General features: G+C 62.7%; 61 protein-coding genes and 1 pseudogene (2 of these 62 only partly in view). 16 read left to right on the plus strand and 46 right to left on the minus strand.

Features of this window, described 5'->3' with window-relative positions:
• The 5 genes and pseudogenes from AC07WT_RS19325 to AC07WT_RS19345 form a co-directional block, all read left to right on the plus strand.
• Nucleotides 1-131, plus strand: the final stretch of a protein-coding gene (locus AC07WT_RS19325) for an ABC transporter ATP-binding protein/permease (RefSeq protein ID WP_492592184.1). The gene continues 1,621 nt to the left of window position 1, outside the view; only the last 131 of its 1,752 coding nucleotides appear in the window; its start codon lies beyond the left edge, outside the window; it ends in the stop codon at nucleotides 129-131.
• A pseudogene (locus AC07WT_RS19330) lies at nucleotides 128-307 on the plus strand (SDR family NAD(P)-dependent oxidoreductase); the annotation flags it as partial. The gene AC07WT_RS19325 and the pseudogene AC07WT_RS19330, both read left to right, overlap by 4 nt.
• Before the next feature lie 182 nt (nucleotides 308-489).
• Nucleotides 490-951, plus strand: coding sequence for a hypothetical protein (locus AC07WT_RS19335; protein ID WP_494948141.1), 462 nt, complete (start codon nucleotides 490-492; stop codon nucleotides 949-951).
• Nucleotides 952-1,010: 59 nt separating this feature from the next.
• Nucleotides 1,011-1,652, plus strand: a complete 642-nt coding sequence (locus AC07WT_RS19340; protein WP_492592266.1) for a hypothetical protein — start codon at nucleotides 1,011-1,013, stop codon at nucleotides 1,650-1,652.
• A gap of 140 nt (nucleotides 1,653-1,792) precedes the next feature.
• Nucleotides 1,793-2,533 carry a response regulator gene (locus AC07WT_RS19345; RefSeq protein WP_492592182.1) on the plus strand — a complete coding sequence of 247 codons (741 nt, stop codon included), beginning with the start codon at nucleotides 1,793-1,795 and terminating at the stop codon, nucleotides 2,531-2,533.
• Nucleotides 2,534-2,584: 51 nt separating this feature from the next.
• Here the strand turns inward: AC07WT_RS19345 and AC07WT_RS19350 are convergent, their stop codons facing one another.
• From AC07WT_RS19350 to AC07WT_RS19360, 3 genes are all read right to left on the minus strand, one after another.
• On the minus strand, nucleotides 2,585-3,256 hold the full coding sequence (locus AC07WT_RS19350) for a flagellar basal body L-ring protein FlgH (RefSeq protein ID WP_494948142.1): 672 nt from the start codon (nucleotides 3,254-3,256) through the stop codon (nucleotides 2,585-2,587).
• A 119-nt stretch (nucleotides 3,257-3,375) separates the two neighbouring features.
• Nucleotides 3,376-4,086 carry a hypothetical protein gene (locus AC07WT_RS19355; RefSeq protein WP_494948143.1) on the minus strand — a complete coding sequence of 237 codons (711 nt, stop codon included), beginning with the start codon at nucleotides 4,084-4,086 and terminating at the stop codon, nucleotides 3,376-3,378.
• 3 nt (nucleotides 4,087-4,089) lie between these two features.
• Complete coding sequence (locus AC07WT_RS19360) at nucleotides 4,090-4,257, minus strand: DUF6726 family protein (RefSeq protein ID WP_494948450.1); 168 nt, start codon at nucleotides 4,255-4,257, stop codon at nucleotides 4,090-4,092.
• A 624-nt stretch (nucleotides 4,258-4,881) separates the two neighbouring features.
• On the opposite strand from AC07WT_RS19360, the gene AC07WT_RS19365 reads away from it, so the two are divergent.
• Together AC07WT_RS19365 and AC07WT_RS19370 are read left to right on the plus strand one after the other, a co-directional pair.
• Nucleotides 4,882-5,622: a response regulator gene (locus AC07WT_RS19365; RefSeq protein WP_115106690.1), complete on the plus strand. Its 741-nt coding sequence runs from the start codon at nucleotides 4,882-4,884 to the stop codon at nucleotides 5,620-5,622.
• Complete coding sequence (locus AC07WT_RS19370) at nucleotides 5,619-6,890, plus strand: ATP-binding protein (RefSeq protein WP_492592178.1); 1,272 nt, start codon at nucleotides 5,619-5,621, stop codon at nucleotides 6,888-6,890. The genes AC07WT_RS19365 and AC07WT_RS19370 overlap by 4 nt, the downstream gene beginning before the upstream one ends.
• 214 nt (nucleotides 6,891-7,104) lie before the next feature.
• Here AC07WT_RS19370 and AC07WT_RS19375 read toward each other — a convergent pair whose 3' ends face one another.
• Entirely contained in the window at nucleotides 7,105-8,055 is a 951-nt protein-coding gene (locus AC07WT_RS19375) for a tyrosine-protein phosphatase (protein ID WP_494948144.1), read from the minus strand.
• Nucleotides 8,056-8,289: 234 nt separating this feature from the next.
• Between AC07WT_RS19375 and AC07WT_RS19380 the strand changes: the two genes are divergently transcribed.
• Both AC07WT_RS19380 and AC07WT_RS19385 read left to right on the plus strand, forming a co-directional pair.
• On the plus strand, nucleotides 8,290-9,570 hold the full coding sequence (locus tag AC07WT_RS19380) for an MFS transporter (RefSeq protein ID WP_494948145.1): 1,281 nt from the start codon (nucleotides 8,290-8,292) through the stop codon (nucleotides 9,568-9,570).
• Nucleotides 9,567-10,832, plus strand: a complete 1,266-nt coding sequence (locus tag AC07WT_RS19385; RefSeq protein ID WP_492592176.1) for a D-amino acid dehydrogenase — start codon at nucleotides 9,567-9,569, stop codon at nucleotides 10,830-10,832. Before AC07WT_RS19380 ends, AC07WT_RS19385 begins: the two co-directional genes overlap by 4 nt.
• A gap of 180 nt (nucleotides 10,833-11,012) precedes the next feature.
• Here the strand turns inward: AC07WT_RS19385 and AC07WT_RS19390 are convergent, their stop codons facing one another.
• The 3 genes from AC07WT_RS19390 to AC07WT_RS19400 all read right to left on the minus strand — a co-directional run bounded on the left by AC07WT_RS19390 (nucleotide 11,013) and on the right by AC07WT_RS19400 (nucleotide 18,315).
• A complete protein-coding gene (locus tag AC07WT_RS19390) occupies nucleotides 11,013-12,482 on the minus strand; it encodes a glutamate synthase subunit beta (protein ID WP_492592175.1) in 1,470 nt (489 codons plus the stop codon).
• 128 nt (nucleotides 12,483-12,610) lie between these two features.
• Nucleotides 12,611-17,314 (minus strand): glutamate synthase-related protein, encoded by a 4,704-nt coding sequence (locus AC07WT_RS19395; RefSeq protein ID WP_494948146.1) that lies wholly within the window; start codon nucleotides 17,312-17,314, stop codon nucleotides 12,611-12,613.
• A 293-nt stretch (nucleotides 17,315-17,607) separates the two neighbouring features.
• On the minus strand, nucleotides 17,608-18,315 hold the full coding sequence (locus tag AC07WT_RS19400; protein ID WP_492592173.1) for a transposase: 708 nt from the start codon (nucleotides 18,313-18,315) through the stop codon (nucleotides 17,608-17,610).
• A 187-nt stretch (nucleotides 18,316-18,502) separates the two neighbouring features.
• Between AC07WT_RS19400 and AC07WT_RS19405 the strand changes: the two genes are divergently transcribed.
• Together AC07WT_RS19405 and AC07WT_RS19410 are read left to right on the plus strand one after the other, a co-directional pair.
• Complete coding sequence (locus tag AC07WT_RS19405) at nucleotides 18,503-19,225, plus strand: OmpW/AlkL family protein (protein WP_494948147.1); 723 nt, start codon at nucleotides 18,503-18,505, stop codon at nucleotides 19,223-19,225.
• Between the two features lie 316 nt (nucleotides 19,226-19,541).
• Nucleotides 19,542-19,922 carry an ElaB/YgaM/YqjD family protein gene (locus AC07WT_RS19410; RefSeq protein WP_494948148.1) on the plus strand — a complete coding sequence of 127 codons (381 nt, stop codon included), beginning with the start codon at nucleotides 19,542-19,544 and terminating at the stop codon, nucleotides 19,920-19,922.
• Between the two features lie 84 nt (nucleotides 19,923-20,006).
• Here AC07WT_RS19410 and AC07WT_RS19415 read toward each other — a convergent pair whose 3' ends face one another.
• From AC07WT_RS19415 to pilM, 7 genes are all read right to left on the minus strand, one after another.
• On the minus strand, nucleotides 20,007-21,209 hold the full coding sequence (locus AC07WT_RS19415) for a deoxyguanosinetriphosphate triphosphohydrolase (RefSeq protein ID WP_494948149.1): 1,203 nt from the start codon (nucleotides 21,207-21,209) through the stop codon (nucleotides 20,007-20,009).
• A gap of 72 nt (nucleotides 21,210-21,281) precedes the next feature.
• Nucleotides 21,282-22,367 carry a 3-dehydroquinate synthase gene (gene aroB / locus AC07WT_RS19420; protein ID WP_494948150.1) on the minus strand — a complete coding sequence of 362 codons (1,086 nt, stop codon included), beginning with the start codon at nucleotides 22,365-22,367 and terminating at the stop codon, nucleotides 21,282-21,284.
• The gene (locus AC07WT_RS19425) at nucleotides 22,367-22,918 is read right to left on the minus strand and encodes a shikimate kinase (RefSeq protein WP_492592263.1); all 552 of its coding nucleotides are present in this window, start codon (nucleotides 22,916-22,918) and stop codon (nucleotides 22,367-22,369) included. The genes aroB and AC07WT_RS19425 overlap by 1 nt, the downstream gene beginning before the upstream one ends.
• 106 nt (nucleotides 22,919-23,024) lie before the next feature.
• Nucleotides 23,025-24,743 carry a type IV pilus secretin PilQ gene (locus tag AC07WT_RS19430; RefSeq protein ID WP_494948151.1) on the minus strand — a complete coding sequence of 573 codons (1,719 nt, stop codon included), beginning with the start codon at nucleotides 24,741-24,743 and terminating at the stop codon, nucleotides 23,025-23,027.
• Complete coding sequence (locus AC07WT_RS19435; RefSeq protein ID WP_494948152.1) at nucleotides 24,743-25,663, minus strand: hypothetical protein; 921 nt, start codon at nucleotides 25,661-25,663, stop codon at nucleotides 24,743-24,745. Before AC07WT_RS19435 ends, AC07WT_RS19430 begins: the two co-directional genes overlap by 1 nt.
• Nucleotides 25,660-26,313, minus strand: a complete 654-nt coding sequence (locus AC07WT_RS19440; protein WP_494948153.1) for a fimbrial assembly protein — start codon at nucleotides 26,311-26,313, stop codon at nucleotides 25,660-25,662. The genes AC07WT_RS19435 and AC07WT_RS19440 overlap by 4 nt, the downstream gene beginning before the upstream one ends.
• A gap of 62 nt (nucleotides 26,314-26,375) precedes the next feature.
• Nucleotides 26,376-27,392: a type IV pilus biogenesis protein PilM gene (gene pilM, locus AC07WT_RS19445; protein WP_494948154.1), complete on the minus strand. Its 1,017-nt coding sequence runs from the start codon at nucleotides 27,390-27,392 to the stop codon at nucleotides 26,376-26,378.
• 254 nt (nucleotides 27,393-27,646) lie between these two features.
• On the opposite strand from pilM, the gene AC07WT_RS19450 reads away from it, so the two are divergent.
• The gene (locus AC07WT_RS19450; protein ID WP_494948155.1) at nucleotides 27,647-30,043 is read left to right on the plus strand and encodes a penicillin-binding protein 1A; all 2,397 of its coding nucleotides are present in this window, start codon (nucleotides 27,647-27,649) and stop codon (nucleotides 30,041-30,043) included.
• Between the two features lie 109 nt (nucleotides 30,044-30,152).
• Here AC07WT_RS19450 and cyaY read toward each other — a convergent pair whose 3' ends face one another.
• Nucleotides 30,153-30,470, minus strand: coding sequence for an iron donor protein CyaY (gene cyaY / locus AC07WT_RS19455; protein WP_494948156.1), 318 nt, complete (start codon nucleotides 30,468-30,470; stop codon nucleotides 30,153-30,155).
• Nucleotides 30,471-30,505: 35 nt separating this feature from the next.
• Here cyaY and lptM point away from each other — a divergent pair, with 35 nt between their 5' ends.
• Both lptM and lysA read left to right on the plus strand, forming a co-directional pair.
• Entirely contained in the window at nucleotides 30,506-30,853 is a 348-nt protein-coding gene (lptM, locus tag AC07WT_RS19460) for an LPS translocon maturation chaperone LptM (RefSeq protein ID WP_492592162.1), read from the plus strand.
• Between the two features lie 9 nt (nucleotides 30,854-30,862).
• Nucleotides 30,863-32,125: a diaminopimelate decarboxylase gene (lysA, locus tag AC07WT_RS19465; RefSeq protein ID WP_494948157.1), complete on the plus strand. Its 1,263-nt coding sequence runs from the start codon at nucleotides 30,863-30,865 to the stop codon at nucleotides 32,123-32,125.
• Nucleotides 32,126-32,217: 92 nt separating this feature from the next.
• On the opposite strand, the gene msrQ is transcribed toward lysA, so the two are convergent.
• From msrQ to AC07WT_RS19490, 5 genes are all read right to left on the minus strand, one after another.
• The gene (msrQ, locus tag AC07WT_RS19470) at nucleotides 32,218-32,913 is read right to left on the minus strand and encodes a protein-methionine-sulfoxide reductase heme-binding subunit MsrQ (RefSeq protein ID WP_494948451.1); all 696 of its coding nucleotides are present in this window, start codon (nucleotides 32,911-32,913) and stop codon (nucleotides 32,218-32,220) included.
• Between the two features lie 11 nt (nucleotides 32,914-32,924).
• Nucleotides 32,925-33,920: a protein-methionine-sulfoxide reductase catalytic subunit MsrP gene (gene msrP / locus AC07WT_RS19475; protein WP_494948158.1), complete on the minus strand. Its 996-nt coding sequence runs from the start codon at nucleotides 33,918-33,920 to the stop codon at nucleotides 32,925-32,927.
• A 186-nt stretch (nucleotides 33,921-34,106) separates the two neighbouring features.
• Nucleotides 34,107-35,321 (minus strand): c-type cytochrome biogenesis protein CcsB, encoded by a 1,215-nt coding sequence (ccsB, locus tag AC07WT_RS19480; RefSeq protein ID WP_494948159.1) that lies wholly within the window; start codon nucleotides 35,319-35,321, stop codon nucleotides 34,107-34,109.
• Nucleotides 35,322-35,325: 4 nt separating this feature from the next.
• Nucleotides 35,326-37,572, minus strand: coding sequence for a cytochrome c biogenesis protein ResB (locus AC07WT_RS19485; protein ID WP_494948160.1), 2,247 nt, complete (start codon nucleotides 37,570-37,572; stop codon nucleotides 35,326-35,328).
• 116 nt (nucleotides 37,573-37,688) lie between these two features.
• Nucleotides 37,689-38,342: a c-type cytochrome gene (locus AC07WT_RS19490; RefSeq protein WP_494948161.1), complete on the minus strand. Its 654-nt coding sequence runs from the start codon at nucleotides 38,340-38,342 to the stop codon at nucleotides 37,689-37,691.
• Between the two features lie 217 nt (nucleotides 38,343-38,559).
• Between AC07WT_RS19490 and yihA the strand changes: the two genes are divergently transcribed.
• Nucleotides 38,560-39,213 carry a ribosome biogenesis GTP-binding protein YihA/YsxC gene (gene yihA, locus AC07WT_RS19495; RefSeq protein ID WP_494948162.1) on the plus strand — a complete coding sequence of 218 codons (654 nt, stop codon included), beginning with the start codon at nucleotides 38,560-38,562 and terminating at the stop codon, nucleotides 39,211-39,213.
• A gap of 271 nt (nucleotides 39,214-39,484) precedes the next feature.
• A complete protein-coding gene (gene hemB, locus AC07WT_RS19500; RefSeq protein ID WP_492592155.1) occupies nucleotides 39,485-40,483 on the plus strand; it encodes a porphobilinogen synthase in 999 nt (332 codons plus the stop codon).
• Between the two features lie 125 nt (nucleotides 40,484-40,608).
• Here hemB and AC07WT_RS19505 read toward each other — a convergent pair whose 3' ends face one another.
• The 26 genes from AC07WT_RS19505 to rplV all read right to left on the minus strand — a co-directional run.
• Nucleotides 40,609-40,845 (minus strand): PDZ domain-containing protein, encoded by a 237-nt coding sequence (locus AC07WT_RS19505; RefSeq protein WP_494948163.1) that lies wholly within the window; start codon nucleotides 40,843-40,845, stop codon nucleotides 40,609-40,611.
• Between the two features lie 93 nt (nucleotides 40,846-40,938).
• Complete coding sequence (gene dsbD, locus AC07WT_RS19510; RefSeq protein ID WP_494948164.1) at nucleotides 40,939-42,813, minus strand: protein-disulfide reductase DsbD; 1,875 nt, start codon at nucleotides 42,811-42,813, stop codon at nucleotides 40,939-40,941.
• Entirely contained in the window at nucleotides 42,806-43,138 is a 333-nt protein-coding gene (cutA, locus tag AC07WT_RS19515) for a divalent-cation tolerance protein CutA (protein WP_494948165.1), read from the minus strand. Before cutA ends, dsbD begins: the two co-directional genes overlap by 8 nt.
• 188 nt (nucleotides 43,139-43,326) lie before the next feature.
• Nucleotides 43,327-43,719, minus strand: coding sequence for a 50S ribosomal protein L17 (gene rplQ, locus AC07WT_RS19520; protein WP_008923330.1), 393 nt, complete (start codon nucleotides 43,717-43,719; stop codon nucleotides 43,327-43,329).
• A gap of 160 nt (nucleotides 43,720-43,879) precedes the next feature.
• Nucleotides 43,880-44,857, minus strand: coding sequence for a DNA-directed RNA polymerase subunit alpha (locus AC07WT_RS19525; protein WP_028199575.1), 978 nt, complete (start codon nucleotides 44,855-44,857; stop codon nucleotides 43,880-43,882).
• Between the two features lie 123 nt (nucleotides 44,858-44,980).
• Nucleotides 44,981-45,604 carry a 30S ribosomal protein S4 gene (gene rpsD, locus AC07WT_RS19530; RefSeq protein ID WP_492592151.1) on the minus strand — a complete coding sequence of 208 codons (624 nt, stop codon included), beginning with the start codon at nucleotides 45,602-45,604 and terminating at the stop codon, nucleotides 44,981-44,983.
• Nucleotides 45,605-45,763: 159 nt separating this feature from the next.
• The gene (gene rpsK / locus AC07WT_RS19535; RefSeq protein WP_006052224.1) at nucleotides 45,764-46,168 is read right to left on the minus strand and encodes a 30S ribosomal protein S11; all 405 of its coding nucleotides are present in this window, start codon (nucleotides 46,166-46,168) and stop codon (nucleotides 45,764-45,766) included.
• 28 nt (nucleotides 46,169-46,196) lie between these two features.
• The gene (gene rpsM / locus AC07WT_RS19540) at nucleotides 46,197-46,562 is read right to left on the minus strand and encodes a 30S ribosomal protein S13 (RefSeq protein WP_012434566.1); all 366 of its coding nucleotides are present in this window, start codon (nucleotides 46,560-46,562) and stop codon (nucleotides 46,197-46,199) included.
• 41 nt (nucleotides 46,563-46,603) lie between these two features.
• Nucleotides 46,604-46,720, minus strand: a complete 117-nt coding sequence (gene rpmJ, locus AC07WT_RS19545) for a 50S ribosomal protein L36 (protein ID WP_004199844.1) — start codon at nucleotides 46,718-46,720, stop codon at nucleotides 46,604-46,606.
• A gap of 20 nt (nucleotides 46,721-46,740) precedes the next feature.
• The gene (gene infA, locus AC07WT_RS19550; protein ID WP_004521905.1) at nucleotides 46,741-46,959 is read right to left on the minus strand and encodes a translation initiation factor IF-1; all 219 of its coding nucleotides are present in this window, start codon (nucleotides 46,957-46,959) and stop codon (nucleotides 46,741-46,743) included.
• Nucleotides 46,960-46,967: 8 nt separating this feature from the next.
• Nucleotides 46,968-48,314 (minus strand): preprotein translocase subunit SecY, encoded by a 1,347-nt coding sequence (secY, locus tag AC07WT_RS19555; RefSeq protein WP_013340732.1) that lies wholly within the window; start codon nucleotides 48,312-48,314, stop codon nucleotides 46,968-46,970.
• Between the two features lie 46 nt (nucleotides 48,315-48,360).
• Complete coding sequence (gene rplO / locus AC07WT_RS19560) at nucleotides 48,361-48,795, minus strand: 50S ribosomal protein L15 (RefSeq protein ID WP_011490050.1); 435 nt, start codon at nucleotides 48,793-48,795, stop codon at nucleotides 48,361-48,363.
• Between the two features lie 29 nt (nucleotides 48,796-48,824).
• Complete coding sequence (gene rpmD, locus AC07WT_RS19565) at nucleotides 48,825-49,007, minus strand: 50S ribosomal protein L30 (protein WP_007180126.1); 183 nt, start codon at nucleotides 49,005-49,007, stop codon at nucleotides 48,825-48,827.
• Between the two features lie 11 nt (nucleotides 49,008-49,018).
• Entirely contained in the window at nucleotides 49,019-49,537 is a 519-nt protein-coding gene (rpsE, locus tag AC07WT_RS19570) for a 30S ribosomal protein S5 (RefSeq protein ID WP_006052219.1), read from the minus strand.
• A gap of 14 nt (nucleotides 49,538-49,551) precedes the next feature.
• Nucleotides 49,552-49,917 (minus strand): 50S ribosomal protein L18, encoded by a 366-nt coding sequence (gene rplR, locus AC07WT_RS19575; protein ID WP_006052218.1) that lies wholly within the window; start codon nucleotides 49,915-49,917, stop codon nucleotides 49,552-49,554.
• A 12-nt stretch (nucleotides 49,918-49,929) separates the two neighbouring features.
• Complete coding sequence (gene rplF, locus AC07WT_RS19580; RefSeq protein WP_492592150.1) at nucleotides 49,930-50,460, minus strand: 50S ribosomal protein L6; 531 nt, start codon at nucleotides 50,458-50,460, stop codon at nucleotides 49,930-49,932.
• A gap of 18 nt (nucleotides 50,461-50,478) precedes the next feature.
• Complete coding sequence (gene rpsH / locus AC07WT_RS19585) at nucleotides 50,479-50,874, minus strand: 30S ribosomal protein S8 (RefSeq protein WP_006052216.1); 396 nt, start codon at nucleotides 50,872-50,874, stop codon at nucleotides 50,479-50,481.
• A 14-nt stretch (nucleotides 50,875-50,888) separates the two neighbouring features.
• The gene (rpsN, locus tag AC07WT_RS19590) at nucleotides 50,889-51,194 is read right to left on the minus strand and encodes a 30S ribosomal protein S14 (RefSeq protein ID WP_410838283.1); all 306 of its coding nucleotides are present in this window, start codon (nucleotides 51,192-51,194) and stop codon (nucleotides 50,889-50,891) included.
• Between the two features lie 7 nt (nucleotides 51,195-51,201).
• Nucleotides 51,202-51,741 carry a 50S ribosomal protein L5 gene (gene rplE, locus AC07WT_RS19595; protein WP_006052214.1) on the minus strand — a complete coding sequence of 180 codons (540 nt, stop codon included), beginning with the start codon at nucleotides 51,739-51,741 and terminating at the stop codon, nucleotides 51,202-51,204.
• 17 nt (nucleotides 51,742-51,758) lie between these two features.
• A complete protein-coding gene (rplX, locus tag AC07WT_RS19600; protein WP_115781222.1) occupies nucleotides 51,759-52,067 on the minus strand; it encodes a 50S ribosomal protein L24 in 309 nt (102 codons plus the stop codon).
• A gap of 9 nt (nucleotides 52,068-52,076) precedes the next feature.
• Entirely contained in the window at nucleotides 52,077-52,445 is a 369-nt protein-coding gene (rplN, locus tag AC07WT_RS19605; RefSeq protein ID WP_031361573.1) for a 50S ribosomal protein L14, read from the minus strand.
• Between the two features lie 290 nt (nucleotides 52,446-52,735).
• Entirely contained in the window at nucleotides 52,736-53,008 is a 273-nt protein-coding gene (gene rpsQ / locus AC07WT_RS19610; RefSeq protein WP_007180129.1) for a 30S ribosomal protein S17, read from the minus strand.
• Complete coding sequence (gene rpmC / locus AC07WT_RS19615; RefSeq protein WP_007180130.1) at nucleotides 53,005-53,199, minus strand: 50S ribosomal protein L29; 195 nt, start codon at nucleotides 53,197-53,199, stop codon at nucleotides 53,005-53,007. Before rpmC ends, rpsQ begins: the two co-directional genes overlap by 4 nt.
• 10 nt (nucleotides 53,200-53,209) lie before the next feature.
• Nucleotides 53,210-53,626 carry a 50S ribosomal protein L16 gene (gene rplP / locus AC07WT_RS19620; RefSeq protein ID WP_007180131.1) on the minus strand — a complete coding sequence of 139 codons (417 nt, stop codon included), beginning with the start codon at nucleotides 53,624-53,626 and terminating at the stop codon, nucleotides 53,210-53,212.
• Between the two features lie 2 nt (nucleotides 53,627-53,628).
• Complete coding sequence (rpsC, locus tag AC07WT_RS19625) at nucleotides 53,629-54,435, minus strand: 30S ribosomal protein S3 (protein WP_020070582.1); 807 nt, start codon at nucleotides 54,433-54,435, stop codon at nucleotides 53,629-53,631.
• 11 nt (nucleotides 54,436-54,446) lie between these two features.
• Nucleotides 54,447-54,705, minus strand: partial view of a 50S ribosomal protein L22 gene (gene rplV / locus AC07WT_RS19630; protein ID WP_197070230.1) — the 3' portion only. Its footprint extends 74 nt past the window's final position; 259 of the gene's 333 nt are visible here — the last part of the coding sequence; its start codon lies off the right edge, out of view; it ends in the stop codon at nucleotides 54,447-54,449.

Raw genomic sequence — 54,705 nt, forward strand, 5'->3', positions numbered from 1 at the left:
GTCTTTATCACCTGTTCACCGAGCGGCTGCCGAAGGCCGCGATCGTCAGCGTCGCGCATCGCGAATCGCTGGCGGCCTACCACGGGGAAACGCTCGACGTCGAGCGTTCTGACGAACCCGTCGCGGCATGAGCGGCGCTGAATTCGAACGCGTCGTGCTGATCACCGGAGCCGGCTCGGGCATCGGTGCGGCACTGGCCCGACGCATTGCCGCGCGGCGCACGGCGTTGATGCTGCATGCACGCGGCGCCGACAACGAAGCGCGCCAACGGCTCGCCCAGGTCGCCAACGCGGGCCACGCGCGCGGCCATCGCATGTCGCAAAGCAACCCGCCGCAAGATCCGGAAACACGCGAGAAGAGTTAGAAAGCATTTACGAAGCGGGCGAGCTGTTCCCCGCTTTGAAAATGCCCTGTAGCAGCGACGATTGTCGTGCGGGCCGAACCACGTCCAGCCCGCCACGCCATTCACTGCTACCGGACTCCCCGCACATGTCATTCGATCGCCGCGCCCATCCTCTGATCCTGCGCCTCGCGCTCGCTCCCGGCGCAGCACTGCTGCTCTCCAGCGCCGCTTACGCTGCGCAAGCCTCCCAGCCGAGCGAGCCGGCAGACGTTTGCCCGGCGCTCAAACACATCGTCGACGCACCCGACTTCAAGCAATTGCACACGCAGCCCGCCGCGCAATTGCCGTGGCTGTCGAACGCAGACGACTGCCGCGCGAACAGCCACTCGTACGATTGCCACTGGCGCGCGCATTGGCAGGCCGACGGCGTCGTCAACGATCCGCTCGAAGAATTCGGCGCCGATATCGCCGCCTGCTTTCCGAACGTCGTGCACGACGCCAACACGCCGACGCGGCAGCATTTCATCGTGACCACCGCCGAGCGGCGCGTCAACGTCACTGCCAGCGTGCAAGGGCAAAACGAATTGCGCCTGCGCGTCACGCGCTGAGCGTGAGTTCGATCGCCGTTGTCCGCCGCCTTGTTCACCGTTGCGAGACGCCCCGCGCCATGACCTTCACGCCGAGCTTGCGCGCTTTCGCTTCAACGCCTGCCCCACTGGCTGGATGGGCCATGTTGCGGCGGCCTGGCGCCCGGCTTGCCGCCGCCGCCCTGCTCGCCTTCGGCCTGAACGGTTGCGCGTGGACGCTGATCTCGGCGGCCGATGCCACCGGTTCGGTGATTCAGGCAGGCTACGCGATCGCGGCGAACTATTCGTCGCCGACCTTCGTCAACGGGCAGCCGGCGTCAGTGCATAACGTCTGCATCGAAGTGAATCAGGCGGTATCGGTCGGCGATTTCGTGCCGGCGCTGCAACTCGCGCTCGAGCGGCGCGGCATTCGTTCGGACGTCTACAATCCGGGCACCTCGCCGGCCGGCTGCGAAGCGCGGCTCGTCTATAACGCCGCGATCGACTACGGCCGCCGCTCGTTCAGCGACGAGTCGATTCAGTACCTGTCGATCATCGATCTGACGCTGATCCAGCACGGCCGCATTCTGGTCACCGCGCGTTATCAGACCGGCGGCCTCAACACCGATCGCTTCTCCAGCGCGTCGACCAAGCTCAACGGTTTGATCGAGCGGATGGTGGTCGATCAGACCGCGTTCAGTCCGCAACCGATGCAGACCATTCAAACTTCCCAGGTGAATTGAGCAGGTAAGCTGAGCAGATAAGCTGAGCAGGTGAACTGAGCAAGCAAGCTGAGCAGCCCGCTTGCTTTCTCTTACACGGGAAAGGATTCGAAAGCGTTGCGCGCTTTGCGCCGCTCGCCCGGATCACTAAGATGATCCGGATGAACCAATCCATTCTGGTCGTCGACGACGACCCCGTCGTACGCGAGCTCGTCAGCGGATATCTGCAAGGGCGCGGTTTCAAGGTTTCCGTGCTCGAACACGGTATGGCGCTGCAGCGTAAATTGCAGGACGACCGTCCGGCGCTGGTCGTGCTCGACATCATGATGCCGGAGCTCGACGGCATCAGTGCGCTGCGCGCGCTGCGCGTCGCCGGCGACGATATTCCCGTGATTCTGCTGACCGCGCGCGCCGATGTGATCGACCGCGTGATCGGCCTCGAACTCGGCGCCGACGACTATCTCGGCAAGCCGTTCGAGCCGAGCGAGCTGGTCGCGCGGATCCGCACGGTGCTGCGCCGCCGCGGCGCGATTGCGCCGAGCGCGCCGGAGCATCGTGCGCCGTATCGCTTCGGCCGCTTCGAGGTGAATTTCCCGGCGCGCGAGTTGCGCCGCGACGGCGAACGCATCACGCTGCGTTCCAGCGAATTCGCCATGCTCAAGGTGTTCGTCACGCATGCGATGACCGTGCTGACGCGCGCGCAGTTGCTCGAGAAACTGCACGGCAATAGCGAGCTGCATCGCAATCGCAGCCTGGACGTGTCGATCTGGCGTTTGCGGCGGCTGATCGAAGTCGATCCGTCCGAGCCGCGCTATGTGCAAACCGTGTGGGGACGTGGCTATGTATTCGTGCCGGACGGCGAAATCGGCGCGGCGGAACGCAGCGCGCCGCCGCTCGCTTAGCGTAGCGTTTGAGCGTGAAACGAAGTACGCCTCGCATTCGAGGCGTCGGCGCTAGAACGTCAGCACGCTCAGGAACATGCGCTGCAGCCAACCCATCGTCGTTGCGTCGGACACCATCCCCACGCCGGCCTGTTCGATGCGCGCGTTCGCGACCTTGCCCGAAGCGACATAATTGCCCGCTTCGATATCCTTCGGATTGACGATGCCGGACAGGCGCAAGCGGTCGCGGTTGCCGCTCATCGAGATGACCTTCTCGCCCGACACCACCAGATTGCCGGTAGACATGGTGCCGATCACGGTGACCGCCAATGTGCCGGTCATGCCGCTGACATCGGTGAGACTGCCCTGCCCTTTGAAGTCGGTGTTGGCCGAGCCGACATTGAAGAGTTTCGCGAGCCGCGCGGCGGCGTTGCTCGAATGATCGGCGGCGTCGGCGGTAATGCTGCTCGATCGGCTCGCCGCCGCGGTCGAGCTATTGTTGCCGCGATACGATTCCGCGAGGCGAATCGTCAGCACGTCGCCGATATGCTGCGCGCGCGGCGTTTCATAGAGCAGCAGCGGCGTGCCCGCCTGATAGATCGCGCCCTGCGTGTTGACGTTCAGCGGCGCCGACGCGAGCGGCGGCAACATCGGCGTGTCGACGATCGAGTTCTGGCTGCTGCTGGCGCAAGCCGCGAGGCAGGCCGCCGCGCCTAGCGCGACAGTGAGACGTAGCGCAGTCATGCGTGCTCCTTGGCCGGATCGGCCGGAATGAAAAAAAGCGGACCTTGCGGCCAGCGTGCCGGAATGGTCACAGGCGCGGTCACACGCGTGGTCGCCTGCACGGCAGCCGAAGCGACATATCAACCCGCCTCCGCGCCGCTCGCCTGCCATTGCCGCACGACCGATTTCACCCATGCGTCCGAACCCTTCAGCAGATAGGTGAGCGTGCCGTTGCGGGTGCCCGGCAGAAAACACAAGGTGATCGAGCTCACCGCGTTTTCCCACACGTACATCGGCATCGCGCCGGACGTCGATGCCTGTTGCGCGACGCGGCGCGGCGCGCCGTAACGGTCGGCGAGCGCCTCACGCAGGTCTTCGGCGGTGACCTCGTCGATCACGAAGGAAATCTCGTACAGACGCAGTGTGCTCTGCTCGTCGACGCGCGCAAAGCGCAGCACGTGCTCCTGCGCCGGCGCGCCGTCGACGACGGCTTGCGAGACGGCCCAGCCGTCGTCCGCGCGATGTGCCCAGCGGCACGCGACGGTCAGACTCTCATGCGATTTCAGCCGCATGCCAAGCGCGCCCGCCTGCACGTCCGTCTCGCAGACGGGCACGCTGCCGAGCGGCGTCGCCCGCACGGTCGAGCCGGAACGGAACTCGTCGAGCGTGATGCCGAGCGCAATGCCTCGAAACGCGAACGGGGCATCCGGCGAACGCTTGCGCGCATCGGCGGGCGCGCCCTTCGACGCAGCGCTGGCAGCCGCTTCGCGCGCCGCCGGCTGCGCCGTCGCGAGCAACGGGAACATTGCGCCGACGAGCCCCAATGCACAGGCAATCCGTTTGAGTGTCATGATTCAGTCGATGGCGGATGCACACACGTCGAACGGCGTGGCCGCCGCATGACCGATCACCGGGACGATTTTCAGCGTCACCGAGGTCAGCCGGCACGGCAGCGCCGCGACGCTGCAGCCGCCGAGCGGCAGCAGCGCCGCGCCAAGCGTCAACCACGCAGCGACACGGATGGAGCGGTCGAATATTTTCGGGGTCGACACACGGGCCTCGGTGCGTCAGGCTGTCGTGTTGACGGTATGCCCGACGAGCCCCGCAGGCACCGACGGCGACACCGGAGTGGCGGATTCCCGCGCTTGCGGCGTCGCCGGCTGGCTGCTCGGAGCCGAAGGCTTCTCCGCCGCCGGCGTAGACGCTAGCGAAGGAAGGTGGGTTGAGAAATTACTGTGAACGGTCATGATGAGCCTCGCGTGGCACCAGGTTTCGATTTCACGCCGCCTGTCGCGGGCCCAAGGCGTCAGGCTGTTTTCGACATGCGGCGCAACGTACTGCACGACGAATCATCTCGCCGCACGCGCGGTGGCGATGCATGAAGAAAAGCGCGCTTTTCAGCGGTGCTTACGAGCCGTTGCGATCCATTTCGATCGAGCGCCAATTCTTTCATCAGAGGAATATCAGCGATGCGAAACGTTTTCCGCCTTGCCGGGCGGGTTGCCAAATATGGCAGCGCTGAAATATGCGGTGAGCCTTTGCCGGCGGGCCTCGCGCGACAAGCGCAGCGCGCGGCGCGCGGCTCCGTAAGCATTGGTAAGAAAACAGTCGGCCGCGCGTCACGCGCGCCAGTCTAGAATTTCGCCATGAATCCACAGGTCCTTATCGTCGACGACGACCCGGTCGTACGCGATCTGCTATGCAAATTTCTGCAATCGAACGGCTTCGACGCGTCGGTGCTGCACGACGGCACGCATCTGCAACGCCGGCTCGAACGTGAACGGCCGTCGGTGGTCGTGCTCGACATCATGATGCCGAACACCGACGGCCTGCGCGCGCTCACCGCGTTGCGCGCCGCCGGCGACGACATCCCGGTGATCTTCGTGACGGCGCGCGGCACGGTGGCCGACCGTATTGTCGGGCTCTCGCTCGGGGCGGACGATTACCTGACCAAGCCGTTCGATCCCCGCGAATTGCTCGCGCGGATCCATACGGTGCTGCGCCGCCGCGGCCCCTCCACCACCAGTGCGCCGGAGGCCCGCAAGCCGTATCGCTTCGGTCCGTTCGAACTCGACTTCGCTACGCGTTCGCTGTCGCGCGAGGACTCGAAGCTCCCGCTGCGCGACAGCGAGTTCGCGCTGCTGAAGATCTTCGTCAACAACCCGTACAAGGTGCTGTCGCGCGTGCTGATTCACGACCTCGTGCATCGCGACAATCTCGCCTTCCGCGACCGCAGCCTCGACGTGCCGATCTGGCGCCTGCGCCGGGTGATCGAAGACGATCCGTCCAACCCGTGCTACGTGCAAACCGTGCGAGGTAAAGGCTACGTGTTCGTGCCCGACGCCGACGGCACGCCTTTCGCCGACGAGGCCGCCTCAAGCGCATGAAAAACCCGCTGAACACGCTGTTCGGCAGAATGGCGTTGCTCTCGACGGCGGTGTTGTTCGCGATTCAGGCGGGCTGGTTCGTACTGGTGGTGATGCAGCCGCCGCGCCATGAAATCGACGGCTTCGCGCGCGGCATTCTGCTGGTCTTGCAGGCGCTCAACGGCGAGCCGATTAAGGGCGCCGCGCTCGCGCCCGCCATGCGCGTGCACCTCGTGCCCACCTGGAACATGCCGGCGAGTGTCCATCTGCGCACGCCGACCAGCCGTCAGCTGGTCGAATTGAGCCGGCATTTGCGCGAGAACTTGCCGCCCGGCACCCAGATCGCCGTCGACGATGTGCACCCGCCCCAGTTGTGGGTACTGTCCCCCGGCAAATCCAACTGGGTGGTCGTGCCGGTCGACGTTCCGCCGCGCCCCCGCTTTCTCATCGAATCGGTATCGATGCTGCTGGCCGCGCTGATCCTGTCGCTGCTCGCGGTCTGGCAGATGCAGCGGCCCTTGTCGCGCGTCGCGGAGGCCGCGCTCGAGTTCGGCTCCGGCGGACGGCCGGAACCGGTCACCGTGCAGGGTCCGCGCGAACTGCGCGAACTGATCGGTTCGTTCAACGACATGATGCGGCGCCTGAACGAAGCCGGCGACGACCAGGCGGTCATGCTCGCCGGCGTCGCGCACGATCTGAAAGCGCCGCTCACGCGGCTCAAATTGCGCGCGAGCGTACTGGTCGCGGAAAGCGAGCGCGCGGGCCTGATCCGCGACGTCGACTCGCTGACCAACATCGTCCAGCAGTTTCTGGAATTCGCCGGCCAGTCCGCGGACGCCGGGCCGCCGGTCGAAGTCGACGAATTTCTGCAGGAACAGTTTTCCGCCACCGACAGCGCCGAGGCGCCGCTTTTCACGCTCGATCTGCAAGCCGGATCGTCATTCAGGCTGCCGCGCACGCTGCTCGACCGGCTCGTGACGAACCTCGTCGACAATGCGCTCGAGCATGGCGTGCCGCCGGTGGATATCGCCACGGCGCGTAACGACCGGCATTGGGTCATCAGCGTGCGCGACCACGGTCCGGGCATTCCCGACGACCGCATTGCCGCGGCCATGAAACCGTTCGTACGGCTCGATGCCGCGCGTGGCGGCGAAGGCCATTGCGGCCTGGGACTGGCGATCGTGGCGCGGCTTGCGCACGATCGCGGCGGCCGCTGTCATGTGCGCAATCATGCGCAAGGCGGGCTGGACGTGCGGATCGAACTGCCGGTTGGATTGGGAGAAACGTGAAAGGGTTGGGCGGCGATACCGGTGTATCCACTGAGGCACCCACCGAAGTACCCACTTACGCGCCCTTACCGGATGGGCTTTCCCGATGGCTGCGGCCTTATAGTCAGCCCCGGCAACCTCGATGCCGCCCTTCTCTGTCCGCCCTGTTATTTCGGGCGGACTTTTTTTCGTCCGCGCCTGGCGCTCGGGTGCGTGCGCGGCGCGCCGCCGCGGTTCAGGCCACGAGGCGGTCGTGCAAGGTATCGATAGTTGCCTGAGACACCCCGAGGCCTTGCGTCAGATAGCTCGCCATCGTGCCGTAGCTCGCCTGCACCTGATCGAACCCTGCTTGCAGATAACTTTCCTGAACGCTGAGCAATGGCGCCTCGATCGCCGCCGCGGCGGCGCCGCTTTGCGACCGCAGTGTGTCGGTGCTCGCCTTGATCGACAGCGCCGAGTAGACGTTGCTCAGCAGGTAGTCCTGCATGATGACGTCGAGCGGCACGTTGGCGACGCTGAGCAGCAAAGCCGCGACCCAGCCGGTGCGATCCTTACCGGCACTCGAATGAAACAGCTGCGCGCCCGCCCCGCTGGCGAGTTGCGTAAGGAGCGCGCCGTAGCTGGCGCGCTGGGCGGCGCCGGTGACATAGGAGCGCGCCTCGGCTTCCATGAAGGCGACGGCGGCGGCGGCCGAATCGAGCGAGGGCACGACGAAATCGTTCGTGCCAAGGACGTTGAAGACCGTCGATGTCGCACCGGCGGGCAGGACGTCGGCGGTACGCGCGATTTCGCCCGGTGTGCGCAGATCGCAGACCGTGGCGATGCCGAGTTTGCCGACTGCGGCCTGGTCTGCCGGGCTGAGTGTCAGGGCGTTCGAGCGATAGAAAGCGCCACGGCGCATCTGTTTGCCGTCGACGGTCGGGTAGCCGGCGGCGGCGCCCGCCACATCGCGGAAATTGCTGACCGAAGCGAGCCGCGGGGTTTCCGGCTGAGCGGCATCGAGATTCCCGCCGCCACAGGCGGAGAGCAGCGGGCTGCTCAGGGTCGACAGCAGCAGGACGCCCGCCGAGCTTTTCAGGAACGCGCGGCGTGAGTCGGCTGCCCGTAAGGGCGGGTTCCGGGCTGCCCGTAAGGACGTGCTCGCGGAGCGGAGGTGTGGCGAGCAGGTTTTTCCAGTTGCGGACATTCGGGTCGGTGGCTCGCGCGGGCGTAAGGGTGGATTTTCGCAGCTTGAGCGCCGCGAACGCAGTTTAACGGCGGCAAATATTTTTTGGGTTACATAGTAGTAGTTGGTAAGGATCGGGTTCTGGTTTGCCATTTTTGACCACGCCTGTCCCCACAACACCTCACCCCGTAGAATAGAAAAACCCCACCACGAAGCCGCCGACACGCGAGATATTCCCGGAGACTACAAAAAAATATGCCTTCTCTCCAATGGTTCACCGAGCTCACCCAGCGCGAACGCCGTACCCTTTATGCCGGCTTCGGCGGCTACGCAGTAGACGCCTTCGACTTCATGATCTACTCATTCCTCATCCCGCCGCTGATCGCGACATGGGGCATGACCAAAAGCGAAGCGGGCATGATCGCCACCAGCTCGCTGATCTCGTCGGCTTTCGGCGGCTGGCTCGCCGGCATTCTCGCCGATCGCTATGGCCGGATCCGCGTGCTCCAGTGGACCATCGCCACCTTCGCGATCTTCACCTGCCTGTCCGGCTTCACGCACTCGTTCTGGGAACTCCTTACCACCCGCACCCTGCAAGGCGTCGGCTTCGGCGGTGAATGGTCGGTCGTGACGATCATGATGGCGGAAACCATCCGCTCACCTCAGCATCGCGCGAAAGCGGTCGGCACGGTGCAAAGCAGCTGGTCCTTCGGCTGGGCGGCGGCGGCCATCATCTATTGGGCGTTCTTCGCGCTGCTGCCGGAACAATACGCATGGCGTGCCTGCTTCTGGATCGGCCTGCTGCCCGCGCTATGGATCATCTACATCCGCCGCAATGTCAGCGATCCGGACATTTTTCTCGAAACCCGCCGCGCGCGCAAAAGCGGCTTCGATACGTCGCACTTCCTGCAAATCTTCTCGCTCCCTCACCTCGGCACCACCCTGCTCGGCAGCGCACTGTGCACCGGCATGCTCGGCGGCTATTACGCGATCACCACCTGGCTGCCCACCTATCTGAAAACGGTCCGCCATCTGTCGGTGTTCAATACGAGCGGCTATCTGATCGTGCTGATCGCCGGTTCGTTTACCGGCTATGTCGTCGGGGCGATTCTGAGCGATAAGCTCGGCCGGCGCGCGTCGTTCGTGCTGTTCGCCATCGGCTCGTTCGTGCTCGGCATGGCCTACACGATGCTGCCGATCACCGACGGCATGATGCTCGCGCTCGGCTTTCCGCTTGGTATCGTCGTACAAGGAATTTTCGCGGGCGTGGGCGCCTATCTGTCGGAGCTGTATCCGAATGCGATCCGCGGGTCGGGGCAAGGCTTCTGCTACAACCTGGGGCGTGGCCTCGGCTCGTTCTTTCCGATTCTGGTCGGTACACTGTCGCAAACCATGACGCTTGTTAAGGCGATGGGCATCGTCGCCGGTTCGGGCTATCTGCTGGTGATCGTCGCCGCGTTGTGTCTGCCGGAAACCAAAGGCAAAGTGCTCGGCGCGACCATTCCCACCGCCAGACAGCGCAGTACAAACACATGAATACGATTGTTCTGGGCGGCGGCGTGATCGGCGTCGCCACCGCTTTTTATCTGCGTCGACAAGGCTGCGAAGTCACCCTGATCGAGCGCGAGCCGGACGTCGCGCTCTCCACCAGTTTCGGCAACGCCGGCGTGATCGCACCGGGCTACGTGACGCCGTGGGCCGCGCCGGGCATGCCGGCGAAAATCCTCAAATATCTGTTCAAGCCGGCCTCGCCGCTGATCTTCCGCCCCACTCTCGATCCGGCTCAATGGCGCTGGATTGCGCGCTGGCTGCGCGAATGCGATCTCGAACGCTTTCGCGTCAACAAGCAGCGGATGCAGCGCATCGCCTATTACAGCCGCGACTGTCTGCACGAATTCCGCAGCCGTCATCCGTTCGACTACGGCCGCAGCCAGGGCTATCTGCAGTTGTTTCGCAGCGAGTACGACGTCGAACTCGCGCAACCCGCGCTGACGGTTCTGCGCGACGCCGGCATCGCGCACCGCGAGGTCAGCGCGGCGCAATGCGTGGCGATCGAGCCGGGCTTGCGCTGGGCGCGTCAGGCACCGCTGTCGGGTCTCTACCTGCCCGACGACGAAGCCGGCGATTGCGCCCGCTTCACCCGCGAATTGCGCGCGATCTGCGAGCGCAACGGCGTACGCTTTCGCTTCGACACGCGCGTCACGTCGCTCGATGTGCAAGGCCGTGCGGTGCGCGGCGTGCGTATCGAGAGCGAGCGCGGCGGCGAGACGTTGCAGGCGGATGCGGTGGTGGTCGCGCTGGGCGTCGATAGCGCGGCGCTGCTTGCGCCGCTCGGCGTGAAGGTGCCGCTCTATCCGGTGAAGGGCTATTCGGCGACGCTGCCGGTCACCGATGATGAAAAAGCGCCGCACGCGGCGTTGATGGACGAATCGCTGAAAACGGCGATCACGCGTTTCGGCAACAACCTGCGCGTGGCCGGCACCGCGGAACTCGGCAATCGCCAGACGACGCTGCGTGAGCAGGCCTTGCAGACGCTGATGAAAGTGCTCAGCGACTGGTTCCCGCACGCGGCCAATCCGACTTCCGCGCATTTCTGGGTCGGCCGCCGTCCGATGACGCCCGATGGCGCGCCGTTGCTCGGCGCGTCCGGCGTGGACAACCTGTGGCTGAACCTCGGACACGGCTCCACGGGCTGGGCGATGTCGATGGGTTCGGGTCGCGTGGTCGCGGATCTGATCACGCGGCGCAAGCCGGAGATCGATCTGGAAGGACTCACGTTGGCGCGGTATCGGAAGTAATCCGCAGCAGACGTTAAAAAGCCGGGTCACCCTCTCGGGCGCCCGGCTTCGTTTTACCGCTTTGATGTACTGCTTATGTACTGCTTATGTGCCGCTTACGCGCCACATTGTCGTCTCCACCTCTTCCTGCAAGCTGTGGCCGGTTTCCGTGCCCAGAGGCGTGAAACCGGCCGGAGACGTTTAGCGCGGCAGTTCCGAATGGCCCATCAGGTACGCATCGACTGAACGTGCGCACTGGCGGCCTTCGCGGATCGCCCACACCACCAGCGACTGGCCCCGGCGCATGTCGCCCGCGGTGAACACCTTGTCCACCGACGTGTAATACGCCTTGTCGCCTTCGGTCGACGCCCGCACGTTGCCGCGGTTGTCCTTGTCGACGCCGAACGCTTCGAGCACCGGCGACACCGGCTGCGTGAAGCCCATCGCGAGCAGCACCAGATCGGCCTTCATTTCGAATTCGGAGCCCGGCACTTCCTGCATCTTGCCGTCCTTCCATTCGACGCGCGCGGCGATCAGCTTCTCGACCTTGCCGTTCTTGCCTTCGAGGCGCTTGGTCGCCACCGACCAGTCGCGCGAGCAGCCTTCGTCATGCGACGACGAGGTGCGCAGCTTGATCGGCCAGTACGGCCACACGAGCGGCTTGTTCTCTTCTTCCGGCGGTTGCGGCAGCAGTTCGAACTGCGTGACGCTCTTCGCGCCATGACGGTTCGACGTGCCGACGCAGTCCGAGCCCGTATCGCCGCCGCCGATCACGACCACATGCTTGCCCTTGGCGAGCAGCTGGTTCGGGACCTTGTCGCCGGCATTGACCTTGTTCTGCTGCGGCAGGAATTCCATCGCGTAGTGGATGCCTTCGAACTCACGGCCCGGCACCGGCAGATCGCGCGGCGTTTCCGAACCGCCCGTCAGCACGACAGCGTCGAACTGTTCTTTCAGCTCGGCCGGCGTGATGGTTTCCTTCGCCGTGTTGCCGATGTGCGCCGGCAGCGAATCCGCCTTGCCGATGAACACGTTGGCGCGGAACGTCACGCCTTCGGCTTCCATCTGGCGCATGCGGCGATCGATCAGCCACTTCTCCAGCTTGAAGTCAGGAATGCCGTAACGCAGCAGGCCGCCGATGCGGTCGTTCTTTTCGAACACGGTGACATCGTGCCCCACGCGCGCCAGCTGCTGCGCGACCGCCAGACCCGCGGGGCCGGAACCGACCACGGCGACCTTCTTGCCGGTCTTGTGCTTCGGCGGCTGCGGCGCGACCCAGCCTTCGGCCCAGGCTTTGTCGATGATCGCGTGTTCGATCGACTTGATGCCGACCGGGTCGTCGTTGATGCCGAGCGTGCATGCCGCTTCGCACGGCGCCGGGCAGATTCGGCCCGTGAACTCCGGGAAGTTGTTGGTCGAGTGCAGCACTTCGATCGCGTTCTTCCAGTCCTGATGGAACACCAGGTCGTTGAAGTCCGGGATGATGTTGTTGACCGGGCAGCCGTTGTTGCAGAACGGAATGCCGCAGTCCATGCAACGTGCGCCTTGAATCTTCGCTTCGTCGTCGGTCAGTGCGGCGACGAATTCCTTGTAGTGCTTCACACGCGTGAGCGGAGCTTCGTACGCCTCGTGGCGGCGCTCGAACTCGAGAAAACCGGTTGCCTTGCCCATGTGGTTCTCTTCTCTATCTGTATCAGGTGGGGTGATCTACACCCGCCGCGCGGAACGATTCAACGGTCGGCGCGGCGGGTACGGCTAAATGTGACGTCTTTCTGCGCTGGCAGCGACGAGTCCGGCAGTCAAGCAGCGAGGACTTCCTTGTTCGCCTTCTTCGCAGCCATTTCGCCGAGCGCGCGCTTGTATTCGGTCGGGAACACCTTCACGAACTGACGGCGCGATGCGTCCCAGTTTTCGAGCAGCGCCTTCGCACGCGGCGAACCCGTGAACTGGAAGTGACGTTCGATGAGTCCCTTGAGCAGGGCTTCATCGGTGATGCCGGTGTGCCACAAGCCCTTGTCGACCGTGCGTTCCTGTTCGGCCTGTTGCAGGACCGGATCGAGCGCGACCATCGACTTGTTGCACTTGCCCGCGAACGTGTTGTCCGGGTCGTACACATACGCGAGCCCGCCCGACATGCCGGCCGCGAAGTTACGGCCCGTTTCGCCGAGCACGACAACCGTGCCGCCCGTCATGTATTCGCAACCGTGGTCGCCCGTGCCTTCGACAACCGCCGTCGCACCCGAGTTACGCACGCAGAAACGCTCGCCGGCCACGCCGCGGAAGAAGGACTCGCCTTCGATCGCGCCGTACATCACCGTATTGCCGCAGATGATGTTTTCTTCCGACTTGCCGCGGAAATCGTTCGTGGGACGGATGATGATGCGGCCGCCCGACAGACCCTTGCCAACGTAGTCGTTACCGTCGCCGACCAGATCCAGCGTGATGCCCTTCGCAAGGAACGCGCCGAAGCTCTGGCCCGCGGTGCCCTTCAACTGGATGTGGATCGTGTCGTCGGGCAGGCCGTCGTGGCCGTACTTCTTCGCGATCGTGCCGGACAGCATCGCGCCGACCGTACGGTTCACGTTGCGCACCGGCTGGATGAACGACACGTGCTCGCCCTTCTCGATCGCGGCCTTCGCCTTCTCGATCAGCGTGTGGTCGAGCGCGCGGGCCAGACCATGGTCCTGCACGTCGACGTGCTTGCGCGCGACTTCAGCCGGCACTTGCGGCTGGTAGAACACCCGCGAGAAGTCGAGACCCTTCGCCTTCCAGTGCTCGATGCCCTTCTTCATGTCGAGCAGTTCGGCGTGGCCGATCAGGTCGTCGAACTTGCGGATGCCCAGTTGCGCCATGAGTTCGCGCGCTTCTTCGGCAACGAAGAAGAAGAAGTTGACGACGTGTTCCGGCTGCCCCTGGAATTTCGCACGCAGCACCGGATCTTGCGTCGCGACGCCGACCGGGCAGGTGTTCAGGTGGCACTTGCGCATCATGATGCAGCCTTCGACGACGAGCGGCGCCGTCGCAAAGCCGAATTCGTCCGCGCCGAGCAGCGCGCCGATCACGACGTCGCGACCGGTCTTCATCTGACCGTCGGCCTGCACGCGGATACGGCCGCGCAGCTGGTTCAGCACCAGGGTCTGCTGCGTTTCCGCCAGACCCAGTTCCCACGGCGTGCCGGCATGCTTCACCGACGACAGCGGCGACGCTCCCGTGCCGCCGTCATGGCCGGCGATCACGACGTGATCGGCCTTCGCCTTGGCGACACCCGCGGCCACCGTGCCGACACCCGATTCCGACACCAGCTTCACCGACACGCTGGCCGCCGGGTTGGCGTTCTTCAGGTCGTGAATCAGCTGCGCCAGATCTTCGATCGAGTAGATGTCGTGGTGCGGCGGCGGCGAAATCAGGCCGACACCCGGCACCGAGTAACGCAGCTTGCCGATGTACTCGGACACCTTGTGGCCCGGCAGCTGGCCGCCTTCGCCCGGCTTCGCGCCTTGCGCCATCTTGATCTGGATCTGATCGGCCGACGCGAGGTATTCCGCCGTCACGCCGAAACGGCCCGACGCCACCTGCTTGATCTTCGAGCGCAGCGAATCGCCGTCCTTCAGCGGAATGTCGACGATCACTTCGTCGCCGATCACGGACTTCATCGTGTCGCCGTTCTTGATCGGAATGCCGCGCAGTTCGTTGCGGTAACGGTTTTCGTCCTCGCCGCCTTCGCCGGTGTTCGACTTGCCGCCGATGCGGTTCATCGCGACCGCCAGCGTGGCGTGCGCTTCGGTGCTGATCGAGCCGAGCGACATCGCGCCGGTGGCGAAACGCTTGACGATTTCCTTCACCGGTTCGACTTCGTCGAGCGGGATCGCCTTCGACGGGTCCAGCTTGAACTCGAACAGGCCGCGGAAGGTCATGTGGCGCCTGGTCTGATCGTTGATCAGATGCGCGTATTCCTTGTACGTCTGGTACGAGTTGCTGCGCGCCGAGTGTTGCAGCTTGGCGATCGCATCCGGCGTCCACATGTGTTCTTCGCCGCGCACGCGGTACGCGTACTCGCCGCCCGCGTCCAGCATGTTCGCGAGGATCGGGTTGTCGCCGAACGCGTCGCGATGCAGTCGGATCGCTTCTTCCGCGACGTCGAACAGACCAATGCCGCCGACCTTCGACGAGGTGCCCTTGAAGTACTTCGACACCAGGTCTTCCGCGAGGCCGACGGCTTCGAAAATCTGCGCGCCGGTGTACGACATGTAGGTCGAAATGCCCATCTTCGACATGACCTTCTGCAGGCCCTTGCCGACTGCCTTGGTGAAGTTGTAGACCGCCTTTTCCGCCGACAGGTCGCCCTTCAGGCCGGCTGCGAGCTGGCCGAGCGTTTCCATCGCGAGGTACGGGTGCACGGCTTCCGCGCCGTAGCCCGCGAGCAGCGCGAAGTGGTGCGTTTCACGCGCCGAGCCGGTTTCGACGACCAGACCCGTGCTCGTGCGCAGACCTTGCTGCACGAGGTGCGTGTGGATCGCGGCCGTGGCGAGCAGCGCCGGGATCGCGACGTTGTCGCGGTCGGTCTTGCGGTCCGACACGATCAGCATGTTGTAGCCGGACTTGACCGCGTCGACGGCTTCCGCGCACAACGACGCGAGACGCGCCTCGATGCCTTCCTTGCCCCAGGCCACCGGATAGCAGATGTTCAGTTCATACGAACTGAACTTGCCGCCCGTGTACTGATCGATCGCGCGGATCTTCGCGATGTCCTTGAAGTCGAGCACCGGTTGCGACACTTCGAGACGCATCGGCGGGTTGATGTTGTTCGTGTCGAGCAGGTTCGGCTTCGGACCGACGAACGACACCAGCGACATCACCATGTTTTCGCGGATCGGATCGATCGGCGGGTTCGTCACCTGCGCGAACAGCTGCTTGAAGTAGTGATAGAGCGTCTTGTTCTTGTTGGACATGACCGCCAGCGGCGAGTCGTTGCCCATCGAACCGACGGCTTCCTCGCCAGCTTGCGCCATCGGCGCCATCAGGAACTTGAGGTCTTCCTGCGTGTAGCCGAACGCCTGCTGGCGATCCAGCAAGGCAGCCGCCTCGCGGCGTTCCGTGATGACGTCTTCGGCCTTCGCCTCGATTTCGTCGAGCTTGATACGAACTGCGTCGATCCAGCTCTTGTATGGCTTGGCGTTGGCGAGGTTGTCCTTCAGTTCCTTGTCGTCGATGATGCGGCCGTGTTCCATGTCGATCAGGAACATCTTGCCAGGTTGCAGACGCCACTTCTTGACGATCTTCGACTCAGGGATCGGCAGCACGCCGGCTTCCGACGCCATGATGACGAGGTCGTCGTCGGTAATCACATAGCGGGCCGGACGCAGGCCGTTACGGTCGAGCGTCGCGCCGATCTGACGGCCGTCGGTGAAGGCGATCGCGGCGGGGCCGTCCCACGGCTCCATCATCGCGGCGTGGTATTCGTAGAACGCGCGGCGGTTGTCGTCCATCAGCGTGTGCTGCTCCCAGGCTTCCGGGATCATCATCATCATTGCGTGGACGAGCGGGTAGCCGGCCATCACCAGCAGTTCGAGACAGTTGTCGAACGATGCCGTATCGGATTGGCCCGGATAGATCAGCGGCCACAGCTTCGGCAGATCGTCGCCGAGCACGTGCGATGCGATCGCGCCGGTGCGGGCGTTCAGCCAGTTGACGTTGCCCTTCACCGTGTTGATTTCGCCGTTGTGGGCGATCATCCGGTACGGGTGAGCCAGTTCCCACGCCGGGAACGTGTTGGTCGAGAAGCGTTGGTGCACCAGCGCCAGCGCCGAGACGGTGCGCTCGTCCTGCAGGTCGCGGTAGTACACGCCGACCTGGCCGGCCAGCAGCAGGCCCTTGTAGACCACCGTGCGCGCCGACATGGACGGCACGAAGTATTCCTTGCCGTGCTTGAGCTTGAGCGCCTGGATGCGGTGGCTGGCGGTCTTGCGGATCACGTACAGCTTCCGCTCGAGCGCGTCGGTCACCATGATGTCCTTGCCGCGGCCGATGAAGATCTGGCGGATCAGCGGCTCGCTCGCCTTGACGGTGGGCGAAATCGGCATGGTGTGGTCGACCGGCACGTCGCGCCAGCCCAGCACGACCTGGCCTTCGGCCTTTACCGTGCGCTCGAGCTCCTGTTCGCAGGCCAGACGCGACGCGTGTTCCTTCGGCAGGAACACCATGCCGACGCCGTATTCGCCGTGCGGCGGCAGCGTCACGCCCTGCCTGGCCATTTCCTCACGGTAGAAGCCATCCGGAATCTGAATCAGGATGCCCGCGCCGTCGCCCATCAGCGGATCGGCACCGACGGCGCCCCGGTGGTCGAGGTTCTCGAGAATCTTCAGGCCTTGCTCGATGATCTCGTGGCTTTTCTTGCCCTTGATGTGAGCGACAAAGCCGACGCCGCAGGCGTCGTGCTCATTTTGCGGGTCGTACAGACCTTGCGCGGCGGGAACCGGGTGAGTCGGTTGCTGGTGGTCGTTCATGGGGACACCGTCTGTGAGGGGCCGGACAGGCCGTTAAACCGTTTTTTTATTGCCGCAGTGCGCACCGCCACCGCGACGACGCTCTCTACGCTGGATGCTACGCGTACCAAAAAGCGCCGGAATTCGGAATATACGCGACGAATCAATGGAATAGCAAACAAAACCTGATGGTACGACCCCTATTATCAAGTTGGTGCATTGCGGCTAACTTTTATTGGTGCCACATCAAAACGGTGCAAAGAAAACGGCATCCGAAGATGCCGCTCGGGGCGCAGCCCTTGATCCGAAACGCTTTATTGCGTCTGCGGCGTCTCACGCACCTTGCGCGGCCGCCCGCGCGGCAGCGGCGACACGCGCCGGTTCGCGGCCCGCGCCGCCCACTCGCGATACGTTTCGCTGCCCAGAACCCAGCCTTTCAAGGTGGCCTGCTGGAGCTGGCTGGCTTCGCGCTCGTCGAGCGGCTGCTCGCACAGCTCGCGGTACGCGCGTTGCCGCTCGAACGGCGTGTTGCCGAGCGACCAGTACAACGGGTGATCAGTAATGAGGCTGTCGAGCGTAAGGCCAATGTGATGGCGGTAGCTCGACCAGCGGTAGTCCTCCGGCGCGTTCACGAGTTGCGTGCGCAGCGGGCACATCTCGACGACCTGGCTCGCCAGCAGGAAGTAACGCTCGCCCTCGATCACCGTTGCGCGGTAACGGCCCTCCCATAGCGTGCCGCGGCGTGCGTAACGCCGGTTGAAGTGGGCGACATAGCGGCGCCCCACCGCCTGCATCGCCTTCGGCAGACTCGACTCCTCGGTCGGCGTGACGAGCAGTTGCACAGCGCCCGGCATCAACGCGTACGCGTGGATCGACAAATGGTGGTCGCGCGAAGCCGCTTTCAAACAATCGATGAAAAGCTCGTAGTCCTGGTCGTCGACGAATGCGGGCTGCTGGTCGAGTCCACGGAGGATGACGTGCTGCGGCTGATCAGGGACATAGAGACGTGCAAGCCGTGCCATGCTGAAGTATCCAATAGTCGCGTTGGTATATACCCGAAGGTCCGAAAAGCCGCATGGGCGCTGGGTTCGGCGCGGCGCGGCTTAGCCAGAAACCGCCCGGCGCTTAGGGAGAAAGCTCTAACTGCCGCGTATGGTTTGTTTCAAACGTTGTGGTCATAATGAGCGGGCCTTTTTTGGAGGAGCACATATGAAATTAAAACAGGCCATAACGGGGATCGCGGCGCTCGCCTGCATGATGGCAGCTCACGCGCAATCGGCCGGCAGTTTTTACGCTACGACGGGGTGGTTCCATTTCGCCCCCCAAGACAGTAGCGATCCGTTGAAGGAAACAAGCGTCGGCGGGACACCCGTCAACATCTCACTACCCGGCACGGGCGCTGGCATCGACAGCTCCGACACCATCGGCTTAAGCCTAGGCTACTTTGTCACCGATCACATCGCCGCGGAAGCTGAAATTGGCATTCCGCCGAAATTCAACCTGCTAGGCACAGGCACCTTCGAGCAATTCGGTACGCTCGGCTCCGCGAGGCAATGGAGTCCTGCTCTCCTGTTCAAATACTACTTCAACGACGCCACCGCGGCGTTCCGACCGTATGCCGGCCTCGGCGTCACGTACGTCTGGTTCACGGACGCGAAGATCTCCAACACTGCGTTTGAACAAGGCGTACTGCATGGTCCGACTTCGGTATCGACGGATCGTTCCTGGGCGCCGGTGTTTAATCTCGGTTTCAACTATGCGTTCACCAAACACTGGTTCGCAGGGTTCTCCGTCTCATACATACCGCTCAGCGTAACCGCGAAACTGACCTCGAACGCATCGACTCCGGTCGGCAACCTGACCGTGACGTCTGAAGCAAAAATCAAACTCAACCCTATCGTTACTTTCGCGAAGATAGGTTACGTCTTCTAGGAAGGCAGCCTGCGCCTGCATGGATCGAACCGTCGCGAACCGTCGCGAACCGTCCGCACCTCGGCGAAACGCCGTCACACATGTGATGGCGTTTTTGATTTTATGCCTCTGTCACCTATTGTGGTAAACGCCGGACGCATTGTAATTTTGACCACCGATCGGCCTTTCCAGTGCAATTTCTGCCGCCAGAAACCGTCGGCACGTGTGCGATGATCGCGCTGGAACACCGCGCAGCCTTTGGCATTGAAGTTGCGTGATGCCACGTTTGCCGCATGAGTACGCGGAGACTTTTCTCACCCTCATCGACGGAGCGACCATGACAGCACTTCCGAATACGCGAGACGCCCTCGGCGAATCCTGGACCACCACCAGCCGCCGTGCGCGGCGTATCGCTCGCCATAGCCGCCACGCGGCTGAAGACATCGCAGGCGAACTGCGCACGCTGATGTCGGAACTCGAAGATACTTTGGCCGACGGTACGCAGGCCGATGCCGTGGCGTTGCGCAGCAAATTGCGCAAACAACTCGACGTGGCGCGAGACCGTTTGAACGACACGCGCGAAGCCATGCGCCAGCGCGCCGAAGTCGCGATCTCGGATGCCGACACTTACGTGCACGAAAACCCGTGGCAGACGATCGCGATCGTCGGCGGCGTCGCCCTGATCGCGGGCGCGCTATTCGCGTCGCGGCTGCGTTAAGCGGCGAGCCGGGCCGCCGCACGGGCGGCGGCATTTCACTGCGGGCATGCACAGCGGCGCCGATGCCCACTGGCGCGGCTCCGATCAGTTGTCCTCGATCACGAACAGCCGCTGATATTCCTTCACCGCGTACCGATCCGTCATGCCGGCAATGTAGTGGGCGATCAGGCGCGGCTGCAACGACGCGTCCGGCGACTGATAGCCGGGCGGCAACAGCCGCGGATCTTCCGTGAACGCGCCAAACAGGCCGACCACCACGCGGCGCGCCTTGTTCGCCATCCGCATCACCCGGTAGTGGCGATACAGGTTCTTGAACAGAAAGCGCTTGAGCGTCGCGGCCTGCGAAGCAATCGCCTCGCTATGCGCGACCAGCGGCGGTGCGGCCCGCACCGCATCCAGCGAAGCCGGCGCATGCCGGATCAGATTGAGCGTGGTCGTATCGATCAGATCGACGATCAGCGTGTTGATGATGCGGCGCACCGTCTCGTGAATCAGCCGGCGACCTTCGATCTGCGGAAAGTCGCGGCGCGCCGCCTCGTAGTGCGTCTGCCATAACTCCACTTCTGCAAGCTGTTTCACGGTGAGCAAGCCTGAGCGCAATCCGTCGTCGACGTCGTGATTGTTGTACGCGATCTCGTCGGCGACGTTCGCGATCTGCGCTTCGATCGACGGTTGCCGTCCTTCGAGAAAGCGCTCGCCGAGTGCGCCGAGCCGCCGCGCGTTCTCGCGCGAGCAATGCTTGAGGATGCCTTCGCGCGTTTCGAAGCAGAGGTTGAGGCCGTTGAACGCGCCATAGTGCTCCTCGAGATCGTCGACCACCGCAAGGCTTTGCAGGTTGTGCTCAAAGCCGCCGTGTTCGCGCATGCATTCGTTCAGCGCGTCCTGCCCCGCATGGCCGAACGGCGTATGACCGAGATCGTGCGCGAGAGAAATAGCTTCGACGAGGTCCTCATTGACCCGCAGATTGCGGGCGACCGAACGCGCGATCTGCGCGACTTCGAGACTGTGCGTGAGGCGCGTGCGGAACAGGTCGCCCTCGTGATTCACGAACACCTGAGTCTTGTACTCGAGCCTGCGGAATGCCGTCGAGTGGACGATGCGGTCGCGATCGCGCTGAAATTCGGTGCGCGCGCTAGGCGCGGCTTCGGGATAGCGGCGGCCGCGCGACTGCGCGGAATGCGCCGCATACGGCGCGAGATGCGCTTCGAGTGCTTCGGGCGAAGGCACGCCGATCGCCGGCGTACCTACCTTGTCATGCTTTACATCGTCGTTGCGCCTGTCAGTCACCGGTTTCTCCGAAACATGAGCGGCGCCTCGTGACGCTGGTGCGTGATGCTTTGCTGCGATGCCTCGCCGTATCTAGACGGCGGCGGCCAGCGTGGCGTGCACGGCGGCGTCGGGCGCCTGGGTGATCAGCGTCTCACCGAAACGATTCAACAGAATGAATTTGATCGCGCCGGCTTCGGCCTTTTTATCGACCTGCATCAGTTCGACATAGCGCGATTCGCCGAGCGCGGGGGCGCGAGTCGGCAGATGCGCGGCGACGATCACGTCGACGAGGCGCTTGCGCGCGGCTTCGTCGAGATAGCCCAGGCGCACGGACAGGTCCGCCGCCATCACCATTCCGCAGCCGACCGCCTCGCCGTGCAGCCATTCGCCGTAGCCGAGCCCGGCTTCGATCGCGTGGCCGAAGGTGTGGCCGAAATTGAGGATGGCGCGCAGCCCGCCTTCGCGCTCGTCCTGCGCCACCACCGACGCCTTGATCTCGCACGAGCGCTTGACCGCCTCGGCCAGCGCCTCGGGCTCGCAGCGATTGAGCGCCTCGACATTCGCCTCGATCCAGCTGAAGAAACCAGCGTCGGCGATCGCGCCGGTCTTGATCACTTCGGCGACGCCCGCCGCCAGTTCGCGCGCCGGCAGCGTGCGCAGCGCGCCGATGTCGGCGATCACGGCTTGCGGCTGGTAGAACGCGCCGATCATGTTCTTGCCGAGCGGGTGATTGATGCCAGTCTTGCCGCCCACCGACGAATCGACCTGCGACAGCAAGGTGGTCGGCACCTGGATGAACGGCACGCCGCGCATGTAGCAGGCCGCGGCAAAACCGGTCATGTCGCCGATCACGCCGCCGCCCAAGGCGATCAGCGTGGTTTTACGGTCGGCGCGCGCGCCCAGCAGCGCGTCGAAAATCCGATTCAGCGTTTCGAGGTTCTTGTGCGCTTCGCCGTCCGGCAAAACGACCGTGGAAACCTGCTTGCCGAGCGGCGCCAGCGCGGCGCGCAGCTTGTCGCCGTACAGCGGATCGACCGTGGTGTTCGTGACGATGGTGACCGAGCTGCCGGCGATGTGCGGCGCGAACAACGCGGTCTGGCCGATCAGGTCGGCACCGATATGGATGGGGTAGGCGCGCTCGCCCAATTCGACATTGACGGTAATCATACGGTCCATTATGGCGCAGGATGTTTGGCGACGCCGGCCATCTCGAGCTGCATCAGAACCATGTTGACGAGTCCGTTGACCGAAGGCCGGCCGGTTTCGATCACGAAATGCGCGCATTCGCGGTAGAGCGGGTCGCGTACTTCGTAGAGCGCCTCGAGGCGCGCTTTGGGGTCTTCGGTCTGCAAAAGCGGGCGATTCTTGTCGCGCCGGGTGCGCAGCCACAAATCGTGCGGGTTGGCGCGCAAATAGATCACCACGCCGCGATTTTGCAGGGCTTCGCGGTTTTCCGGCCGCAGCACTGCGCCGCCGCCCGTGGCGAGCACGATATTGTCGCGCCCGGTCAGGTCGGAGATCACGTGCGCTTCACGTTCGCGAAAGCCCGCTTCGCCCTCGAGTTCGAAGATCACCGGGATGCGCGCGCCCGTGCGTGCTTCGATTTCGTGATCGGAATCGAAGAACGGGCGGTCCAGCCGGCGCGCAACGGCCCGGCCCACGGTGGTTTTGCCTGCCCCCATGAGCCCTACAAAAAATACATTGGCGTGTGCGTCCCGCGCTTGCAACGGTGTCCTCTGGCTAATCCGGTATGGTTCGTGCCGCAGCTTACTGGCAAAGCGGCTGCCTTGTCGAGCCTGCACGCCGCCGCTCACGAGCGGCGGCAGCATGCCCCTAATTTGTCTGAACGACGCGCGGCGTGATGAAAACCGCCAGTTCACTGCGCTTGTCGCGATGGGCCCGATGGCGAAAAAGCGCGCCTAAAACCGGTATTTTGCCCAGGAGCGGCACCCGCGTCACATCGTCCCGGTTGTCGGTCGCATAGATGCCGCCGATCGACACCGTACCACCATCCTCGACTTCGACCCGCGTTTGCACGTGTTTGGTGTTGATCGCCGGGCCGGCGTCGGTCTGCTCGCCGACGCTATCTTTAGCGACGTCGAGGTCCAGCACCACTCGGCCGTCGGGCATGATTTGCGGCTCGACCTCCAGTTTGAGCGTGGCGCGGCGAAACTGCACGCCGGACACGCCCTGCCCCACTTTGGCCTGATACGGCAGCTCGGTGCCCTGTTCGACGACCGCTTTCATCCGGTCGGCCGTCACCACCCGCGGACTCGAAACGATTTCGCCGCGGCCTTCGGCTTCCAGCGCGCTCAACTCGATATTCAGCAGCCGCGTGGCTTGCGCGGCGAACAGCGTCAGGCCGGCGGTGGCGGCGTCGAACCCGGAAATCGGCCGCGCCGACAGATCGTAGACGGCGCCGTCCTTGCCGCCGGTGAGACCCAGGGCGGTGCCGTCGGCACTGGCCGCGGCCATCGACAGGCGCACGCCGAGATTGCGCGAAAACCCGTGCTCGCCCTCGACGATACGTGCCTCGATCAGCACCTGACGGGTCGGCCGGTCGACGGACGCGAGCAGCTCGGTAATTTGCGCGAGGCGGCCCTCGAGATCGGTGACGAACAGCAGATTGGTGCGCGGATCAGCCGTCGCGGCGCCGCGCCTGGACAGCACGCGCTGGTTGCCGGAGCCCGTCAGCAGACGCCGCACGTCCTCGGCGCGCGCGTAGCGCAGCTCGAAGGTGCGGCTCGCGAGCGGCTCCAGATCGGCGGCCCGGGCGTGCGCTTCGAAGCGCTGCCGTTCACGCGCGGCCAGATCGGCGATGGACGCGACCCAGATCACATTGCCGTGGCGCTCCATGGCCAGACCGTTGACGTCTAGCAGGGTGTCGAACGCGGTGCGCCACGGCACTTTGTCGAGCCGCAGCGAAACGGCGCCGCGCACTCTTTCGCTCGCAACGATGTTCAGTCCGGTGAACTGGGCGAACGCGTTGAGCACCGCGCCGAGTTCGGCGCGCTGGAAGTTCAGCGTGATGGGTTTATCGTCGGCGGCGAGCCTGCTGTCGGCAGGGCTTTTCGACGCGTCGCTCAGGCGCGCCAGCGGAGGCAGCGGCACCGGCGGACCTTCGAGTGCGGATGCCCCGGCGGTTTCGTCGCGAGCGGCAGCGGAGCGAGCAGAGGCGGCGGATTGTGGCCGCAGCGGCACGGAGCCGTCCGCATCGCTGAGCGCATCATCCGTGCCGTCATCGCCGGAGGTTGCCGTTGCGCGCGATGCCTTGGGCGATGTCCCTGGTTCATCGGCGGCACTATCGTTAAACGGGTTAGGCACTTCGCCAGCCATGCCGCGCGGCAGTGGCGGCACGTTGTATGGGACGTCGAGCTGGGCAATCGCGTCGTCGTGCGGCATGCGCGCGGACAGCGTCGGCCACGGCGGCAGCAGTTGGGCCGACGCATGCGCGATGCCGGCACCCGCCGCCGCGCTAATGAAGAAGAGACCAAGGCAGAAACGAGCGCCCTCGCGCCACGCGATGCGGCGAATTGGCTTTGCCAGCCTCATCAGGATGCCTCCGCAAGCGCCAGAGTGCGCGTCGCGCCGCCATTGGCCAGCGTAATGCCGAGCGCGTCGACCCGCGTGACGCGCTCGGCGCCGAACTGCTGCCCCGACGCGACGGTCGCCGCGCCGTCCGGCGTTTCCAGCAAGGCGAGCGCGTGGGTGCGATCGTGCAGCAAGCCGGCCAGACGTAGCTGCGAAGCGTCGGGCAGGTCCGCGCCTGTCAGCAATTGAGGCAATGAGAACGGGTCGTAGAAGACGATGTCTTCGTCGGCGTCGGAATCGAGGCTGTCGTCGGCGAACGCGGCCGCGGCCGCACTCGAAGCCGCAGGCCTCAGCGCGCTGAACACGCGCAGCGTCGCACTAACTGCAAGCAACACGCCGTGCCGCTTGACGGTCACGTCTTCGGGGACGATCAGCACCGGCAGGTCCGACAGTCCGCGCAGAAACGACATCAGATGGACGAAATCGGTCTGCGCGGTGACTCGTACAGGCCGCATATTTTCAGCGCCCGAGCCGCTCGCCGCTCCCGGCTCCACAGAGAGCAACGCGACGTTATTTTGCGCGACCAACTCGGACACGACGCGCACGTCGTCGGCGGAGGTCCATGGCATCGGCAGATGCGCAGCGGGCGTGCTCGCGGCTTCACGACGCAGCGCGGGCAATTGCGTCAGCGCGCGGCGTGCGTCGGCGAGATGCCGCGTGGCGGCATCGAATGCTGTGCGGCTTGCTCCGAGGCCGCTGAGATCGGCCACGACCCAGCCGTGCGCCCCCAGGCCGAACACCAGCGCAGCAATCAGCAATGCGATCACCAGGCGACGCCGCCCGCTCCATGCGCCGACCGGCAGGCGCACGTGCTTCATCCAACGGGACAAAGAGAGCCGCGCGCCTGCCGGGCCGCCCATGTCGATAAACGTTGTACTCATTTCGCACCTCTTGATGGTTCAGACTTCATCGGACGTTGCACAGCGGAGGCCGGCGCATGAGCCGCCTTGCGAGGCGGATCGCTCCAACGCAAGCGCGCGCCGAATTCGATCGGGCCTGTTTCGCCGGCGGCAGCCGCTGCACCGCTGCGTGAGGGCGAGCGATGAAGATCGCTCATCTCCGCGCCCTTCACGCCACGCATCGCGCTCAAGCGTTTGAGCCAGCCGGCCGACGCGATAGGTCCGTTCGAAGTCGCCAGCAATTCCGTCTCGTGCGCGCTCTGACGTAACTGCTGCAGAACGACACCGTCGCCCGGTTCGAAACTCAGGGCGTCCAGCAGATCGCGTAGATGCGTCAGGGGCTCGGACAAGCTCACAGCACGCGCGGCCCCTTTGCGCTGTTCGTCTTGTGCACGCAGCAACTTCGCGTGCTCGGCGAGCGGCGCAGCCAGTTGCGCGAGCGACCGTTCGAGCGACGCACGCTGCGCATCGAGGCGCGCCCGCTCGAACGCCAGCCATCCGGCCAACGCAAGCACGGCGGCACAACCCGCGAGCGCCGCGCCGGTCCATTCGAGCAGGCAGCGCCGCCGCGCAAGCCGCGCGTTACGTTGCCGATAGGGCAGCAGATTGAAACCGCCAAGCCAGGGCCGCATGAAGCGTGTGCCGCGCGATGAAGCCGGCCTGCCTGAACCGGCGACATGCCAGCGGCCGCGCATCATTCGAGCACCCCGCGCAACGCAAGGCCGAATGCGACCGCACCGGCGGGCTCGTGCAACAGCGGATCCGTTAGCGACCGCGCAAGGCTGCCAAGCGCTGCGCACTCGAACGGCAACACCGTGCAGCCCAATACGTCGGCCATATCCGCAAGCGTAAAACCTACGCCGTCGAGCAGGTCGACCTCGCCGCACAACAACGCGCAGTCGAGTGCGGGACCGTCAGCGAGATCGCGCAGCGCGTCGGCGAGATCCGAGTGCTCGGGCGCCGGATAGCGAATTTCGCCGACGATGCTGTCGTCGACGATGCGCCACCCGTACACGCCATCCGCGCCGATCCAGACCGCGACATAGGGCTCGTGCGAATCGAGTTCATGACTGGCCGCGTAACGCATTGCGCGCAACGCCGCATGCGGCTCTCCGTCGATCGCGGTCAGCGAGATGCCGGCGGTGGCCGCGCATTCGATGCGCGCTTCGAGATGCTGCCGTGCGGTCGCGGCGATCGTCACCGAGCGGGTAGACGACGGCGCTTCGTCGAGGAACCAGTCGACTGCCAACGCATGCCGCTCGAGCCCCGCGATGCGCTCGACTTCACTCATCACCGCGGGTTCCAGTTCGGCCAGTTCATGCCCATAGTCTTCCGCGCAACCGCTCAAGGCGGCGAGCCTTGTTAGCGGCATCGTGGTGGTGAGCGTGGCCGAGGCAGGCAGCGCCATCGCGCAGCGCAGCGCGTGCGTCGCACAGGCACGCGGCAGCCCCGCGAAGGCATCGCGCAACGCACGCGCCACTGCGTGCCGGTCGGCGATCTCCGTGCCGGCCATCGCGCCGGCGGCAAGCGGCACGCTCGTCACATATTCGATCCGCAGCCCGGCGCTCGCGCGCGAACGCTGGCTCACCACGACGAGACGCACCTCCTGCGAACCGACATCGATCCCCGCCGCGAAGCGTTCCGCAAAGCGCCCTCCCAAGCGCTCCACTCCCAGTTGCACTCCCTGAAGCCACGAACTTTTGAACGTCATCACGCCCTCCCTTCACACTCACGCGACGAACCATTCGAACGCGAGTAACGAGGAAGAATTGTGCGTAGCCGCGCCGCCGCGCGACACTCAGCCGAATGGCTAACGTTGCGTGACGTGCGCCCTGCACGCGCTCAAAACGGCTACAGTGAAGTCATTCCTGCGCGGCGCGAAGACTTGTCAAGAACTGTCAGTAAGCATGCCGAAAGCTGAAAAGCGAGGCGGCTATAATCGCGGGACTGCTTTTTGGTGTCCATATGCAATCCACGTCTCCTACTTCCCCGCCGCCCGCGCCGCAAAAGCGCAAACGCCCGTTGTGGCTCAAGCTCGTCCTTGGCTTTGTGGGTCTGATCTTCGCAGGCATTCTGTGCGTGCTGCTGGTGCTCGGCTACGCATTGGTGGTGGCGACGCCGAACCTGCCGTCGCTCGATGCGCTCACCGACTACCGGCCCAAGGTGCCGCTTCGCATCTATACGGCCGACCACGTGCTGATCGGCGAATTCGGTGAAGAACGGCGCGACATCGTCCATATCCAGGACGTGCCCGATAGCCTGAAGAAGGCCGTGCTCGCAATCGAAGACGCGCGCTTCTACGATCACGGCGGCGTCGACCTGACCGGCATCGCGCGGGCCGGCTTCGTCGCGCTGACCAATGGCCACGCAACGCAGGGCGCGAGCACGATCACGATGCAGGTGGCGCGCAACTTCTTCCTGTCGAGCGAGAAGACCTACACGCGCAAGATCTACGAGATGCTGCTCGCGTACAAGATCGAGTCGAAGCTGACGAAGGATCAGATTCTCGAGGTGTACATGAATCAGATCTATCTCGGCCAGCGCGCGTATGGCTTCGCGAGCGCGGCGCGGGTGTACTTCGGTAAAGATCTGAAGGATCTGACGCTGGCGGAATCGGCGATGCTGGCCGGCCTGCCGAAGGCGCCGTCGGCGTACAACCCGGTGGTCAATCCGAAGCGCGCAAAAGTGCGGCAGGAGTACATCCTGCAGCGCATGTATGAACTGCATTACATCACCCGGGAACAGTACGACGCGGCAAGCGGGCAAACGCTCGTCGTCAAGGGCGCCGGCAAGGAATTCAGCGTGCACGCGGAGTATGTCGCGGAAATGGTGCGGCAGATGATGTACGCGCAGTATCGCGAAGAGGCCTACACGCGCGGCCTGAACGTCGTCACGACAGTCGACTCGGCCGACCAGGACGTCGCTTACCGTGCGCTGCGCAAAGGTCTGATGGACTATGAACGGCGCCACGGCTACCGCGGCCCGGAGGCGTTCATCGACTTGCCGTCCGATGCGGACGACCGCGAACAGGCTATCGACGACGCCCTGCTCGAACATCCCGACAACGGCGAAATCATTGCCGCGGTGGTGACCGCGGCGAGCCCGAAGCAGGTGCAGGCCACCTTCATCGACGGCAACGTCGCGACCATTCAGGGCGACGGTCTGCGCTTCGCCGCGTTCGCGCTCGGCACGCGCGCGCAGCCGAATCAACGCGTGCGGCCCGGCGCGATCATCCGTCTGGTCAAGGGCGACGACGGCAGCTGGTCGATCACGCAATTGCCGCAAGTGGAAGGCGCGTTCGTGTCGGTGATTCCGCAGGACGGCGCGATTCGCGCGCTGGTCGGCGGCTTCGATTTCAACAAGAACAAGTTCAATCACGTCACCCAGGCCTGGCGCCAGCCGGGTTCGAGCTTCAAGCCGTTCATCTATTCGGCGTCGCTCGAAAAAGGGCTCGGACCGGCCACGGTCATCAATGACGCGCCGCTCTTCTTCAGCGCCGCTGAAACCGGCGGCCAGGCGTGGGAGCCGAAGAACTACGGCGGTGGATTCGATGGTCCGATGACGATGCGCACCGCCTTGCAGAAGTCGAAGAACCTCGTCTCGATCCGCATCCTGAACCAGATCGGCACCAAGTACGCGCAGCAGTACATCACGCGTTTCGGCTTCGACGCGGATCGTCACCCGGCGTATCTGCCGATGGCGCTCGGCGCAGGTCTCGTCACGCCGTTGCAGATGGCGGGCGCGTTCTCAGTGTTCGCCAACGGCGGTTATCGGATCAACCCGTATCTGATCGCCGAAGTCACCGATCAGCGCGGTGTCGTGGTCGCGCATGCGCAACCGCTGGTCGCCGAGCAGAGCGCGCCGCACGCGATCGAACCGCGTAATGCGTACGTGATGAACAGTCTGCTGCAAAGCGTCGCGCAACGCGGCACGGGCGCGAAAACCAACGTGTTGAAGCGCACCGATCTCGCCGGCAAGACCGGCACCACCAACGATTCTCGCGACGCATGGTTCGCCGGCTATCAGCACACGCTGACGGCCATCGCATGGATCGGTTACGACAATCCGCGCAGTCTGGGCGACCGCGAAACTGGCGGCGGTCTGGCGTTGCCGGTGTGGATCGACTACATGGGACGCGCGCTCAAAGGCGTGCAGGAATACAAGATGCCGATGCCGGACGACGTGACCGAGGTCGGCTCAGAACTGTATTTCGACGACTTCACGCCTGGGCACGGCTTCATCGCGACAGTCGGCGTGAGTCAGGCCACGCTCGATGCGGAGACCTCGGCGGCCGGGGCAGCGCCTCAGCAAGTCGGCGAGCAGGAAAAGCAGGACATCATGAATCTGTTCCGCGGGCACTAGCGCCTGTAGCGCCTGAACCGCGCTCTGAACCGCGCAGAACATGTCAAAACGAACCCGCCGCGCTCGATGCGCGGCTGGTTCGTTTCGGCGGCCGTTTCAGCAGCGGGCTTTATGCTTCAAAGCGAATCGGTTCGCCGGCCTGCTGCGTCGCGTAGTCCGATAAGGCCGTGAAAAATTCCGTGCCGCTGCGCGTATCGCGCCACTCGCCGTCGATGAAACGGAAGTGGAAACCACCCGCTTTCGCCGCGATCCAGATTTCGCTCATCGGCGGTTGCAGGTTCACGATAATCTTCGAGCGGTTCTCGAATTCGAGGGTCAGGACATTGCCGCTGCGCTCGAATTCGATGTCTGCTCCGGTGTCGTCGAGCGCGCGTTCGATGGCGGCTAGCGCGGCTTCCGCGCGGGTCAGGTATTCACTATCGGACATGCTAAACTCCATCGATTAATTATTCAGGGACAGTCATGCGAGTCGTATCTCGGATGCGCGCGGCGGCGCCCGGCCGCGCGATTGTAGCGGCTTTAGCCATTCTCGCAGGTTGCGCACTCAGCGGCTGCGGGCAGCGCGGTTCGCTCTACTTGCCGACCGTGCCGCCGTTGCCGGCCAAGCCCATCGATCGCACGCAACCGCCGTCGCCGGACGAAGTGAAACCCGGCGCGGAAACCGCTTCCGGAGTTGGCACCGTGCCCGACACGTCGGGCACGCCGCTCTCGTTGGCGCCGGAAAGCGAACTCGCCACGCCGCCCTCGTCTGCCGCATCCGCTGCTACGGCGGCCCCGCTGCCTGCCTCCGCCGTCACCCCCGTTCAATAAGACTTTCGCATGACTCGATCCGCATTTGACTACGTCGACGGCGTATTGCACGCCGAAGGCGTGTCCGCCGTCTCACTCGCCGAGCAGTTCGGCACGCCGCTGTACGTGTACTCGCGCGCCGCGCTCACCGAGGCATGGAACGCATATGCCGGCGCCTGCGCAGGCCGTCGCGCGAGCGTGCACGTCGCCGTCAAGGCGAATAGCAATCTCGCGGTGCTGAACGTGTTCGCGCGTCTCGGCGCCGGCTTCGACATCGTGTCGGGCGGCGAACTGGCGCGTGTGCTGGCGGCCGGCGGCAAGGCGGAAAACACCGTGTTTTCCGGCGTCGGCAAGAACGCGGATGAAATGCGCGACGCGCTCGCGGCCGGCGTCAAATGCTTCAACGTCGAATCGATTCCGGAACTGGATCGCCTGAACACGGTTGCCGCGGAAATGGGCAAGAAGGCGCCGGTGTCGCTGCGCGTGAATCCGGACGTCGATGCGAAGACCCATCCGTATATTTCCACCGGCCTGAAGTCGAACAAGTTCGGCGTCGCGTTCGAGGATGCACGCGCCACCTATCGCGCCGCCGCGGCGATGACGCATCTCGACGTGGTCGGCATCGATTGCCATATCGGCTCGCAGATCACCGAAGTCGCGCCGTATCTGGACGCGGTCGATAAGGTGCTGGAACTGGTCGAACAGATCGAGCAGGACGGCATAAAGATTCGCCACATCGACGTAGGCGGCGGTCTCGGCATCACCTACGACGACGAAACGCCGCCGGCAATCGGCGACTTCGTGCGCACCGTGCTCGATCGCATCGAAGCGCGCGGTCACGGCCACCGCGAGGTGTACTTCGAGCCGGGCCGTTCGCTGGTAGGCAATGCCGGCGTGCTGCTCTCCCGCGTCGAGTTTCTGAAACCGGGCGCGGAAAAGAATTTCGCCATCGTCGACGCTGCGATGACCGATCTCGCGCGCCCTGCGATGTACGAGGCGTATCACGCGATCGACGCTGTCGTTAAGAACGAAGTGCCCGCCCATGTGTACGACGTGGTCGGGCCGGTTTGCGAAAGCGGCGACTGGCTGGGCCGCGAGCGTCTGCTGGCGGTCGAACCGGGCGATCTGCTGGCGATTCGCTCGGCCGGCGCGTACGGCTTTGTGATGAGCTCGAACTACAACACGCGTCCGCGCGCGGCCGAGGTGATGGTCGATGGTACACAAGCGCATGTGGTTCGCGCTCGCGAAGAAGTAAAGCAACTGTTTGCGGGCGAAACGATCTTGCCGGCGTAAACGTCAAAACCAGCGTCAACGCCGACGCAGCGTAAAAAAAGGCGATGCCACCGCGGCATCGCCTTTTTCTCTTTGCGCGCTGTGCAGCGTGGTCAGCGCGTATTCAACCTCCGCTCACGCAGCCATACGATCAACCGCCATCCCAACAGCGCGATCATGATCGCGCCGTAAATCTTCGGCAGCAGCAAATCATGCTTGCCCGCCTTCATCCACCAGAAATGCAGAATCGCGAGCGCGCCGATCGCATAGATCGCGCGATGCAGCGTCTGCCAGCGGCGCCCGAGTTTGTGCACCATCGCGCGCGGCGACGTGAGCGCCAACGCGATCAGCAACACGAACGCGGCAAAGCCAACGGTGATGAACGGCCGCTTGCCGATGTCCTTCAGAATCGCCGCGACATCGAACCATTTGTCGAACCACAGGTACGTCGTGAAGTGCAGCGTCGCGTAGAAAAACGCGTACAGGCCGAGCATGCGACGGAACCGCAGCAGCGCCGGCACGCCGGTCAACCGCCGCAACGGCGTCACCGCCAAGGTGATGCAGAGAAACACAAGGGTCCAGAGCCCCGTCGAACGCGTGATGAACTCGATAGGATTCGCGCCGAGCCGGTCGGTCATGCCAAACAATACGATCCGCGCGAGCGGATACCACGCCGCGATAAACACCGCGATCTTCGCCGGTACGATCCAGCGCGCGCCGGCCGTAGGCCGCGTGGCCGGCGCCGACGCGGATTGCGCTCGCGCCACTTGGCGCGTGGTTGTAGCAACAGGTTGCGTATCGGCGGCCATGTTCACGCTGCTCAAAAGTTCTTCTTCAGGTCCATGCCCTGATACAGCGACGCGACCTGATCGCCGTAGCCGTTGAACATCAGCGTCTTGCGCTTGGGCGTGAAAAAACCGTCCTCGCCGATGCGCCGCTCGGTCGCCTGGCTCCAGCGCGGATGATCGACGTTCGGGTTCACATTCGAATAGAAACCGTATTCGTTCGACGCGTACGTGTTCCAGCTGGTCGGCGGCTGCTTGTCGAGAAAGCGGATCTTCACCAACGACTTCGCGCTCTTGAAGCCGTATTTCCAGGGCACCACGACGCGGACCGGCGCACCGTTCTGATTCGGCAGCACCTGGCCGTAGACGCCCATCGTCAGGAGCGTCAGCGGATTCATGGCCTCGTCCATCCGCAAACCTTCGGAGTACGGCCAATCGAGCACCGGTGTCGACAGGCCCGGCATCTGCGATGGATCGGCGAGCGTGATGAACTGGACGTATCTGGCGTTGCCGGTGGGCTGGACCCGCTTGATCAGCTCGGATAGCGGCACGCCGATCCACGGAATCACCATCGACCAACCCTCGACACAACGGAGCCGGTACACACGCTCCTCGAGCGGTGCGAGCTTCAGCAATTCGTCGATGTCGTACACCTTCGGATTCTTCACCTCGCCTTCGACGCTCACCTTCCACGGATGCGGCCGTAGCGTGCCGGCGTTCTGCGCCGGATCGGCTTTATCGGTGCCGAACTCGTAGTAGTTGTTGTACGTGGTGATGTCCTTGAACGGCGTGATCTTGTCGAGCGCGACGAACTTCGCGTTGGTCTTCGCCGCCAGCTTTTGCGCCTTCGGATCCGGCGACGCATACGCCGCCAGCGCTTCGCCATTCAGACCGATCAGACTGCCGAGCGCCACCGCGCCCGCCGCCTGCAACACGCGCCGCCGGTTCTCGAAGACACGCTGCGGCGTGATTTCGCTGCGTGCGATGTCATCGCCGGTGAGTTGAATTCTGTCGCTTCGCTTGATCCACATCGTGCTGCTCCTTGCCGGCCCATCGGTAGGTACGTCTTACGGGGCCATATTGATGATCGGCACGCCTCGCCATTCATGCGTACCGCTCTGACAAACACGCTGGACGCAGCAAATATTCCGCCAGCCGTAAAAAAACCGCCGGTGCGGAGCACGCGGCGGTTCTTGGTCGGTTCAGAACGGCGGATATTACAGCTTGCCGTAGCTATGCAGCCCCGACAGGAACATGTTGACGCCGAGGAACGCGAAGGTCGTCACCAGCAGGCCGGTCAGCGCCCACCAGGCCGCCATCGCGCCGCGCAGGCCCTTCATCAGGCGCATATGCAGCCACGCCGCGTAGTTCAGCCAGACGATCAGCGCCCACGTTTCCTTCGGGTCCCAGCTCCAGTAGCCGCCCCACGCTTCGGCGGCCCACAGCGCGCCGAGAATCGTCGCGATCGTGAAGAACGCGAAACCGACCGCGATCGACTTGTACATCACGTCGTCGAGCACCTCGAGCGCCGGCAGGCGATCGGCCAGCATGCCGCGCGCCTTCATCAGATACGCGACACCCACCATCGCCGACAGCGCGAAACTGCCGTAACCGATGAAGTTCGCCGGCACGTGAATCTTCATCCACCAGCTTTGCAGCGCCGGCACGAGCGGCTGGATCTGCTGCGCATCGCGCGCGACCGAGTACCACATCAGGAAGCCGACCGCCGCGCTGATCACCAGCAGCACGAACGCGCCGAGCGCACGGGTGTTGTAGTGCTGCTCGTAGTACAGATAGAACAGCGCCGTGATCAGGCTGAACAGCACGAACACTTCATACAGGTTCGAGATGGGAATATGGCCGACGTCCGCGCCGATCAGGTACGACTCGTACCAGCGCACCATCAGGCCGACGAAGCCCATCACCACCGCGGCCCACGTCATCTTCGAACCGATCGCGGCGCCGGTCGGCGAACGCGACACGAGGCCGATCCAGTAGAACACCGTGGCGAACACGAAGAGCGCGCTCATCCACAGGATCGCGGACTGGCTCGACAGGAAATACTTGAGGAAGAACGTGTTATCGGCGCGCGCCAGATCGCCGTGATAGAGCTGGATCGCAAACAGCGACAGCGCGGCGATGCCCACCATCAGCGGGCGCACCGGCTTCCAGCGCCAGCCGAGCACGACGAACACCGGCACCGCGCACACCAGCACCAGCTTGTCGTAGTAGTTCATGAACGGGTAATAGCGCGACAGCGCAAACCCCGCGCCCGCGACCATCACGAGGGCGAACAGCCAGTCGGTCATGCCGAGGCGCTTCAGGAACGGCCGCTCGTCGTACTGCGCAATGTCGAACGCCTCGCCAGCGGGCGTTTTCTGGTGCCGCAACGGCGCCGAAGAGGAGGATGAAGAAACCTGAGTCAAGTCCATGATCTTACCGGGTCGAATCTTGTGAGCTTGCGGACGGCGCGCCGGCATGGCCGGGTTGGTCGGAGGCGCCGGCGGCGTCGGATGCATTAATGAGTTTGGCGCCCAGCGCGGCGCTGACGGCGTCGCGCGTTTGGACGAACTCTTTTTCGAAGTCGAGCGTCTTGCGCGCACTCGACATTGCCATCACGACATTCGTGCCGTGAGCGGTGTCTTTGAGCCAGAACCAGAGGCGCCGTTCGCGCACGTAGAACATCGAAAAGATGCCCAACACGAGGAGCAAGCTGCCAAGATACACGACTTTTTTGCCCGGCGCGCGCGTCAGCTGAAATACCGAAGCTTGCACCTGCCTGAAGGAGTCAAGCTGCAAATAGACCGGCGATCCGTACAAAAAGCTGTCGGATATGGCATTGATCGAGCTTTGAATGAAGCGGCTGGCATCCGCATTGGCCTGCGCATCGGGCTCGCCGAGCTGCTCGCGCGACAGTTGCCACAGGTCCCAGGTCGAGCCTTCCAGCATGCGCAGCAGCAGGCCCGCGGCCTTTTCCTGCTCGCCCTTCGGCACCGAATGGTCGATAAAACCGGCAATCGCCTGGAAACCGCCCACCGTCTGGCCGTTCGGCATCTTGATGCCGCTGTCCGCGCCGGCAAAAAGGGTCAGCACACGCAGCGCGCTTTCTTCCAGATGCTGTTGCAGTTCGGTATTCGAACCCGGCACCGAGCGCAGCGCGAAACGGTGCGCGGCCGCGGCGCGCATGGCCGGATTCTCGAGCGTGGCACGCAGGTTCATCCATTCCTTGACGGTGCCGCCGCTGTCAGCGGGAATGCGCAGATAGCGGAACGGGTCATCCGGATTCAGGCGCATGCCGGCGAGGAACATCCGCTCACCGCCAACGTCCACCGGCAACATGTAGTTGTTGTACTCGCGCGCCTGGCCGTCCTTGTCGCGCACCTTGTACTGCACCGACGGGCCGACATTATGCAGATCCAGCGGTTTGGACGTCTTCGCGCCGGAGCCGAGGCGCTCGTCGAACGCTTCTTTCAGCGAGCGGTGGGCTGCGACGCCGCGCGCGTCGTTCGTGCCGTTGCCGTTGCCGTTGCCGTTGCCGTTGCCGTTCGAGACGTTTTCGACGTTGATCGCGCGGAAATCGGTGAATTCCACGGTTTGACCGTCAGTCAGCGGCGTAGCTGTGCTCAACAGCGCGCTGCCGCCGATCGTGCCGCCGAACGGCGCGGTCTTCGCGCTGTTGCCGGTCATCGGGTAAGCGGTCATCTGCATCTGCGAGCCGCCGTCCTGGAAGCTCGATTGATAGATCGACACGCCGTCGTATTCGAACGGCTTGTTCACTTCGACCCGCGCCGGCACGCGTGCGCCGGTCTTGTGATCCACCACGACGATGTCGCTCGCGAACAGCTTCGGCATGCCGGTGGAGTAATAGTCGACGATGAACTTGTTCAGCTCGATCGAGAACGGCAGATCCTGGATTAGCGAGCCGTCCGGCTGGTTCAGGATCGCCGTGGACACGTGCTGGCCTTCCGGCACCCATGCATAGCCGCGGAAAGTCGGGTTCGATTGCGACAAACGATGTTCCGGCGGAATCTCGTTGATCACCGTGTTGCTGCGAATCGGCGACTTGTCGAACAGCCACATTTGCAGCTTGATCGGCAGATTGCTGTCCAGCAAACCGCCCAGACAGATCACGACGATCGCGAGATGGGCGGAGATGTAGCCGAACCTGGTCAGCGCGCCGCGCTTGGCGGCGATCAGCGTTGCGCCGTCCGACTCGCGCGTGACGAACTTGTAGCCGAGCCTGGCGGAGAGTTTAGCCAGCACCGCCGAAGTCTGCGCGCGCGTGCCGTGCACCGCGAACTCACCCTTGTGGTGGAACGCGCGCAGGCTGCCTTCGCGAACCTTGTCCTTCCAGCTCCTCGCATCGGCGAGCATCTTCGGGGCATTGCGGATCACGCACAACGACACCGACACCATCAGGAAGCCAAGAATCAGCATGAACCACCACGAGCTGTACACCGTGTACAGGCTCAGCGAGCGGAAGATGTCCGCCCAGAACGGGCCGAACTGATTGACGTAGTTGGGATACGGATCGTCCTGCGTCAGGACGGTGCCGATGATGCTGGCGATCGACAGAATCACGAGCAGCGCGATCGCGAAGCGCATCGAACTCAATACTTCGATGATGCTGCGCACGATGCGATTGCGCGACTTCGACTGCATACCCGACGTGGTGACGCTCATTCATACTCCGACTGAACAGCAAAAAAGGGTGAAGGGCTGTCGTAGGCACGACGCCCCCACCCTTTTCTTGTTTTGTACCGGCCCCGCTGGGCCGGTTGCACTTGCGTGCGGACTTCTTAGTGCAAGCCCGCGATGTAATCGGCTACGGCCTTGATCTCGCCGTCCGACAGACGCGCTGCAACTGCATGCATCGCGTCATTGTTGTTCCGTGCGCCCGGACCTTGCGTGAACGCGGCCAGTTGCGCCACCGTGTAATCCGCCCACTGCCCCGACAGACGCGGATATTGCGACGGAATCCCCTGACCGGTCGGCCCGTGGCAGCTCGCACACGCCGGCACGCCCTTATCGGCAATCCCGCCGCGATAAATCTTCTGACCGAGCGGAACGGTGTCCTTGTTATGCGCGTAGCCCAGCTTCGGCGTCTGCGTTGCGAAATAGGCAGCAACGTTGACCATGTCCTGATCGGACAGCGCCGCGGTCATGCCCGCCATGATCGCATTGTTGCGCGCGGGCTGCTTGGCGCCCGGCTGCGTCTTGAAATCCTTGAGCTGCTTGACGAGATACTCGGGATGCTGGCCCGACAGCTTCGGATACGCGCCGCCGGCACTGTTGCCGTCCGCGCCGTGACATGACGCGCACACCTGCACCGCGATTGCTTGCCCCCGATTGACGTCCGGTTTTGCCGGCTCTGCTGCTCGTGCCTGAATTACCAAACCTGAAAGACCTGCCGCTACTTGAAACACCATCAGAGCCTTGCACAGTCGATTCATTCGCACACCCTGTTTCGTCTTGTGGGATTTTAGAGGTTTTGCAAAATACGACGGCGACCGAGTGACCGCAGAAAGCCGCCAAGGCACGCTGGCTGGCCCCCTCAGGTTTTCAGTAAACCATCGTATTGTACAATAACTCGCTAATCGCTAAGACGCCAGTCGGGCTTGACCCGTCCCCACTCCGGGTTCCCCGGCGTCTCGAATCCTGGCCTCACTCATGTCCTTCCTGCTCCACCAAGCCCGCTTTTTCACGACCGTCAATCACCTGCGTGATCTGCCGGCCACCGCGCAACCCGAGATCGCCTTTGCCGGGCGCTCGAATGCGGGCAAGTCCACGGCCATCAATATTCTGTGCAATCAGAAGCGGCTCGCGTTCGCCAGTAAGACGCCAGGGCGCACGCAGCACATCAATTACTTCTCGGTTGGCAAGGCTGACGAGCCGACTGCGCATCTGGTGGACTTGCCGGGCTACGGCTATGCGGAAGTGCCGGGCGCGGCCAAGGCGCACTGGGAAGCGCTGCTCTCCACCTACTTGCAATCGCGCTCGCAACTGCGCGGCATGATCCTGATGATGGACTCGCGCCGGCCGCTCACCGATCTGGATCGCCGGATGATCGAGTGGTTCGCGCCGACCGGCAAGCCGATCCACACGCTGCTGACCAAGTGCGACAAATTGACGCGCCAGGAAAGCGTGAACGCGCTGCGCGCGACGCAGAAAGGTTTGGCCGAATATCGCACCGCAGGCTATCAGGGCGACCTGACCGCCCAGCTGTTCTCGGCGCTCAAGCGTGTCGGGCTCGACGAAGCGCACGAACTGATCGAAAGCTGGCTGATCCCCGACGCGAAGGGCGAAGCGGACGCTGCGCAGTAAGCACGGCGGCGCCGCGCAAACGGCGTGGCAACGGACTGAAAGCCAGGCGAAAACGCCGTTTCGGCCGCCCATAAAAAAACCCGCCGCTTTAACGGCGGGTCAAACAGCCTAATCGAAAAACGACAGGCACCCGCTCAGGGAGGAGAAGCGGGGAGGTCAGCGCAAGGCGCCTTGCTCGATCGGTATGATATACCATTGTCTCGAAAAGTTTCCGGGAGCGGAGGCAGGCGTTATTTGTCCACTCCACGACATCCACGATCTTCGATTCGATATGAGCTTCTACCCGCACTACCGTCCGCGCCGCATGCGCCGTGACGACTTCTCGCGCCGCCTGATGCGAGAAAACATCCTCACCACCAACGACCTCATCTACCCCGTGTTCATCGTCGAAGGCACCAACGTGCGGCAAGCCGTACCGTCGATGCCGGGCGTCGAGCGCGTGTCGGTCGATCTGCTGATGGGCGTGGCCGAGCAATGCGTCGAACTGGGCGTGCCCGTGCTGTCGCTGTTTCCGGCAATCGAGCCGTCGCTGAAAACGCCTGACGGCCGCGAAGCGACCAACGCCGCGGGTCTGATTCCGCGCGCCGTTCGCGAACTGAAACAGCATTTCCCGGACTTGGGCGTGCTGACCGACGTCGCACTCGATCCGTACACGAGCCACGGCCAGGACGGCGTGCTCGACGAAGCCGGCTACGTGATCAACGACGAAACCGTCGAAATTCTGGTCGAACAGGCCCAGGCGCAGGCTGAAGCGGGCGTCGACATCGTCGCGCCGTCGGACATGATGGACGGCCGCATCGGCGCGATCCGCGAGATGCTCGAGAGCGAGGGACATATCCACACGCGGATCATGGCTTATTCCGCCAAGTTCGCGTCGGCGTTTTACGGCCCGTTCCGCGATGCCGTCGGTTCCGCGACGAATCTCGGCAAGGGCAACAAGATGACCTACCAGATGGACCCGGCCAACTCGAATGAAGCGCTGCGCGAAGTGCAGTTGGACATCGAAGAAGGCGCGGACATGGTGATGGTCAAGCCGGGCATGCCGTATCTGGACATCGTGCGTCGCGTGAAGGACGAGTTCAAGTTCCCGACCTACGTGTACCAGGTGAGCGGCGAGTACGCGATGCTGAAGGCGGCGGCGCAGAACGGCTGGCTCGATCACGACAAGGCGATGATGGAATCGCTGCTGGCGTTCAAGCGGGCGGGAGCGGACGGCGTGCTGACGTATTTCGCATTGGACGCCGCGCGGATTTTGCGGTCGCAGAAGTAATCCGGCGCGCCGCCTTTCGGGGCGGCTTTAGTCCGAAAAAAGACGGAGGCAGACCTTTGAGTCGCGCCTCCGTTTTTTTATGCGGACCTTGTCGCGAGCCATGCCTCGTCGCGGCTTGGGGTTCGCTAGTCGCCTTCAACCACGATCGCATTCCGCTGGACATTCACCTGCAGCTGCTGTGTTTCGCGCTCGATTCGCAGCTTTACTGTCGTCTCCGGCTGGCCCCGGATCGGCCCGGTGATCTGGTCCAGCGACATCGTTGCGGTGGACTGGCCGCCGATCGTCAGGATCCGGTCGCCGGGTTTCAAACCGGCGAGTTGTGCCGGCGCATCGGGAATCACTGCGGGAATCACGGCGCGCACGACCGCGCCCGCGTCGTCCAGCGGCCTGGCGACACAGATGCTTTTCTTTTGTGCCGGCGCCGCGGCCTTGCCGGCGGCGAGCCGCTCCTTCGGCTACGCGCCGGGCGTATTTGCGCGCTCGAGGCTGCGCAAAAACTTGTCCGCGGACTCATATCCGACGACGCGCAGCACTTCTTTGCCGCCATGATCGAAGAAGATGATGCCGGGCGGCCCGAACAGACTGAAACGCTTGAGCAGCGTTTGATCGTCCGTATTGTTGGCGGTGACGTCGGCGCGCAGCAGGTTCATCTGCTTCAGCCTTGCCTGGACGCGTGGGTCGCTGAAGGTGAATTTCTCCATCTCCTTGCAGCTCACGCACCAGTCCGCGTAGAAATCGAGCATGGCGGGCTGTGCAGCCGTTTTGACGGCCTCGTCGAGTTCGGTCGAGGAACGAACCCGGGCGAACGCGAGATCGCCCGGTGGTGGCGTATTCGGCGTATTGGCGGCGTTGGCTACACTCGCGTCCCCGCCGCGGGCCGCCAACACGGCAAGCGGACGCAGCGGATCGGACGATCCCGCGGCGAGCCCCACCAGCAGCACAGCGGCCCAGATTGCCAGCGCCGCGCCAATGCCCCGGCCGAGCCGACGCCACACGGAAGCGCCCTCGGCAAGCGATGAAAACAAGCCGAGCGCCGCAGCGGCGACCAGCAACCACAGCGCGCTCAGTAGCATCGTCGCGGTGGCGCCAAGCACGGGCCACACTATCCACAGCGCCGCCGCAAGCAGCACGACGCCGAAAAACACCTTCACGCCGTCCATCCACGCGCCCGCACGCGGCAGCAAGGTGCCCGCGCCAAGGCCGATGATCAGGAGCGGCACGCCGAGCCCTAGCCCCATCGAGAACAGCGCGGCGCCACCAAGCAGCGCATCGCCGGTGTGCGCGATGAATGCCAGAACTGCGAAGAGCGGCGCCGTCATGCAGGCCCCGACCACCAGCGCGGACAGCGCGCCCATCATGGCCACCGCGGCGAATTTGCCGCCCGAGCGCCCTGTCGATGCGCGAGACGCACTGTCCTGCCAGCGCTGCGGCAACGCGATATCGAAACCTGCAATCAGGGTCAGTGCGAAAATCGTCAGCAATACGCCGAACGCGCCGAGCACCCACGGGTTTTGCAACCAGGCGCCGAGACTCTGCCCGACGAGCGCCGCCGCTATTCCGAGCGCCGTATAGACCAACGCCATGCCGATCACATACGCCAGCGACAACGCAAACCCGCGAGCACGCGTGACCCGCGCACCTTCACCGATGATGATCGCCGACAGGATCGGAATCATCGGATACGAGCACGGCAGCAAACTGAGCACGGCGCCGGCCACAAAATAGAGCCCGATGATCGCGAAAAAGCCGCCGCCTTGCAGCAGCGACTGCGCGTAGTCGGCGTTGGTGGCGCGCTCATACCACGGCGTGTCGGCAGTTGCGGATTGCTGGGTCGCGGCGGCCGCCGCGCCGACGCTGCCCGCCGGCTGCAAGGCCGCGCCGCTCACGTGGTAGACGCGCTCCATCGGCGGATAGCAGATGCCCGCGTCCGCACATCCCTGCGACGTCACCGCCAGATCGAACGGCCCAGTTGCCTGTTTGACAGGGATGCGGATAGTCAACTCATTTCGATATGTCTCGACGTTCTTGTTGAAGGTCTGGTCGAACTTCACGTGTCCAGCCGGCAATTGCGGCTCGCCGATCGTCGTCGTGCCGTTGCGGGTCACGAACGCAAAACGCTCGCGGTACATGTAATAGCCGTCCGCGATCCTGTAGGTCACGTCGACTTCGCCCGGTTTCTCAGTCGCGCTGAATTTGAAGGCTATCGCGGGATCCAGGAAGTCGTCCGCGGCGCGGGCAAGCGTGCCGAACTGGGCGAGAATCACGCAGCCGAGCAGGAAAAAGACGGTGCGCAACGCATTGCGCGCGCGTCGGTCGAGACCGTTAAACATGTAGAGGACGTTGAGTTTCCGTAGTAATCCACTGGCCATAGGCAGCCGATGCTGACGCTTGCCATGAAAGGATTTCCGGCGTGTCGTAGGGATGGTGCGCCTGAATGTACCGCTCCAGCTCCAGCGCGCGTGCCGCGCTCGTCTTGAAGAGCAGTTGGATCTCCGGCGCCGATTCGATCCGGCCCTGCCAGTGATAGCTTGAGTGCACCGCGCCTAACTGCGTGACGCAGGCGCATAGCCGCTCCGTCAGCGCATCTGCCGCGAGCTTCTGAGCGGCGGCGGCATCCGGCAGCGTTGTCAGAATCAAGGTCACATTCGCGCTCACAAGCGGCTCCGGCCATGCACGGTTCAGGTGCCGTTATCGTATCACCTAGTCTTGTGGTACCGCAGACGCGCCCGCCGCCCGCTTGCGGCATTTAGCCACCGTGATGGATGGGCCGCCGTCGCGACATCCGCCGCCGCAAAACAAAAAAGCCAGGCTTGACGCCTGGCTTTTTTTCAATACTAAAAAGCTTATTCAGCTTCTTGCACTTCGGTTTCTTCGACTTCCGGACGGTCGAGCAATTCGACCAGTGCCATCGGTGCGTTGTCGCCAACGCGGAAACCGAACTTCAGGACGCGCAGGTAGCCGCCCGGACGGGTCGCGTAACGCGGACCCAGCACTTCGAACAGCTTCGTGACGGAATCGCGATCGCGCAGGCGGTTGAACGCCAGACGGCGATTTGCCAGCGACGGCTTCTTGCCGAGCGTGATCAGCGGCTCGACGACTTTACGGAGTTCTTTCGCCTTCGGCAGCGTGGTCTTGATGACTTCGTGCTCGATCAACGAGTTGGACATGTTACGGAGCATTGCCAGACGGTGGCTGCTCGTGCGGTTCAGTTTCCGCAGACCATGACGGTGACGCATGTTAATTCCTTCGATTCAAAGTTTTGGTCCAGCTCTTCTATCGCGCTCGGCTCACCGTTAGGTGGCGAGGGCACGGGCCGGTAGTGAAAAAAGACAAGACGCGGATTTTAAAGGAAAATCCGCGTCTTTGCCAGTGCAGCGGCGGGCCTGGATCCCGGGATTACTTGTCGAGACCAGCCGGCGGCCAGTTTTCGAGCTTCATGCCGAGCGTCAAACCACGCGACGCCAGTACTTCCTTGATTTCGTTCAACGATTTGCGGCCCAGATTCGGGGTCTTGAGCAGCTCGTTTTCCGTGCGCTGGATCAGGTCGCCGATGTAGTAAATGTTCTCGGCCTTCAGGCAGTTCGCCGAACGAACCGTCAGTTCGAGATCATCGACCGGACGCAGCAGGATCGGATCGATCTGCGGCGCACGCGACGGCGCTTCCGCCGTTGCTTCGGTGCCTTCCAGTGCAGCAAACACCGACAGTTGATCGACCAGAATGCGCGCCGATTGACGGATCGCTTCTTCCGGCGAAATCACACCGTTGGTCTCGATGTTCATCACGAGCTTGTCGAGGTCGGTACGCTGTTCGACACGCGCGCTTTCAACGGCGTAGCTCACGCGGCGAACCGGCGAGAACGACGCGTCCAGCACGATACGGCCAATGATCTTGGCCGACTCTTCGCCGTAACGACGTACATTGCCCGGCACATAGCCGCGGCCCTTTTCGACCTTGATCTGCACGTCGAGCTTGCCGCCCTTCGACAGATGCGCAATCACGTGATCCGGGTTGATCACTTCGCAATCGTGCGCGAGTTCGATGTCGCCAGCGGTGACAACGCCTTCGCCTTCCTTGCGCAGCGTAACCGTCACTTCGTCACGGTTATGCAGCTTGAACACCACGCCCTTCAGGTTCAACAACAGGTTGACCACATCCTCTTGCACACCGTCGAGCGTCGAATATTCATGTACGACGCCTGCGATCGTCACTTCGGTCGGCGCGTAGCCCACCATCGACGACAGCAGCACGCGCCGGAGCGCGTTACCCAAGGTGTGGCCGTAACCGCGTTCAAACGGTTCCATGACCACTTTCGCGTGGCTCTCGCCAAGCGATTCAACTGCGATGATCTTGGGCTTCAACAAACTGGTTTGCATAGGTTTTCCTTTTCAATACCCTCGGCTCGTTACACCGATAAGGCTGACCGGTAACAACCTGAAAATAAACAGCCGAGACGCCCCCTTGCGCAACGCAATCGGGTGCCCCGGCCGTTAATCCGATTACCGCGAATACAATTCGACGATCAGGCTTTCGTTGATATCGCCAGCGATGTCGCTGCGTTCCGGCTTTTGCTTGAACGTGCCTTCGAACTTCTTCGAATCGACAGCGACCCAGCTCGGCACACCGCCTTGCTCAGCCAGCGACAGCGCTTCGAGAATACGCGCTTGCTTCTTCGACTGTTCGCGCACTGCGACGACGTCGCCCGCCTTCACTTGCATCGACGGAATGTTCGATACGACGCCGTTCACCATGATCGCCTTGTGGCCAACCAGCTGACGCGCTTCAGCGCGCGTCGAGCCGAAGCCCATGCGATACACGACGTTATCCAGACGCGATTCGAGCAATTGCAGCAGGTTTTCACCCGTGTTGCCCTTCAGGCGGTCGGCTTCAGCGAAGTAACGGCGGAATTGACGCTCGAGGACACCGTAGATGCGCTTCACTTTTTGCTTTTCGCGCAACTGCGTGCCATAGTCGGACGTACGTGCGCCCGAGGTGCGGCCGTGTTGGCCGGGCTTGCTGTCAAGCTTGCACTTGTCAGCGAGCGAACGACGGGCGCTCTTCAGGAAGAGGTCAGTGCCTTCACGGCGGGAAAGCTTGGCCTTAGGGCCGATATAACGTGCCACGTTGATTCCTTCTATGATTAATCACACGGATGCTCGCATCCGCGCTAGTCCGAACCCCTTTGGGTCGAACGGTGGACTTAGTCAATTCAATAGCGCAAGCAGCCTGTCGTCGCCGGGTCTCAAACTCCGGCGGCAACAGGCGCTAGACAAACCAGCGTCTTAGATACGACGACGCTTCGGCGGACGGCAGCCGTTGTGCGGGACCGGGGTCACGTCGGAGATCGCGGTGATCTTGATACCAAGACCATGCAGCGCGCGCACCGCGGACTCACGGCCAGGACCGGGGCCCTTGATCCGCACTTCGAGGTTCTTCACGCCGTATTCCATCGCCACGCGGCCAGCCGATTCGGCTGCCACCTGAGCTGCAAACGGCGTCGACTTACGCGAGCCCTTGAAGCCCTGACCACCCGACGTTGCCCAAGCAAGTGCATTGCCTTGACGATCGGTGATCGTGATGATGGTGTTGTTGAACGACGCGTGAACGTGAACCACGCCCTCGGCGACGTTCTTCTTGACCTTCTTGCGAACGCGTTGCGCCGCGGAGTTGTTCGAAGCCTTAGCCATTACGTTTTCCTGTAACTGTCAGTTCCGCTTACTTCTTCAGCGATTGCGCTGCACGACGCGGACCCTTGCGCGTACGGGCATTCGTACGCGTACGTTGGCCGCGCAGGGGCAAGCCCTTACGATGCCGCACGCCACGGTAGCAGCCGAGATCCATCAGGCGCTTGATGTTCATCGTCGTTTCACGGCGCAGATCGCCTTCAACGATGAACTTGCCGACTTCTTCACGCAGCTTTTCGAGGTCTGCGTCGTTCAGGTCCTTGACCTTCTTCGAAAATGCCACACCAGCAGCGACGCAGATGTCGCGCGAGCGCGTGCGGCCGACACCGTAAATAGCCGTCAGGCCGATTTCGGTATGCTGGTGATTCGGGATGTTAACCCCTGCGATACGAGCCATTGTTTTTCCTCAAACAAAAAGCGCAGCAAAAAGCGCGGCGTTCAGCCTTGACGCTGTTTGTGGCGCGGATCAGAGCTGCAAATCACGCGCACAACGCCTTTGCGCTTGATGATCTTGCAATTGCGGCAAATGCGCTTAACCGATGCCATCACTTTCATGATATTACCCTTTTTTCAAATCACTTCGCCCGGAACACGATCCGCGCACGCGACAGATCGTAAGGCGTCAATTCAACCGTCACCTTGTCGCCCGGCAAGATTCGGATGTAGTGCATCCGCATCTTCCCGGATATGTGTCCCAATACGACATGGCCGTTTTCCAGCTTCACCCTGAAGGTAGCGTTAGGCAGGTTTTCGATGACTTCACCCTGCATCTGGATAACATCGTCTTTGGCCATAAGTCCTTTCAACGCATCGGGACGCCGCCGCCTTTGAAGTTAGCTTTCTTCAGCAGCGATTCATACTGTTGCGACATAACGTACGACTGCACCTGCGCCATGAAATCCATTGTGACGACGACAATGATCAGCAGCGACGTTCCACCAAAATAAAACGGCACGTTCCAGCGCAGCACCAGAAACTCGGGCAGCAGACAAACGAACACGATGTAGATCGCACCGGCCAGCGTCAAGCGCGTGAGGATGCGGTCGATATATCGCGCCGTTTGATCGCCCGGGCGGATGCCTGGGACGAAAGCGCCACTCTTTTTCAGGTTGTCGGCCGTTTCTCTGCTGTTGAACACCAGTGCGGTGTAGAAAAAACAGAAGAAAACGATCGCCAACGCGTACAGCAACACGTACACGGGTTGACCGGGCTTAAGGGCTTCGGCCACGTTGTGCAACGTGTCTGCGAACCAGCTGGTACGCGACCCCGAACTAAACCAGTTCAGGATGGTTGCCGGGAAGAGAATGATCGACGATGCAAAGATCGGCGGAATCACGCCCGACATGTTCAGCTTCAGCGGCAGATGCGAAGACTGACCGCCGTAAATCTTGTTACCGACTTGCCGCTTGGCGTAGTTCACAAGAATCTTGCGCTGGCCGCGTTCGATGAACACCACCAGATACGTCACTGCAGCAATCAGCGCGACCACGATAATCGCCGAGATGATGCTCATCGAGCCGGTTCGCACCAGTTCGAAAAGACCACCGATTGCGTTCGGGAAGCCGGCCGCAATACCGCCGAAAATGATGATCGAGATACCGTTGCCAAGCCCACGCTCCGTGATCTGCTCACCCAGCCACATCAGGAACATCGTGCCGGTCACCAGCGTCACGACCGTCGTCAACCGAAACACCATCCCCGGATCGATCACCAGAGCCGGCTGGTTTTCCAATGCGACGGCGATGCCGAACGCCTGGAACGTCGCCAGCAGGACCGTAAAGATACGCGTGTACTGCGTAATCTTCCGTTGACCCGCCTGCCCTTCCTTTTTCAGCGCTTCCAGTTGCGGCGAGACAATCGCCAGCAACTGCATGATGATCGACGCCGAAATGTACGGCATGATCCCCAGCGCAAAAATCGTGAACCGCGAAAGTGCGCCACCCGAGAACATGTTGAACATGCCAAGGATGCCGCCCGACTGGCTTTGGAACAGCTTTGCCAGCTGGTCCGGGTCGATACCCGGCACCGGAATGTGCGCGCCGATACGGTAGACGATCAGCGCCAGCAGCAGGAACACTGCCCGCCGACGCAGATCGCCAAACTTCGCCGCGCTGCGACCGGGTTTTGCGAGACTCGGGCTGTTAGCCAAGTACCTTCTCCGATGCAAATGCTAGTGACGGCAAATAACTTGCGCGTTACTCGGCAAAAGAGCCGCCGGCTGCTTCGATAGCAGCGCGCGCACCCTTCGTCGCACCCAGACCCTTCACAACGACCTTGCGCTTCAGCTCGCCCGTCGCGATGATCTTGGCGCTCTTGATCAGCTCGCCGACCAGGCCGGCTTGCTTCAGAGCCAGCAGATCGATTTCGTCGACCGGCAGCTTTTCCAGATCCGAGAGACGCACTTCACCGACGAATTCCTTCGTCAGCGAGGTGAAGCCACGCTTCGGCAGGCGACGTTGCAGCGGCATTTGACCGCCTTCGAAGCCAACCTTGTGAAAGCCGCCCGAACGCGACTTCTGACCCTTGTGACCACGGCCAGCGGTCTTGCCGAGGCCGGAGCCGATGCCGCGACCAACGCGACGCTTTGCGTGCTTCGCGCCTTCAGCCGGCTTCAGGTTATTCAATTCCATTATCAACTCCTTGAGTCCTGGTCAGCCGCTTAGCTGATGACCTTAACGAGGTACGAAACCTTGTTGATCATGCCGCGCACAGCCGGCGTGTCCTGCAACTCGCTAACCGAGTTGAGTCGGCGCAGGCCCAGGCCACGCACCGTTGCACGATGCGTTTCGCGGGTGCCGATCAGGCTCTTGACGAGCTGGACCTTGACAGTTTTATCAGACATGGTGTCCACCTTTAGCCCAGAATATCTTCGACGGACTTGCCACGCTTCGCCGCGATGTCACCCGGCGTGGACTGCTTGCGCAGACCGTCGAGCGTTGCACGAACGAGGTTGTATGGGTTCGTCGAACCGTGGCTCTTGGCCACAACGTTCTGCACGCCCATCACGTCGAACACTGCGCGCATCGGGCCGCCAGCGATCACACCGGTACCGTCCTTCGCCGGAGCGAGGAGGACCATCGATGCGCCGTGCTTACCGTGCACTTCGTGTTGCAGGGTACCGTTCTTCAGCGGCACCTTGAACATGTTGCGGCGGGCTTGTTCCATCGCCTTCTGAACAGCGACCGGCACTTCCTTCGCCTTGCCCTTGCCCATACCGACGCGGCCATCACCGTCGCCAACCACGGTCAGTGCGGCGAAGCCGAGAATACGGCCACCCTTCACGACCTTGGTCACGCGGTTGACCGAAATCATCTTTTCACGAAGGCCGTCGTCGCGTTCGTCAGCCTGAACTTTCGCTTGCATCTTTGCCATGACGAATTCTTCCCTTAGAACTTGAGTCCGGCTTCGCGCGCCGCATCAGCCAGCGCTTTCACGCGGCCGTGGTAACGGAAACCCGAACGGTCGAAGGCGACGGATTCGATGCCGGCAGCCTTAGCCTTTTCTGCAATGCGCTTACCGATCAGGGTCGCAGCAGCGACGTTGCCGCCCTTGCCCGTCTGATCAGCCAGTTGCGCACGCACTTCGGCCTCGAGCGTCGACGCGCTGGCGAGCACCTTGGTGCCGCACGGCGAGAACACTTGCGCATAGATGTGCGTGTTCGTGCGATGCACGGCGAGACGCGCGACCTGCAGCTCAGCGATCTTGATACGCGTCTGACGAGCGCGGCGCAGGCGAGATTGAGTCTTATCCATGATTGCGCACCCTTACTTCTTCTTCGTTTCTTTGAGGATCACGACCTCGTTGGCGTAGCGCACACCCTTGCCCTTGTAGGGCTCCGGTGGGCGATAGCCGCGCACTTCTGCAGCGACCTGGCCAACTTTCTGCTTGTCGATCCCCTTGATCACGATTTCGGTTTGCGACGGGGTTTCAGCCTTCACGCCTTCCGGCATCTGGTGCACCACGGGGTGCGAGAAACCCAGCGACAGATTCAGCTTGTCGCCTTGCGCCTGTGCGCGGTAACCGACGCCAACCAGCGTCAGCTTGCGCTCGAAACCCTTCGTCACGCCGTTCACCATGTTCGCAACCAGTGCGCGCATCGTGCCCGACATCGCATTCGCTTCGCGGCTTTCGTCAACCGGCTCGACTTTCAGCGTGCCGTTGTCGTTCACCACTTTCACGAGGCGGTTTGCCGCCTGCGTAATCGTACCCAGCGGGCCCTTGACGGTAATGCGATCGTCGCTCAGGGCCACTTCTGCGCCTTGCAGCGCGATCGGGCTTTTACCTACTCGAGACATGTTTCTCTCCTTTCGGCCTTAAGCGACGTAGCAGATGACTTCGCCGCCAACGCCCGTTGCGCGCGCCTTGCGGTCCGTCATCACGCCCTTCGGCGTCGACACGATTGCCACGCCGAGGCCATTCATGACCACGGGGATGTCGTTACGGCCGCGGTACACACGCAGACCAGGCTTCGAAACGCGTTCAATGCGTTCGATGACCGGACGGCCAGCGTAGTACTTCAACACGATGTTCAATTCTGACTTCGCACCTTCGGACTTCACTGCGAAATCATCGATATAGCCTTCGTCCTTCAGGACCTGCGCAATCGCAACCTTGACTTTCGACGAGGGCATTGTCACCGAAACCTTCTCGACCATCTGCGCGTTGCGGATGCGAGTCAGCATATCGGCGATAGGATCACTCATGCTCATTTACGTTTCTCCTATTACCAGCTCGCCTTGGTCAGGCCAGGGATCTCGCCGCGGAACGCGATTTCGCGAATCTTGTTACGCGCCAGCCCGAATTTACGGAACGTGCCACGCGGGCGACCAGTAATTGCGCAACGATTGCGCTTACGGGTCGGATTAGAGTTGCGCGGCAGTTGTTGCAGTTCCAGACGTGCTGCGTAGTGCTCTTCGTCCGTCTTGCTCATATCGCCAATGATCGCCTTCAACTCAGCACGCTTGGGAGCGTACTTAGCGGCCAGGCGAGCACGCTTCTTTTCACGTTCGATCAGTGCCAGTTTAGCCACGGTAACCTCAGTTTCTGAACGGGAACTTGAAGCTGGCGAGCAGAGCCTTTGCTTCGTCGTCGGTCTTCGCAGTCGTCGTGATGCTGATGTTCAGCCCACGCAGTGCGTCGATCTTGTCGTAGTCGATTTCGGGGAAAATGATCTGCTCTTTCACACCGATGTTGTAGTTGCCGCGACCATCGAACGCACGCCCCGACACGCCACGGAAGTCACGCACACGCGGGAGCGCGACCGTCACGAAACGGTCCAGAAATTCGTACATTGCCTGACCACGCAACGTGACCATTGCACCGATCGGATAGCCCTGACGGATCTTGAAGCCAGCGATTGCCTTGCGTGCCTTCGTGATCACCGGCTTCTGGCCTGCGATCTTCGTCAGGTCGCCAACGGCGTTTTCGATGATCTTCTTGTCAGCAACCGCTTCGCCAAGGCCCATGTTCAGGGTGATCTTGGTGATGCGCGGCACTTCCATCACGGACTTGTAACCGAACTTCTCGATGAGGCCGGGTACAACCTTTTCTTTGTAAAACTCTTGCAAACGAGCCATTTTTTTACTCCGCAGCGTCAGGCGCTCAGCACGGCACCGGTCGTCTTAAGGAAACGGACTTTCTTGTCTCCTTCGACCTTGATGCCTACACGCGACGCCTTGCCATTCGCGTCGACCAATGCGACGTTCGAAATTTGCAGCGGCATCGTCTTGGCTTCCACACCGCCCGTCGTACCCTTCATCGGGTTCGGCTTGACATGCTTCTTGACGAGGTTGATACCCTCGACAATCACTTTGCCTTCGCCAACGGACAGCACGACGCCGCGCTTGCCTTTATCTTTGCCGGTGATGACGATAACTTCGTCACCTTTGCGAATCTTGTTCATCGCGACTCCTTACAGCACTTCCGGTGCCAACGAAACGATCTTCATGAATCGTTCGCTACGCAACTCGCGCGTGACAGGCCCGAAAATACGGGTGCCAATAGGTTCGAGCTTGGCATTCAACAACACAGCGGCGTTGCCATCGAACTTGATCAGCGAGCCGTCCTGACGGCGCACGCCCTTAGCGGTACGAACCACCACGGCGTTATAAATTTCGCCTTTCTTCACGCGCCCGCGCGGCGTTGCTTCTTTGACGGTCACCTTGATGATGTCGCCAATGCTGGCATAACGACGCTTCGAGCCGCCGAGCACTTTGATGCACAGGACTTCACGCGCACCCGTGTTGTCGGCCACTTCAAGCCGAGTTTCGGTCTGGATCATGGTTTATCTTTCCCAACTTAATCCGGTCACACCACCATGGCGTACCCGGTCAGTCTTGGTCCCGTCAGCCAATCGGCTGCTTGGGTTAGAACAGCAGCGACGGCAAACGAAACCCGCCATCGCAATCCGGTGAATCCTTCGGAACAGACTGGCGCCTGAACCGCTTCCCCCACCAACTTCGCCCGCGACGGGGCTCCCATAAAAGAGGGAAGACCGAGATTATAACAAATAATCCCGGTCTTGCAAGCGAAACTTACTGCGATTTCAATTACTTCTACAACTTTGCGGCGTCAGATGACGCGAGCAGCCTCGACCAGGCGAGCCACAACCCAAGCTTTCGTCTTCGAAATCGGACGCGTTTCCTGGATTTCAACGAGGTCGCCCTCGTTGTACGTGTTCGCATCGTCGTGCGCGTGGTACTTCTTCGAGCGCACAACATACTTGCCGTAGATCGGGTGCTTCACGCGGTGCTCGACCAGCACGGTGACCGTCTTGTCCATCTTGTTGCTGACGACCTTGCCGACCAGCGTCCGCTTGAGCGAGGTTTTTACGCTATCGTTCATTTCTGGTTCGCCTTCTCAGTCAGGACGGTCCGCACACGTGCGATGTCGCGACGGACCTTCTTCAGCTGGCTCGTGTTCGTGAGCTGCTGGGTCGCGAGTTGCATGCGCAGGCCGAATTGCGCCTTCAACAGGTCCGACAGCTCCTTGTTGAGCGCGGCCTGATCTTTCTGGTGAAGTTCGGAAGCCTTCATCATTTGCTCCTTAGGCGCCGAGCTGACGCACGATAAACGTCGTCTTCAGCGGCAGCTTAGCTGCAGCCAGACGGAACGCTTCGCGTGCCAGCTCTTCGGTTACGCCGTCCATTTCGTACAGCATCTTGCCCGGTTGAATCTCTGCGACGTAGTACTCAGGGTTACCCTTACCGTTACCCATCCGTACTTCTGCCGGCTTGTGCGAGATCGGCTTGTCCGGGAAGATGCGGATCCAGATGCGGCCACCACGCTTGATGTGACGCGTCATTGCACGACGTGCCGCTTCAATCTGGCGCGCGGTCAAGCGACCACGACCGATAGCCTTCAGGCCGAACTCACCGAACGACACCGCGTTGCCGCGGGTAGCGATACCGGTGTTACGACCCTTCTGCTCTTTGCGATACTTTCTGCGTTTCGGTTGCAGCATCGTTATTCTCCAGTCTTCCCGTCGCCGCCGGCACCGCCAGCACGACGAGGAGCGCCACGGCGTGCACCTGCCGGGCCACCACCTTCACCATCGCGACGTGGACGGCGATCGCCACCCGGACGTGCGTTACGGCGCGGACGCTTTTCTTCGGCGACTTCTTCAACCACCGGTGCGTCGTTGCGGCCGAGCGTGTCGCCCTTGTAGACCCACACCTTCACGCCGATGATGCCGTACGTCGTCTTCGCTTCCGAAGTTGCGTAGTCGATATCAGCACGCAGCGTATGAAGGGGCACGCGACCTTCGCGATACCATTCCGTACGAGCGATTTCGATACCGTTCAGGCGGCCTGCGCTCATGATCTTGATGCCTTGAGCACCCAGACGCATTGCGTTTTGCATCGCACGCTTCATCGCGCGGCGGAACATAATCCGGCGCTCGAGTTGTTGCGTGATCGAATCCGCGATCAGTTGCGCATCGGTTTCCGGCTTACGGATTTCTTCGATGTTGACGTGGACCGGAACGCCCATGCGGCGTTGCAGTTCCGACTTCAGCAGCTCGATATCCTCGCCCTTCTTACCGATGACGACACCCGGACGCGAGCTATAAATCGTGATGCGCGCGTTTTTCGCCGGACGCTCGATAACGACGCGGCCAACCGAAGCGTTTTTCAGCTTCTTCTTCAGGTATTCACGAACACCGATGTCTTCCTGCAACATCGCCGCGAAATTGTTGTTGTTCGCGTACCAACGCGACGCCCAATTGCGGCTGACGGCCAAACGGAAGCCAGTCGGATGAATTTTCTGTCCCATCGTATGACCCCTTAATTCCCGACCGTCACAGTGATGTGACAGGATTGCTTCTCGATGCGGTTACCACGGCCTTTAGCGCGCGCGGTAAAACGCTTGAGCGATGCAGCCTTGTCGACCATGATGCTCGTTACCTTGAGCTCGTCGATATCGGCGCCTTCGTTATGCTCCGCATTCGCGATCGCCGACAGCACGACCTTTTTCACGATTCCCGCAGCCTTCTTCGGCGAGAACGTCAGAACGTTCAGCGCCTTGTCGACCGGCAAACCGCGG

It is taken from the genome of Paraburkholderia sp. GW821-FHT02A12, assembly GCF_059422005.1.

Bases quoted from the DNA above. Each gene is read 5' to 3' on its own strand.
- AC07WT_RS19335 (WP_494948141.1), top strand. From the start codon at position 490: ATGTCATTCGATCGCCGCGCCCATCCTCTGATCCTGCGCCTCGCGCTC.
- AC07WT_RS19340 (WP_492592266.1), top strand. From the start codon at position 1,011: ATGACCTTCACGCCGAGCTTGCGCGCTTTCGCTTCAACGCCTGCCCCA.
- AC07WT_RS19345 (WP_492592182.1), top strand. From the start codon at position 1,793: ATGAACCAATCCATTCTGGTCGTCGACGACGACCCCGTCGTACGCGAG.
- AC07WT_RS19350 (WP_494948142.1), bottom strand. From the start codon at position 3,256: ATGACTGCGCTACGTCTCACTGTCGCGCTAGGCGCGGCGGCCTGCCTC.
- AC07WT_RS19355 (WP_494948143.1), bottom strand. From the start codon at position 4,086: ATGACACTCAAACGGATTGCCTGTGCATTGGGGCTCGTCGGCGCAATG.
- AC07WT_RS19365 (WP_115106690.1), top strand. From the start codon at position 4,882: ATGAATCCACAGGTCCTTATCGTCGACGACGACCCGGTCGTACGCGAT.
- AC07WT_RS19370 (WP_492592178.1), top strand. From the start codon at position 5,619: ATGAAAAACCCGCTGAACACGCTGTTCGGCAGAATGGCGTTGCTCTCG.
- AC07WT_RS19375 (WP_494948144.1), bottom strand. From the start codon at position 8,055: ATGTCCGCAACTGGAAAAACCTGCTCGCCACACCTCCGCTCCGCGAGC.
- AC07WT_RS19380 (WP_494948145.1), top strand. From the start codon at position 8,290: ATGCCTTCTCTCCAATGGTTCACCGAGCTCACCCAGCGCGAACGCCGT.
- AC07WT_RS19385 (WP_492592176.1), top strand. From the start codon at position 9,567: ATGAATACGATTGTTCTGGGCGGCGGCGTGATCGGCGTCGCCACCGCT.
- AC07WT_RS19390 (WP_492592175.1), bottom strand. From the start codon at position 12,482: ATGGGCAAGGCAACCGGTTTTCTCGAGTTCGAGCGCCGCCACGAGGCG.
- AC07WT_RS19395 (WP_494948146.1), bottom strand. From the start codon at position 17,314: ATGAACGACCACCAGCAACCGACTCACCCGGTTCCCGCCGCGCAAGGT.
- AC07WT_RS19400 (WP_492592173.1), bottom strand. From the start codon at position 18,315: ATGGCACGGCTTGCACGTCTCTATGTCCCTGATCAGCCGCAGCACGTC.
- AC07WT_RS19405 (WP_494948147.1), top strand. From the start codon at position 18,503: ATGAAATTAAAACAGGCCATAACGGGGATCGCGGCGCTCGCCTGCATG.
- AC07WT_RS19410 (WP_494948148.1), top strand. From the start codon at position 19,542: ATGACAGCACTTCCGAATACGCGAGACGCCCTCGGCGAATCCTGGACC.
- aroB (WP_494948150.1), bottom strand. From the start codon at position 22,367: ATGGACCGTATGATTACCGTCAATGTCGAATTGGGCGAGCGCGCCTAC.
- AC07WT_RS19430 (WP_494948151.1), bottom strand. From the start codon at position 24,743: ATGAGGCTGGCAAAGCCAATTCGCCGCATCGCGTGGCGCGAGGGCGCT.
- AC07WT_RS19435 (WP_494948152.1), bottom strand. From the start codon at position 25,663: ATGAGTACAACGTTTATCGACATGGGCGGCCCGGCAGGCGCGCGGCTC.
- AC07WT_RS19440 (WP_494948153.1), bottom strand. From the start codon at position 26,313: ATGCGGCCCTGGCTTGGCGGTTTCAATCTGCTGCCCTATCGGCAACGT.
- pilM (WP_494948154.1), bottom strand. From the start codon at position 27,392: ATGACGTTCAAAAGTTCGTGGCTTCAGGGAGTGCAACTGGGAGTGGAG.
- AC07WT_RS19450 (WP_494948155.1), top strand. From the start codon at position 27,647: ATGCAATCCACGTCTCCTACTTCCCCGCCGCCCGCGCCGCAAAAGCGC.
- cyaY (WP_494948156.1), bottom strand. From the start codon at position 30,470: ATGTCCGATAGTGAATACCTGACCCGCGCGGAAGCCGCGCTAGCCGCC.
- lptM (WP_492592162.1), top strand. From the start codon at position 30,506: ATGCGAGTCGTATCTCGGATGCGCGCGGCGGCGCCCGGCCGCGCGATT.
- lysA (WP_494948157.1), top strand. From the start codon at position 30,863: ATGACTCGATCCGCATTTGACTACGTCGACGGCGTATTGCACGCCGAA.
- msrQ (WP_494948451.1), bottom strand. From the start codon at position 32,913: ATGGCCGCCGATACGCAACCTGTTGCTACAACCACGCGCCAAGTGGCG.
- msrP (WP_494948158.1), bottom strand. From the start codon at position 33,920: ATGTGGATCAAGCGAAGCGACAGAATTCAACTCACCGGCGATGACATC.
- ccsB (WP_494948159.1), bottom strand. From the start codon at position 35,321: ATGGACTTGACTCAGGTTTCTTCATCCTCCTCTTCGGCGCCGTTGCGG.
- AC07WT_RS19485 (WP_494948160.1), bottom strand. From the start codon at position 37,572: ATGAGCGTCACCACGTCGGGTATGCAGTCGAAGTCGCGCAATCGCATC.
- AC07WT_RS19490 (WP_494948161.1), bottom strand. From the start codon at position 38,342: ATGAATCGACTGTGCAAGGCTCTGATGGTGTTTCAAGTAGCGGCAGGT.
- yihA (WP_494948162.1), top strand. From the start codon at position 38,560: ATGTCCTTCCTGCTCCACCAAGCCCGCTTTTTCACGACCGTCAATCAC.
- hemB (WP_492592155.1), top strand. From the start codon at position 39,485: ATGAGCTTCTACCCGCACTACCGTCCGCGCCGCATGCGCCGTGACGAC.
- dsbD (WP_494948164.1), bottom strand. From the start codon at position 42,813: ATGTTTAACGGTCTCGACCGACGCGCGCGCAATGCGTTGCGCACCGTC.
- rplQ (WP_008923330.1), bottom strand. From the start codon at position 43,719: ATGCGTCACCGTCATGGTCTGCGGAAACTGAACCGCACGAGCAGCCAC.
- AC07WT_RS19525 (WP_028199575.1), bottom strand. From the start codon at position 44,857: ATGCAAACCAGTTTGTTGAAGCCCAAGATCATCGCAGTTGAATCGCTT.
- rpsK (WP_006052224.1), bottom strand. From the start codon at position 46,168: ATGGCTAAGGCTTCGAACAACTCCGCGGCGCAACGCGTTCGCAAGAAG.
- rpsM (WP_012434566.1), bottom strand. From the start codon at position 46,562: ATGGCTCGTATCGCAGGGGTTAACATCCCGAATCACCAGCATACCGAA.
- rpmJ (WP_004199844.1), bottom strand. From the start codon at position 46,720: ATGAAAGTGATGGCATCGGTTAAGCGCATTTGCCGCAATTGCAAGATC.
- infA (WP_004521905.1), bottom strand. From the start codon at position 46,959: ATGGCCAAAGACGATGTTATCCAGATGCAGGGTGAAGTCATCGAAAAC.
- rplO (WP_011490050.1), bottom strand. From the start codon at position 48,795: ATGGAATTGAATAACCTGAAGCCGGCTGAAGGCGCGAAGCACGCAAAG.
- rpmD (WP_007180126.1), bottom strand. From the start codon at position 49,007: ATGTCTGATAAAACTGTCAAGGTCCAGCTCGTCAAGAGCCTGATCGGC.
- rpsE (WP_006052219.1), bottom strand. From the start codon at position 49,537: ATGGCAAAGATGCAAGCGAAAGTTCAGGCTGACGAACGCGACGACGGC.
- rplR (WP_006052218.1), bottom strand. From the start codon at position 49,917: ATGGATAAGACTCAATCTCGCCTGCGCCGCGCTCGTCAGACGCGTATC.
- rplF (WP_492592150.1), bottom strand. From the start codon at position 50,460: ATGTCTCGAGTAGGTAAAAGCCCGATCGCGCTGCAAGGCGCAGAAGTG.
- rpsH (WP_006052216.1), bottom strand. From the start codon at position 50,874: ATGAGCATGAGTGATCCTATCGCCGATATGCTGACTCGCATCCGCAAC.
- rplE (WP_006052214.1), bottom strand. From the start codon at position 51,741: ATGGCTCGTTTGCAAGAGTTTTACAAAGAAAAGGTTGTACCCGGCCTC.
- rplX (WP_115781222.1), bottom strand. From the start codon at position 52,067: ATGAACAAGATTCGCAAAGGTGACGAAGTTATCGTCATCACCGGCAAA.
- rplN (WP_031361573.1), bottom strand. From the start codon at position 52,445: ATGATCCAGACCGAAACTCGGCTTGAAGTGGCCGACAACACGGGTGCG.
- rpsQ (WP_007180129.1), bottom strand. From the start codon at position 53,008: ATGAACGATAGCGTAAAAACCTCGCTCAAGCGGACGCTGGTCGGCAAG.
- rpmC (WP_007180130.1), bottom strand. From the start codon at position 53,199: ATGAAGGCTTCCGAACTTCACCAGAAAGATCAGGCCGCGCTCAACAAG.
- rplP (WP_007180131.1), bottom strand. From the start codon at position 53,626: ATGCTGCAACCGAAACGCAGAAAGTATCGCAAAGAGCAGAAGGGTCGT.
- rpsC (WP_020070582.1), bottom strand. From the start codon at position 54,435: ATGGGACAGAAAATTCATCCGACTGGCTTCCGTTTGGCCGTCAGCCGC.